Origin of the sequence: Mesorhizobium sp. 131-3-5, assembly GCF_016756575.1 — a bacterium.
Classification (GTDB): Bacteria; Pseudomonadota; Alphaproteobacteria; order Rhizobiales; family Rhizobiaceae; genus Mesorhizobium; species Mesorhizobium jarvisii.
In genome coordinates this window covers 172,305-229,043 of the sequence record NZ_AP023256.1, presented here as the reverse complement: position 1 = coordinate 229,043, position 56,739 = coordinate 172,305, and the positions used below count along the sequence as shown (strand labels likewise).

Here is a 56,739-nt window from a genome sequence, read left to right as displayed (position 1 = left end):
CAGGACGCTGTCGGGCGGCAATGCGCAGAAGGTCGTCATCGCCAAATGGCTGGCGACCGAACCGGAGGTGCTGATCCTCGACGAACCAACCGCCGGCATCGACATCGGTTCGAAATCGGAGATCGTGACGCTGATCCGCAACCTCGCCAAATCCGGCAAGGCAATCCTGGTGCTGTCGTCGGAGTTGCAGGAACTGCTCGCCGCTTGCGATCGAATCCTGGTGATGTCGGAAGGCCGCATCGTGCGCGACATCGCCCGTCACGATCTCGATGACGCCACCAAGGTAGACTCGATCGACAGTCTTCAGCACGCCGAACAGAAACTCAACAAATTCATGCAGGAAGCCCGCGGAGGAATTATCCAATGACCGACACGGCCGCATCAGCGAGCAAATTCTCGGCACTGGCCAACTGGCGTGAATACATCATCTATATCGGCTTCGTGGTTATCTTCCTCGTCTTTGCCGCTACGCTGGGCGACAGGGGCTTTCTCGACCCCAACAACCTGTTGAACATTATCCGTCAGACCGCGATCATCGCCGTGGTCTCGGTGACGATGACCTTTGTGCTCAGCACCGGCGAGATCGACCTGTCGGTCGGGGCAGTCGCGGGCCTCGCTTCCGTCGCCACGGCAATGGGCATCGACCAGTTCGGCATCCCCGGCGGCATCCTTTACGGCCTGGGCACCGGCGTCGTCGTCGGCGCCGTCAATGGCTGGCTGACCACCGGCATCGGAATTCCCTCGTTCCTCACCACGCTGGCCATGATGGGCATCGCACGCGGCGTCGCCATGTGGATCAGCGGCACGGCGGCGATCCCCATACTGAGCAAGCCCTACGCGGCGATCTTCGGCGCCGGTAACCTCGGCCCGATACCAAGCCTGTTGATCTGGGTGGCAATCATCGGCATCGCCGGCCACATCGTGCTTCGACGCACCACGTTCGGGCGGCGCGTGCTGGCCACCGGCGGCAACGAGACATCGGCACGCTACTCCGGGGTCAACACCGCCTCTATCAAGTTCCGCGTGTTGATGCTGTCGTCCGTGGCGGCCGCCTTTGCCGGCATGCTCTATGCGGGCCGTCTCCATTCCGGCCGCTTCCAGTTCGGCGAAGGCGACGAGCTTTCGGTGATCGCCGCGGCCGTGCTTGGCGGCACCAGCCTGTTCGGCGGTGCCGGCACGGTGGTCGGCTCTATCATGGGCGCGCTGATGATCGGCCTGATCAACAACGGCCTCGTGCTGATGGGACTGGAATTCAGCCAGCAGCTGATCGCCCGCGGCGCCATCATCATCATCGCAGTCGCCATCAGCCAAACGCGCAAGCGTTAGGCGGAGTGCGGAAGAACGCAGGTGGGCTTTGCCAGGCAGCAAGCTTGTGGCGCGCTGGCCGGACGTGTCGGCCCGAAAAGATAATTGCAGCAAGGGACATGCTATGTCTGACACCTTCTTCAATCCGCATCAGCGCGCCACGGTGGAGGCCGCTATGGCCCGCATAATTCCAACCGACGACACGCCGGGCGCACGCGAAGCCGGCTGCGTGGACTTCGTTGACCGCTATCTCTCCGGTATCGGCTACATCTTCGCCAAGCCCGACGGCTCAGGCTTCGAAGTTCTCGAAGGCGCATCGGCCAAGGCGTGGATGCAGCGCATCGAAATCATGCGCGAACGCTATGTCGCCGGACTGCTCGACCTCGATGCCCGCGCCCAAGGGAGATTTTCGGCCGACTTCGTCGCGCTGACGCCACAGCAGCAGGACGATATCCTCCACGAACTGGAGCAGACCGGCACGGATGCGCCGACGACGCTCGCCGTCAACGACCCGCTCGCTGGCCCGGTTTCGCCCCAACCCGCGCTGCAGCAGACCTCGACAGAGGTCGATCTCGATTTCCTGCCGTTGCTGGTCACCCACACGCGCCAGGGTTTTTATGCCGACCCCATCTATGGCGGTAACAGGAACCGGATCGGCTGGGAGGTGATCGGTTTTCCCGGCCCCGCCTCGCTGAAGGATGTGCACACCGGCCGCTACACCACGCTGCAGTATTTCGCCGAAGGCGAAGCCGACAAGGTCAGGGAGTTCCATGATGGCCTATAAGAGAAAACCCGCGAGAACCGACGTCGTCATCATTGGCGCCGGCGCTTCCGGCGCCGCCGCCGCAAAGGTGCTTTGCGAAGCCGGCGTCAAGGTCTTGGCCCTCGAAAAGGGGCCGTGGCGGAAGAAGGAAAGCTTTGGCGGTGACGAACTCGCCAACATCAACCGCTACAATCTTTGGCCGGACCCAATCCTCAATCCGCGCACCTGGCGCGAGACCGCCTCAGACGACGCGCGTTCCGAAATGTTCTGCCCGGTGCCGCAGATGGTTGGCGGCGGCACCGTCCACTGGCAGGGTTGGTTGCCGCGCTTCACCGAGAACGATTTCCGCCTGCGCACCGTGGCCGGCGACCTGCCGGGCACCAGCCTTGCCGACTGGCCGATCACCTACCGCGAGCTCGAGCCTTACTATCTCAAAGTTGAATGGGCATTTGGCGTGTCCGGCCAGCCCGGCGCCAACAAATTCGAGTCGCACCGCTCGGGCGGCTATCCGTGTCCGCCAATGCCGATGTCGCGCTATGCACAGAAGTTCATCAAGGGCTGCAACGCGCTTGGCTGGAACGCCTTCCCGACGCCGCAGGCCGCCTTGTCGCGCCCTTTCAACGGTCGCAAGGCGACGGTGGTTAGCGCTTTTGCACAGCAGCACGGAGACCCGACCGGAACGCGCTCGTCGGCGCTCAACGTCTTCATTCCGGACGCCGTTGCAACCGGCAATTTCGAGCTGCGGCCGGACTGCGTGGTTCGCGAACTCACTCTGGACAGCCAAGGCAACATCAAGGCAGCGATCTACCAGGACGCCGATGGCGACACGATAGAGCAGGAGGCCGATCTCTTCATCCTTGCCTGCGGCGCAATGGAAACCGCACGCCTGATGCTGCTGTCGAAGTCCGGACGCTTCCCGACCGGCGTTGCCAATGGCAGCGACATGGTCGGGCGCAACGTTACCTTTCACGAATACTCGGCTGCGGTCGGGACCTATGATGATCCGGTCTATGCCTGGGCCGGCGGCGGCTATGTCAGCGCTTCGACCTTTCAACATTACGAGCACGACGCATCGCGCGGCTTCGTCTCCGGCGGGCACATTGCGGTGGCGGGCGTCGGCATCCCGCTGCCGATCAACTGGCGCATGCCGGGCACGCCATCCTGGGGCGCTGAGGCCAAGAAGAACGACCGCGACCACTTCAGCCATTCGCTGGCGATTGCCATGGTGCTGCATGACATGCCCCAGCACGACAATCGCATAGACCTCGACGAAACGGTGGTCGACGCCTGGGGGCTGCCGGTCGCGCGCGTGACACTGAAGCCGCACCAGAACGATCTCGACCAAGGACGCTACCTGATCGATCGCGGTGCCGACATTCTGGAGGCCAGTGGCGCTTTGACCATCCGCAAGGTCTATGCCGACCGCGTCACCGGCAATTGCTCGCACCAGCACGGCACGGCACGTATGGGCGATGACGGGGCAACGTCGGTGCTCAACAGATGGTGCCGGGCGCACGAAGTCGAGAACCTCTACGCAGTGGACGGATCGCCTTTCCCGACAGGCACAGGCGCCAACCCCACGCTGACCATCATGGCCAATGCCTGGCGCGTCGCCGACAAGATCATCGCCGAACGGGGCGCGGCTGCGTGATGGCCTGCTGGAGGCCGCCAAAGTCTGCCCCCAGCCACGTCTCCGGTCGACCGCAGCAATGGAGAGCGCCATGAGCGGCAACCGTTTCGCTGGAAGGCGTGGCCGCATCCGTCTGGGGATGGTAGGCGGCGGCGAAGGAGCCTTCATCGGCGCGGTGCACCGCATCGCCGCCCGCCTCGACGACCGCTACGACCTGGTCGCGGGAGCGTTGTCCTCGGACGCGGGGCGCGCGGCACGATCCGCTGCGCTGCTCGGTCTCGACCCGACCCGCAGCTATGCCGATTTCACTGGCATGGCGCGCAGCGAGGCCTCCCGCGCCGACGGCATCGAAGCGGTCTCGATCGTGACCCCCAATCACATGCACGCGCCGGCTATCCGCGCCTTTCTTGATGCGGGTATCCACGTCATTTGTGACAAGCCGCTGACGACGACGCTGGCCGAGGCGCTGTCGCTGCGCGAGGCGGCGCGGGTTTCTGGGCTGGTCGTGGCACTGACCCATACCTATACCGGTTATCCGATGCTCCGGCAGGCCCGCGCCATGGTCCGCAACGGCGACCTCGGCGACATCCGCATCGTCCAGGTCGAATACGCGCAGGACTGGCTGGCGACGAAACTCGAGGACGGCGGCAACAAGCAGGCCGAGTGGCGATCGGATCCAGCACGTTCGGGCGCGGGCGGCTCAATTGGCGACGTTGGCACCCATGCTTTCAATCTTGCCGGTTTCGTCACCGGGCTCGAACCTGACGCACTATGTGCCGAGCTTACCACATTCGTGGCAGGACGGCGGCTCGACGATAATGCCCAGATCATGCTCCGCTATGAAAACGGCGCGCGTGGCAGTCTCTGGTGCAGCCAGGTCGCGATCGGCAACGAGAATGAGGTCAGTCTTCGCGTCTATGGCGCGAAGGGATCGTTGGAATGGACGCAGCGCGACGCGAACCAGCTGGTCTGGTCATCGCTCGACCAGAACCGGCAAATCATTACCCGCAACGGCGCAGGCGCAGATGAATCAAACAGACGTGCCTCGCGCGTTCCGGCTGGCCACCCGGAAGGTTACCTAGAAGCTTTCGCCACCCTGTATCGTGAAGTCGCCGAGGCGATCGTCGCCATGCGCCAAGATAGGTCGCTAGCTCCTGAAACGCTGTTCCCAACCGTCGACGACGGCGTCAAGGGCCTGGCTTTCATCGACGCCGCCATTCGTTCGTCGATTGCAGGAGGCGTCTGGACAAGATTGTGATGATTACCTGCGCTTCAAGGTCCACCAGCGCAGTGCTGCTAGAAGCGATTGAACTCACCTAGCTTCTAATCGTCGGGCCCAGGTCACTATGTCCGCTTTCGGGATCGGGAAGATGGGCCTGACAATGACCGAAAATGGGCGCAAAGCCGCCATTCTTTTCAGGATTGAGAGTAGGCGTCGGCTTGGAGACAGCGCAAGTCAGTGGACAACGAGACCGGCGGCACTCGTCAGAGTTGACGCCGCCGCGCGCGCAACAATTGGCGGTAGTCGCGCTCGACCATCTTCAGTCCGTCGCGCACGAGGCGATGCGTCTGGTAGCGAAAAGGCGAGTCCTGCCAGTCGGCGGCGCTAACCAGCCGCCGACCGAACAAGGCGGTCGCGACTTCAAAATGGGATGCCTGCTGTTCGCGGCCATCCAGGCATCGCAGCATGAGGCCAAGGCGTCGGCGCTGGGCCGCAGTCAATCGAGCGTCGGGAACGTGCTGCCTATGGATCGAGCGGATGAACCGCTCGATCGCCTGGAGCCGGTCGTGCGCCATGTCGTCGAGCGGGATGATGGCGGCAAGCGGTTCGCCTGGCTTCGCGTCGTCGAGAAGCGCCAGTTGCGTGCCGCCCGGCGAAGAGCGCGTGTGAAGACCGACCTCGTCATGCCGGCCCGCGGCCAGCGGGACGTCGGAAGCACTGCCTTCCTGCGCTCGCAGATCCGGCGGCATCTGGACAAGGTTCACGACCCCAGGATCGATCTGAGGCGCCCAATAGACGGTCTGCTCGACTGCGGACTGGTCAGGCCTGGCGGCGAAACTGCAAACCCCAGCGCTGGCGCAATGCGCGCATCGCCTTGGCCGAGCGGGAGGCCGCGAAGTCCTGCTGATACTGGGGATTGCGTCGCAGGAACTCCCAGGCAATCGCATCGGCGGCGGCACCTTGGACGAACGCATATGCCTGTGGGTCACGCCACTGCGATGTATCCGTCTTCATCCGCATCCTTCCCTTCTCAAGGATTTGATAGGGGGACGTGGCTTTGAGCGAAATCCTTGGATTCCGTCATTGACGAATGGACGATGAGATATCTCGGCGCCGAGCAGTCAGGTGACACTTCGCGATGCTTGCTGGCTTGCGCCTTGCAGTGTCTTGAATGTGTTCGTCCAGGCGCGATAGGCGTCGTCATCGCCCTGGCTCCAGGCACTGAAGGCGCGCCATGCGGCGAACGATGACGCAGGCTGCTCGAACAGCGCGCCGATCGACTGGTCGCCTGCGGGCCAGCCGGCAGGCTCGTCGCCTGTCGCTTCGTGCGTGAGGCGCCTTAGATCGGCCAAAGCAGAGCGGATATGCGACAGCGGAAATTCGCAAAGGTCGGTGTTGTCAGTCGCCTCCCGAAGGATGACCGCAAGCTTGGCGACCACGCCCGCCAAGGATTGTGCAGGCGTCGCCACAATCTCAGCCAGCAACGCGTCGGCCTTTTCAGCGCCATCCTGCTCTTCCTTCAGAAAATCAGGCCAGTCGCGGTCGGCGCCAACCCTCTCTCCGCGCCCAATCACTTCGCCGACAGGCATGAGCGCACCGCACTCCAGGACCCCCTCCTCAGCCTGCTGCTGCCGAACGCACGAGGCCAGCATCGCAACGTGAGCGTCAATCCAGGCAAGGGATAGGAGAAGTGCTGGATCGGCCGACGGCTGGTTTTCGCCAATTGATGGGGATTGTGAAGCTGCCTTACCTCCACTCACCGGCGCCTCCCGTTCTCACCCGTGACGAAAGGACAATTGGTAGCTATCGTCAGAATCAATGAAGATTCTGAGCTATCAACGTCGTCGCGTAGTGGGGCCGAGCGAGGCTATTTCGCCAGACCTCATCAATGACTTCCGTAGGGTGGCATACTAAAAGCGGCTTTTTTGACCTATGTCAACCAAAAAGAACGATATTGAGAGTGATGCGATCTCTGTTCAGCAGTGTCGTGCTGCACGAGCCATGCTCGGATGGAGTCAGGGGGACCTAGCCGAGGCAGCGGCTGTTTCCAGAACTACGATAGTAGACTTCGAGAGGAGTATTCGTATTCCGCACCGAAACAATCTAGCTGCGATCCGCCGTGCGTTTGAGACAGCGGGAATCGAATTCCTTGCGGAAAATGGCGGCGGCGCGGGCTTACGATTTGCGCGACGGTCTGATCAGACCTAGAGAACTCTCGCCCGGCGCGATTGCCAGGCGAGAGGATCTTCATTCATTCGCCGTTGCGGCGGCTGGGGCGGGACCATATGAGGCTGTGGCCCTCGCCTTCCTCGTCGGCGAAGAGGTTGGCGTAGATCGGAGCGGTGAAGCTCGGATCGTCGAGCTTGAGCCCGAGATAGTCGCGGCCCTCGTTGGAGCGCTTGGACCAGGCGGCGCCGATTTCGGCCTTGCCGACCACCACGCGGTGGCTTGGAGCGTTCTCGCCGCTGGCCCTTGTGTCGGGGACGATGCGCACGCCCTTGGCCTGGACGCTGAGGGTGACGATCTCGCCGGTGAACTCGTTCGCATTGGTCTTCTTGAAAGTGCCGATGGTAGCCATTTTTCAGTCTCCGTCTCTTCGTTTCCGAGCCCGCACCATGCGACCTCGATGGCGATCGAGAGGCCGGAGGCGACCGCCGCCGCATCGCTTGCGACCGCAGCAAAGCGGAGGATGGCGCAGGCGCGCGTTTCTTGGTTCCGCGAGGAATGGGCTTCGCCCAGGGGAAGAAACGCGCGCCGCGCCATTGCGGCATAGGCGGTCGAGGCTTCAGCCGTCCTTCGGGCAGATCAGCCCGTTCGTGAGGTCGTTGGTGCGCTCTATGAAATGAAGAAGGGAGGCAATGGCGGCACCTGGCTATCAAGAATGATGAAGCGAACTGCAGGCCGAGATGTCCACCGATAACGGTTTGACGTGACTTGGATGAAAGCTTGCTCCATCCAACCGCACAAGGCGGCGTACCGAGTATGTCTCGTTTGGGCCGCAAGAAGACGGTGCGGTTCCGAGACGAACCACCCAGAAAGTTGCCGTGGAGGGGGGTCGTGCCAACAAAGGAATTCAATCCATTCGCACCGCGCTCGTTTTTAGTAGGCTGTCGCGAGGAAAGGTTGAGGATCTGGCGTGACGCTAGTCAACGATCGTCTTCTCGAAAGCAAGATGACGAAGGTGGAGCAGGCGCGAGCCTGGAGCCCGCGCGTCATCTCGAAATTCGAGACACTGATCAACAGCGCCGACGACCACTCTCAGTTTCGCGGCATGCTGTGTATCTCCATCCGAACCGGTCCTCCCTTTTTGCAACTCGTGCAGAAAAGAGCGCGCTCCACCGAGCTGAACAGAGCTTCCTTGCCGTAGCGCCGGATCAGACCCTCGGGCTTCACCTCGGCATGATGCGAGCAAGTCGTGCACCACGCACGCAGCGTGTGCCAGCTGCGCAAGTCGCCCAGCGCGACGTCCAGTCCGGCGTGAATACTGCCGTCGATGATCGTCTGCGGCGGAACCTTCACCTCGCCCGGGGTAACGATCTTCTCCATAACGTGGCGGCTGTTGTAGTGGATCAGCAGCATGCCCGGCCGGCGCCGGATGGCGGCGTGCCAGGCAGCTTGGCTCACCACCGCGTCCGGCGTTCGACAGATGGTTTCGAGATGCGTCTTCTCCTCCCGATCCCAAACCTCGATCCGGAAATTGTCTTCGGCAGTGTCCACCATCTAGGGGCGCGCCTTGTGCCAGCCGCGAGAAAAGCCATTCGAGACCGCCGCGCGTGACAAAGCGAGTTCCCGTTCAAGTTCGGCGTTCCTAGCCAGAGCGGTCAGCAAGGCGACCACGGCGTCGCCCCCGGCTGCAGCAATGGCTTGCTGCGCCGCCAACTCCAATTCGGACATAGCTTCGCCGATCGGCGCATTTTGGCGCTTTCCCATGGCCCTTTTCCTGCTCAGATAGGTCAGGAATAAGGAACATATTCCTGTCCGGTCAAGAGGCGCTTGACTATTTTGTTCTCATTTCGTTCACTGTCGGCAGGATAGCTGCACCGAAGGATCGGGAAGCCTGTCGATCGAGGATATGTCATGTGCGGCCGCTACACCCGATATCTGACATGGTCGGAGATCCACCGTCTCTACCGCCTGACGGCGCCGGCGGAAATCGGGCGAAATGATGAGCCTCGCTACAACTTCGCGCCGACGCAGGATGTTCCTTTCGTCACCGCCGGCGAGAACGGGAACCACCGCCTGCGGGAGGGGCGATGGTGGCTCGTACCGTTCTGGGCAAAGGAAATGCCCAAGGCGGCCATGTTCAACGCCAGGATTGAAGGCATCGATACGGCGCCGGCGTTCAGGGACGCCTTCAAGTCGAAACGATGCTTGATCCCAGCTGACGGCTTCTTTGAGTGGACGATCTCGCCGGCCGACGGCTTGGCACAGCTACCTTCCCGGCCACGCTCCTTTTTCGTTTGCCGGGCTTTGGGCCCACAACTCAAATCTCGACATCACGAGTTGCACCATCATCACCGAGCCGGCCGGCGAGCTGATGAAAAACCTGCACGACCGTCAGCCGGTCATTCTCGACCAGGCCTATTACGACGCCTGGCTCGACCCGGCGACGCCGAAGGAATACCTGAAAGACATCCTCAGCCACGACATCGATGACAAGTTGCAGTTCAACCCTGTCGGACGCGACGTCAATTCGACCGTCGTCAACAAGCAACCGAATGACCACCCTGCCCTAGTCGGGCCGATCAATCCGCTATGAGCGACGAACCCATCAAGCTTGCCGAAGGAATGACGGCGGCGCCGCGGCAAGGTGGACGGATCGAAAATCATGTCTGCGAGTTTGACGTTTGCGGCAAGCGCGCGCCGTTCGGATTTGCAAAGCCGACAACCATCACATTGGTCTGTTTCGAACATCGCGAACACGGCGACAGCTATTTGGCGGGGGTGAGATGATCAGTCGACCAAGAGAAGCGAACGATTATCCGGACCGTGTCATCGACTGCCAGGAGGCGATGGAGCCCGGGTTTCAAGCCATCGTCGATTGCATGCTGGAAGCCGGCTGGTCGCGCGGTGAAACTCTGCGATCACTTAGGCGGCTGATCGCGGCGGACAACATGACCCAGAAGGAGAACGCCAGGACGGAAACGCAGCTTGCCATCGCTCGGGCCATGATGCGCGCCGGGAAGCCTTTATAGCTGAGGGATTGTAGGCACAGCACCAGCCGCAGTTACTCGAAGGCGGACCTGGGGCCCGCCTTCGACGTCCGGCCTAGGTTCAGCCGCCCATCTTCTTTGCCATGGCGCAGAAATCTGCGTGCGACTTGTTGAGCGTGGTATCGCCGCAATCTTGCAACACCGCTTTCTGTTCATCCGGTTTCAGAGTCGTCCATGCTCTAAGACCGCCGCTGGGGTGATCGCCTTCAGCCGCTGCGGCGATCCGGCCAGTGGCGAATATGAGGACGCCCGGGTGTTCTGTTCTACGGGTCGTTGCCCGTATTGGAGGTCGAGACCGCAATCGCCTGCTAGGCAAATGCGATCGAAACCACCACGCGAGCTTGTTGTGTTCAGGCCGACTCGGAAAAATACGACCCCCACCGCTGGAACCAATATCCACACGGGCTGTTGAGCTGTGCTGGTACAAATGTTCCGCGGTACATTTCCACCCGATTGGCGTGCTCGACACACGAAGTCAAAGCAAGAAGCCGCCTGTGGGAAACAATATGAAATTCGTTAAGGTTGCAGCGCCGTTGGCATTGTTTTGCGCGCTTGGTGTCAGCCCGGCGTTCGCTGTATGCAATATCTCCGATGCGAAACTCGAGGAGGCCGTGCTCAAGAGCCCTGAGTTGCGCAAGCCAGAAAACCGATACCTGGTCCATGACCTGCGCACCTTGAGGGATGCGGCGTTCGTTCTATGGACATACGGTTTGCACGACGATTGCGAGCGCGTGCTCGCCAATATCCGCCAACTGATCGCCGCGCCGTCAATGGCCAAGCTCGCGGGTAATGATGAGGATCTTGCCGATGAGCAATTGGCAGCAGGCGAACCTAAGCAGCATGAAGGTGGGGGTATCCAGGGCAATCGTGACGCCCCAGACGCCCGCCCGCTCATCAATCTCGACGACCTTGGACCTGGCCTTCGCGTCGACGAGATCGTCGGCTCCGAGGTCCGCAGCTCGGATGACAAGATCGTTGGCGAAGTTCGAAATGTCGTGATTGGCACGAAGGACCGATGGGACTACGCAGTCGTTGCCTCCGGTGGGTTCTTTATCGCCGGGAAAGACAGCATCGTCGTCCCGCTACGTTATCTTCAAGTGAACGAGGAGCGGACAAGCTTCTACCTCCGCATCTCCAGCGCCGATGTCAAAGCCGTGCCGTTGATGCCCGACCAGAAATATCTGTGGCTTGCGGATGAAGCGTGGCGAGCGAAGAACGATGCGATCTTCCAGAAGTTGATCCCGGACCCGGTTCGCTCTGGAACCCCGTCGGTCCCACAAGCCAATACCGACTCCAAGTGAAAGATCGAGCCAAGCCAGCTCGTTCCCTGGCGGTCGAGACCGCGATCACGTGTTAGGCGAACGCACGAGCCTTCACGCGCACTTCTTGCGTTCAGCTACCTCGACACCAAGCCGGAACGCCTGGCCGTCCGCGTAGGAGCGCGCGTAACTTTCGGCCTCGAAAGGGAAGGTCAGCGTGTTGCCGTAGGCTGTCACGCGGACGGTCCATTTCTTGTCGCGAATGATTTCGACTGCGTGCTCGGGCGATCCCATGTGTCCTCCCACGATCACCAAGTGAGGGCACGGAGATAGCGTCGCAAAAGTCGTTTGAATGCAAACAATTCGACACGTCGGTGTCGTAATGGCGTTGGTCCGGTCAAATGGCCTGTTGCCCAGCCTCCGGATGGTGCGTCTACTATCGAGATTCAGACGACCAGGGGAAATTGAGATATTGATCGCGGCTGTCGTAGCAGATGTTGCCATACATCCGTAGATAGCCATCTCTTCGCGCCGGATCGGCATAGACCGCGCCTGGATTGGCAAGATCCTTTTGATAGTCGCCAAGGTTTTGCGCCGTGATGACGTGCGGCAGGATATCCATCGCTTGCGGGATCGGCTTTCCCTCGAGCCAGTCGGCCGCATGCTGGCCCATCGCATATCCGAAGACAGGCGAATTCAGGCTGACCGTCATCTTGTAGGGACCTCCCTTTGTGATTTCGGCTATTGCCTCGGGCTCGCCGTCGATCCCTCCGATGAACTGATCCGGCCTGTCCTTGCCAGCCTCCCGCAGCGCCTGCAGGGCGCCAAGGACGACACCATCGGCGCCCAGCACCACGTCCACATGCGGATGCGCCTGGATGACCATCCGCATCGTGGCCAATCCTCCTTCCTTGCTGACGGGATTGGGGGAGATATCGGCTACGATGCGCACGTCTGGCAGCGTGTCGAGCGCATCGCGGATGGCGACAAACCGCGGCGTGAGAAATTGCAGGCTGTCCTGGGTCAGCAGCACCACGTCGGCTCGGCCGTGGAACTTGTCCTTGATATACGCGACCGCCGCGTCTCCCAGTTCCTTCCCGGTGAGATATTGCGGCGCGTTGAGCAGCGACGTTGCCGGCGGTGCGACGACCGTGCTGACATAGGTTCCAGACCACATGGCCTTTTGCAGGCTGGGGGCCAGCGCCGCCGGGTCTACGGGAGACACAACGATCCCGCCCACCCGCTCGGCGCGCAGCGCCTCGACGTCCGAGATCATCTTGGCGCTGTCATTGGCGGCGAGGGCGACACGATATTCCAGATGGTTGTCTTCGGCCGCCTGAGCCAGGCCATGATCGACACCCTCGATGAACTCACGCTTGTTGTCCTTGGCGAATGCTAGGATCGGCTTGAGGTCGGTTGGCTTCGAGCAGCTCGGCGCCGTTGGAACGAATGGCTGTAGAACCGTCGGAACGGTAATGCCGGGTGACCCCTCGGCCATCGAGGCGACATTGGTTGCGAGCAGCAGAGCAGCGATCGGCAGCAACTGCTGCATGGCGAATCTACCGGTCTGCCAAAACATCGAACTCTCCACCTGAAGAAAACGCCGGGCGCATCCTTGCATGACCCATGGCGGAGGCAAAGCCTGCCAGCGCGCATAGCCCGTCACTGCGGCAGGGCAAAGCTCAGCACCACCGCTGTCCCCGGGTCGCGTGCGTGATAGACAACGTCGGCGTCGATGCTTCTAGCCATTGCCTTGATGATGCGCGTTCCCAGCCCGGTTCCCTTGATGACTTTGCCGGCGTTGCCGACGCCATCGTCCTCGACGGTCAGCAAAGCGCGCCCTGGGCTGTCCTCGCGCAGGAGTACCCGCACATCGCCGGATTTGTCGGGATAGGCGTATTTGAAGGCATTGGTGACCAACTCGGTCACGATCACCCCGAGATTGATCGTGGCGTCGATGCCGAGTGTCAGCGGCGCCAGATCGCTGATCAGGTTGGCGCCGTGCCCCTGGCCTCGCATCGAGCCGCCAAGGTTTTCCAGGAGGCCGCCGAGATAGCCGTCGAGTTCGACGATGCCGACCGAGCCGGAGGTGTAGAGGCGCTTGTGCACCGAGGCTATGGCGAAGATGCGCGCCTGGGTTTCGGCAAGCGCATCTTTGGCGCCCTTGTCCGTCAACACATTGGCCTGCAGGTTGACCAGCGCTGAGACCATTGCAAGGCTGTTGGCGACCCGGTGGTTGACCTCGGCCAGCAGGAGTTCGGCGCGGTCGCGCGCCGCACGCACCTGCGCCTCAGCGGCTTCCTTCTCGGCAACGAGGCGTGCCTTGGCGACAGCCTGATCGAGGGCGGAGGCCAGAAGCGCTATGAAGTCGTCACCGATCGTCTTCGGCACGAAGTCGCTGGCCCCGGCCTTCAGGGCGGCCACCGCGACACTCATTTCGGAAGAGCCGGTCACATAGACGGCGGGAGGGCCGGCGCCGCGCGTTGCAAGCCTTGCCAGGAATTCAAGCCCGGTCCCGGCACCCAGATAGTGGTCGAGCGCCAAGACGTCGAAGCCGCCTTCCTCAAGTCTGGTCAGAGCCTGTTCCGGACTGGAAGCATGCTCGACGACGAAACCGAGGCGGCCGAGCTTTTTCTGCACGAGGCGCGCGAGCGCGTCGTCGTCATCGATGTAAAGGACCCTGGTCTTAGGCATCGTTTTTCAGGCCGTTTCCGGGACCTGAATGACGGTGAACAGGAGGCCGAGCTGCCTGATGGCGTTGGCGAAGCCTTCGTAGTTCACGGGCTTGGTGATGTAGACGTTGGCGCCGAGATCGTAGCAGCGCTGGATCTCGCGACTGTCATCGGTCGTTGTCAGCACCACGACAGGAATCCGCTTGAGATGTTGATTGGCCTTGATTTGTTGCAGAATATCGAGGCCGGTCATGTCAGGCAGATTGAGATCGAGAAGCACAAGAAGATGACGCCCGACGCTCGCGTCGCCAGAGCCGTCCGGCCCCAGCAGGTAGGCGAGCGCGCTGGAACCGTTGGTGAAAGCAACGACATCGTTGTTGACCCCGGCGCGGCGAATGTTCTTCTCGATGAGGCGCGCATGGCCCTCATCGTCCTCGATCATAACGATCGTTACTGGTTTGCCGGCTTGGCTCATGCAAACGCTCTTTCGTTTGATGCCGCGATCATCGGCAGCTCTATCCTGAAAGTTGTCCCAACGTCGAGCGTTGATTTGACCGTGATGTCGCCGCCTAGCCTGCGCAAGATGGCTCGTACATGCGCAAGTCCGATACCGTCGCCAGGCTGGTCCTGTAGACCCGATCGCCGGAACAACTCGAAAATGCGTTCCACGTCCTGCTCGGCGACGCCGCGGCCATTGTCCTCGAAATCGATGGCGATGCGATCGCCGGCGATAGTCCTTGCTCCGACCCTGATGCGAAGCGGCCGCGCGGGCGAGCGATATTTGGTTGCATTGTCGAAAAGGTTGGCAAAAACCTGTTCGAGCGACAGGCGATCGGCCTCGATCTCCACGCCTGCGAGGTCGACGTCGATCTTCCCGTCCGCTTCCTTGACCTGATGCTGGAAGCTGGAAACCGTGCTTTCGATCAAAGCCGCAAGTTGTATGGCTTCGGGCCGCAACGGCCTGCGTCCTTCGCGCGAAAGCTGGAGGATGGCGTTGATGAGCCCATCCATCTTGCGCGTTGACGAGCGGATAAAACCGATGGCTTCCGGCAGGTCCTCCTCCGCCGCCATTCGTGCGTTGGCAACCAGGGGGTCGGACGCGTTGGCGCCGATGCCGGACTTTTCGATGAGCGTCTGCAGGGTGGCGACACCTGCTTCCAGCTCGCTGGTGAAACCCATGATGTTGACGAGGGGCGCGCGCAGGTCATGGGTGACGATATAGGCGAAGCGCTGAACCTCTTCATTGGCCCGCACGAGGTCGGCGGTACGTTCGCGCACCCTGGTTTCCAGCCCGCTGTTGAGAGCCTCGAGGTTCCACCGTGCGGCGCTGAGTTCGCGCGTGTGGCGCAAAAGCGAGGCCCAGGCGAAGCCGACCACGATAACGATCGCAATGCCGCCGGCTATGGTTATCATGCGCAGCCAGGCGAAGTAGGACCTCTGTTCCGCCACGCGCGCGGTCAGCCGGTCGTCGGCCGCAAGGATGATGCCGTTGAAGTAGACGTTGGCCTGATCCATCAGCGCCTTGCCACGGTTGGAAGCGACGATCGCCGCCACGGCATCGTCCTTGCGCTGTCGCTTCAGGGCGACGGTCCTGTCCATTTCGGCAAGCTTTTCGCCGATGATTGCCTTGAGCTGGTCGATCGATGCTGCCGCCTCGGGTTCCCCGGCAACGAGGAGCTGCAACTTTTCGAACCGGCGAAGAGCCGACGACTTTGCCGTATCGTAAGGCGAGAGATAGATCTCGTTGCCGTTGTAGAGGAAACCCCGCTGACTGGATTCCGCCGAGAGGAGAGAATTGCGGACATCGACGGCAGCGGTGCGGGTGTCACGCGCGGCAGTTACATCGTCAAAACTGATGCGCGACTTCTCGGCGAGCAGGTATGTGGCGGCAACGATGCCCATCAGAACCAGCAGGCCCATCGCCAGCAGAGCGCTGGAGCCGCGCAGCATGACCTTGTCGGTTGGATTTTCAGACAAATTCGTCTCACTGGTGCGCATTGGTGGCATTATCTCTAGCGAGCGTTATACTTTCCCACAACCGACGCGCCGGCCAAACAAGCATGTGTCCGCGTTGCATTAAGGGAGGGAACAAGTGACTTCGACTTTCACAGTCCATGATGCCAGCGGCTATGAGAAGCTCATGGGCCGATGGAGCCAGAAGCTTGCGCCGCTGTTCATAGATTTCGCGGGCATCTCGGCTGGCGAGAAGATCCTCGACGTCGGCTGCGGCACTGGCAGTCTGACATTTGCCCTGCTGAAGGCGGCTGAGCTCAAGGAGATCACCGCCATCGACTATTCGCCGGTTTTCGTGGCTGAAACGATCAGGCGCAGAACAGATCCGCGGATAAAGGTTGAGCAGGGCGACGCCTGCGCGCTCGCCTTTGACGATGGAGCCTTCGATCGCGCGCTGGCGCTTCTGGTGCTGCATTTTGTTACCGACGCCGGCAAGGCTGTGGCCGAAATGCGCCGCGTCGTTCGGCCTGGTGGCGTCGTGGCCGCTTCTGTCTGGGATCATCTGGGAGGCATGCCGGGCATGCGCATGATGGCCGATACGGTGGCGGCGCTCGGCGAAGCCGGCCGCCAGTTTCGTGCGCGCTATTGCTTCCAACCCATGATGATGCCGGGAGAGATGAGGGCGACCTTCATTGAGCAAGGGCTTCTGCAGGTTAGCGAGACGCAGCTGATGATCCGGATGGATTACAGCAATTTTGACGACTATTGGTCGCCGATGGCCGCAGGCGAGGGCCCGTTCGGCAAGTTCTTGTCGTCCCTCGATGCGCCGGATCGCGCGAGAGCCGAGGCGGCGGTGCGCGAAGCATATCAGGCCGGCCAGCCGGACGGCCCGCGTTCCTTTGCAAATGTCGCCTGGGCTTGCCGAGGGATCGCGCCCTGAGAGCCCCAAGGAGCCGGTCTCATTCTGGCCGGAAGGGGTGACAGCCTTTGGCCGAGGAAGGCGCTAGGAAGACTGGCGCGAAATTTCCTGGTCGGCATCCCGCGAGGCGCGTACTTCCGAGCCCTTTGGAGTTTCTGGCTCGGGCCGCTGCGGGTGCGCACCGGCCTCCAGCCCATGCGAATAAATCTGCGTCACAGGGAAGCGGCCGCACTTGCGCGATAGGACGTGCATCCGACCAGTTCACGTCCGCCGAGGCTGGCAGGTGTGTCGGCGACGCGGTCCCATACGGTCCACTGCAGGTTGGCCTCTTTCTGGCAAAAGAAGCGAGAATGGATTATCCGTTTTACTGATAAGGGGGTCCGGGATTTCTTCACCACTAAGTCACCCAAGAAAATGGTGCTGAGCTTGGGATGAAATAGTGTATGCGAAATCATCGCCTTGACCGGGATCAAAAGATTCTGGCGTCCAATTTAGAACCAACACACTCAAGGCGACACAAAGGAGGCGCCAACACGCCTCACGTTGCGAAATCAGGCCGCCTGTTGCTACCGGGTTACAGCGCCGATTGAGCTTTTAAGCTACGGATGGCCGCAGCGCTGAGTTTTCTGGATTTCTGGCGGGGGCCATCCCGGGAAGCCGCGTAGTACGAGGAAAAAAGCCCGTCGGCTTCGGTCGGCGGGTTTTTCTTTGCTGCTTTGTCCGAATGGGGGGGAAACGGCCAGTCCGCTATCGGGGCGAGCACGGCGGATAGCTGCCATTCGGCAGACGGGGCGTTCATCAATAAAAGTGCGGCGAGGAACCCATGACGGAGGCTCCAGATATCCGGGCCGCCAGTTGTAGGGACGCGCTTATAGCGGCGATATTGCCGACGAGCGGACGCATTTCTACGGCTGCCCTTCCGTAATTCACCCTCCAGAACGGCGATGTCGAGTTGACAGAGGGGGCGATAACACGATGTCTTCCTGCTACTGGAGCAGGCTCCCCTTTTCGGCCAGTCGCTTGCGCCTTTGTTCGCGGAAAACTGTCATGCCATAGCGGGTGATGCCATAGAACAACAGGCCAAAAATCAGCCCGAGTGGCACCGCACCGCACAGCATGGGCTTTAAGACCGGTGCCCACAGTTGCGAAATTGAAAGGGTCTGCAACATCTCACTCAGATGGGCTGGCCGTTCGTGACTTTGCATGTGGCCGTGCAACATGATCTTGCCGGTCTCCCAAGTCGCTCCCACAACAAACGGGAGGGTCAGCGGATTGCCAAAGACAAATGTTCCTAGCCCTGCCGCCACCATGTTTCCTGAAATCAGCCAGCACACGATGGCGGCAATGGCGAAATGGGACCCTAGTGGAAAGAAAGACGCGAAAACCCCAGCCGCCACCCCCGCCGCGACGGCCGTTGGAGTGGCGTTCAGACGGAGGATACGCTTTGAAACATACTGAAACGATCGCGAGAAGGAGCGGCGCGGCCACATATAAATGCGCAATCGCTCGAATAGACCATCAGGATTTCGGCGTCTAAAGAGCACTCTCTTGCCCACTTGAAACGCGGTCGGTTGAACGGATGGACCTCGTCTCTGAAAACGTAGCCTGTGCTGCTTTGTTCCGAATTTGCTGATCAACCGGGTGTCCGAAAGCGCAGCGGATAGTCGGGCAACAGTTGGAAAAACCCAGGCTGAGAACGCGCGGCATAGTTTTGTACCGCGTTGAATGGGTAGAGCGTCTGGTTATCGGCATTTTGCCAATCCGCCCCTACGTCGGGCGCCCCTCTTTTCGGCTCCCGCGCAATGCGCCACGGGCCGCCGGGCTTCTGGCACTTTTCACCTCAACATCGCCCAGGACCAGTACGCACCAATTACCATTTGCACTGTGAACGCAGTGAACCTGAGACTGACCGCGACCTGGCTCGTGGAGACGAGGTGAATTATCGACTGAACTATTCGCGCGGCTAATAGTGTAGAAGCCAGCGGATCCGTCACATCGGTCTTTGAAATAAGGATCGCGACTCCGAGCAGACCTCCGAAGATTGGAAGCCCTTCTATGCAGTTGGCGTGGGCGCGGGCCAACCTTTGCATAAAGGGAGAAAGAGCCGCGTTATCTGGCGTAAAGCCGTTTGCTGCGACCTTCCCAGAGATGACCAGATATGTACGGATCACTTCCATCACGATCAGCAGTCCCAGTGCCCACGAGATGAATACAGTCAATGCAAACGCAGTCGCCGACATATGCCGTCCCCGTCGCTAGCAGTCTCGGTCGTCGTAACCAATCACCTAGTCTACCGCTAAGTTTCCAGGAACTCGACCGGAAAAGCAGCCTTTGCTGGAGGCTAATGCTTCAAAATCTGGCTGAGGAACAGCTTGGTTCGGTCGTGACGCGGGCGGCTGAAAAACGCGTCGGGCGTGCCCTCCTCGACGATCTGACCGGCGTCCATGAAGATAACGCGGTCGGCTACCGCCCGTGCGAACCCCATTTCGTGCGTCACGCACACCATGGTCATGCCGTCGCGGGCTAACCCGGTCATCGTCTCCAGCACCTCCGAAACCATTTCCGGGTCGAGCGCGGATGTAGGTTCGTCGAACAGCATGACAGCCGGCTCCATGCACAGGCTGCGGGCAATCGCCACACGCTGCTGCTGGCCTCCGGACAACTGGATGGGGAACTTGTTGGCCTGCTCGGGAATGCGGACCCGCTCGAGGAACTTAAGCGCGGTCTTGCGCGCCTCCCTTTCCGGCACGCCCTTCACCCACATCGGGCCGGCCATGCAGTTCATCAGCACCGTCATGTGCGGAAACAGGTTGAAGTGCTGGAACACCATGCCGACGTTGGAGCGCACGTCGGCGACATTGCCCATCTTCCCATGCAGAGCGACGCCGTTGACGGTGATCTCGCCCTCCTGATGCGCCTCCAGGCGATTGAAACAGCGGATGAGCGTCGATTTGCCGGAACCCGAAGGGCCGCAGATAACGATCCGCTCGCCCTTATGAACCGTCAGGTTGATTTCCTTCAGGACGTGAAAGGTGCCGTACCACTTCGACACGTTGCGCGCTTCGATGATGGCGGGAGCGCTCATCGGACCTTGCTCCTGTGGTAATGTCGCTCGATCCGCGCCTGGATCAGTTCGAGGCAGATCGACAGCATCCAGTAGATCATGGCTGCGGAAATCAGCATCTCCATGTGCTGGAAGGTCTTCTGGCCGAGGGTGCGCGCCAGGAACATCAGTTCCCACACGCCGATGACAGAGACCAGCGAAGAGTCCTTCAGCATTGAGATGAATTGGTTGCCCGTCGGCGGAATGATGACCGGCAGCGCCTGCGGCAGGATGATGCGGCGCATGGTCAATGCGAAGCCGAAGCCCATGGAGCGCGACGCCTCCCATTGGCCGCGATCGATGCTCTGGATGCCGGAGCGGAAGATCTCGGTCATGTAGGCGCCGTAGCAGAGCGAAAGCGCAAGGATGCCGGCGGGCACCGCATTGATGACGAAGCCGAGTTGCGGCAGGCCGAGATAGATCAGGTAGACCTGCATGAGTAGCGGAAGGCCGCGGAAGAAGGAGGTGTAGAAACTGGCGATGGCGTAGGCGAAGCCATTGCTGGAAAGCTTGGCGACCGCGCCGGCCACCGCAATGACTGAAGCGATGACGATGGAAATCGCCGAGACATAGAGCGTGGTGACAACGCCCTGACTTATCAGAAACGGCAGCTTCTCCCTGATGAAGGGCAGGCTGAGGTGGAACGTCTCGAAGAAGGCAATGAACAGCAGCAGCAGTTCGAGCCAGACGATGCCGATCTGGACCTTGAGCGGCGCGAAACCAATCAGCACGACGTTGAGCGTGAAGATCACCGCTATGGCGAAGCCGATAGCAAAGCGCCCGTAGAGGCCGCTCGTCGACGGCTCTCCGATCACCGGACGCATGAGTTCGGCGAAGCTGGTGCTCGACATGTTGAAAGCCATGAAGAGAAGCAGGACGGCGCCGAACATCGTCGCCACGAACCAGGGTTTATGGACGAGGATTTCGGCTTCGACGGTATCGGGATAGAGCATATTTGAGCACCGGCTGTTCGGCGGCCTGCCCAGGGGAAGGCCGCCTTTGAAGGGAGCTAGTTGGTCTTGGAATAATCCTGGCCGTACCATTTTTCGGAAAGCTTGCTCAGCGTGCCGTCAGCTTTCATCGCCTTCACGGCGTCGGCGATCTTGGCCGACAGTTCCGGGTCGCCGCGCTCGATGGCGATTGCCAGCGGCTCGTAGAACACCGGATCGCCGACCTGCTTGATCGGGTAGCCGGCCTTCTCGGCGTCGAGGATCGACGGCAACGAAGAGACCACCGCGTCCAGGCGCACGCCGTCGCCGAGGCGAAGGTCGTCGAAGGCGGTCGTCGAATTCTCGTAGGAGTGGACCTCCTTCGGATTGAGCTTGTACTCGAAGGGCGGCGCGCCGGCGGCGTCGAGCGTCAGATCCTTCTTGGCATAGGCCTCGAAGGTGGAGGTGCTGGTGGCGCCGACCACCTTGCCGTCGAGGTCGGCCAAAGTCTTCGCCTTGCTGTCCTTGTGCACGGCAACGGCCGCCGGTGTGTAGTAGTAGACCGCCGGAAAATCGAAGAGCTCGGCGCGCTTCTTGGTCGGCGTCATCGAGCCGGCATGCATGTCCCAGCGCCCCGCCCAATTGCCGGCGGTGATGATGTCCCAGCCGGGCGTGACGAACTCGACCTTGACGCCGAGGTGCTTGCCGATTGCCTTGGCGACGTCGACGTCGAAACCGTCTAGCTCGTTGCTGGCATTCACGAAGGACTGCGGCGCCCAGTTGGCGTCGGTTGCCACTTTGAGCGTGCCGGCTGCCATCACACGGTCTAGCACCGCGCCTGCATGGGCAGGATATGCGCCAAGCGCAAGCGCCACCGCGGCTATCGTCAGCTGTCGTCTGGTCCAGATTGTCATATGCGTATTCCCCTTGTTGTTGTTCATTCACTTGCCCTCATGGCCGTTCAGCCGGTCATGATCTCGCAATCCCTTGCCGACGAGGTCGGCATCCTCCGGACGGCTCGCGGATTTAGCGATGCCCGAGCCGGTCCGGTCTTCCGCTGCCGTGGAGGATGTTTGCAGCCGTCATTCCCTCGCTCACGGGGAAAGCTTTGGCCTGTTGCCGGCGAGATGCCCTCACCTGCTCCGCGAAGACCGCTATCCATGCGCGACCGCCCCTCTCGCGCGACCAGCGCCCAGCAGGAAGTCGGCCATCGTGTCCGCGACGAGAGCCGGCGCCTCGATCAGGATGGAATGGCGGAGCCCAGGCAGGATGGCGAGTTCGGAGCCCTGCACCTGTTCGTGCATCAGACGTGCCATGCGCGGGCTGGAACCCTGGTCGTCCTCGCCGGTCACGATCAGTGTCGGGCAAGTGATGCGGTCGAGGATGCCGCCGAAATCGGTTTCGGCGAGAACTCTGTAGGCGGCGGCGTAGCAATCGCGGTCATTCTCGGCGTCACGCCGGCGCAGCTCCGCGACAATCTCCGGGTTGTTGTCCTGAAACTCCTCGGTCAGCCAACGCGACAGCGACGCGGCGTGATGCGCCGGGGCATCGCTGGCCATCAGCGCCGCCAGCCGACCGCGCACCGCGTTGCGTTCCTCGGGCGTGCGGCCGGCAACCGTCGACAGCAGCACCAGTTTTTGCAGGCGCTCGGCATGCGTCAGCGCAAGACGCTGTGCGATCAAACCGCCCAGCGAAAACCCTGCCAGATGGAAGGTGGCAAGCCCGATATGATCGGCCAGCGCCAGCGTCTCCTTGACGAAATCGTCGATCTCGTAGCGGCCTTTGACCCGGCTGGAGCGGCCATGGCCACGCAGGTCGAAGGTGAGGACCGCGAAACGATCCTTCAGCCGCCCGGCCACGCCACTCCAGGCTTCGAGATAGGAGCCGACGCCATGAATGCAGACCAGCGGCACGTCGCCCTTGCCCTCGAGGCGCCAGTTGATCAGCACGCCTTCGACATCGAGATGGCCGGAGCACGCCATGGTCACGCCCTCGCCGCCTGGCGCGCCTTGTCACGCTCGCGCGCGGCGAAGACCGGCATCACCTCGTCGACCCACAGCTTGATCGTCTTCTTCTGCAGCTCGAACGGCAGGTTGAAGGTAAGGCCGAGGCAGTACTGGTCGACGCCCGCCGCTTCATAGTCGAGCAGCTTCTCGATCACTTCGTCCGGCGTGCCGAACATCAGGTTGCGGCGGATGTTTTCCGGATCGTAGTTGTCCTTGCCCTTGACGCTCTCGTAGGGGACGGCTTCGGGAAAGCCGTTCTGCACGGTGCCGATGTTCTGGAATAAGTTCTCGAAGGCGCGGCCATAGTCGATGGCATGACCGACGGCGATCTCCCAGTCCTGCGCCCGTTCGTAGACGCAGGTGCGCCGCTGCATCATCAGGCGCGGGCGCGGGACCTCGGGATGATCGGCGACGGCCTTGCGGAACTTCTCGCCAAGCGCAGCGATCTCGGCCGCCGGCGCCGACAAGGGCGTCGACAGGATCGACGCGCCGATGCTCACTGCCCAGTCGAAAGTGCCCGGGTCTCGCGCGGCCACCCAGATCGGCGGATGCGGCCTCTGCAGCGGCTTCGGCACGCCGGCTGCCAAAGGGAACTTCCAGTAATGGCCGTCATGGGCATAGTCTTCCGCCCAGAGCTTCTTAACCGCCGGAACCAGCTCCTTCAGATAGGCGACGCCCTCCTGCTGGGGCATGCCGCCGGCCATGCGGTCGAACTCGTATTGGTACGAGCCCCGCGCGATGCCGAACTCCAGACGTCCGCCGGTCAGGTGATCGCAAAGCGCTGCCTCGCCGGCCAACCGGATCGGGCTCCAATAGGGCGCGACCAGTGTCGAGGTGCCGAGCCTTATTTGCTCGGTATGCTGGGCAAGCCAAGTCAGCGTCATCAATGGATTTGGCGAGATCGTGCATTCGATCGTGTGGTGTTCGGCCGTCCACAACGTCTCGAAGCCGCCCTCGTCGGCCATGCGTGCCAGTTCGAGCAGATTGCTCTTCACCTTCGACATCGGGATGTCGGGCGAGAAGCGCTCCATGGTCAGCGAAACGGCGAATTTCATGTCGGTCTCCCCAGTGTGTCGGGTTGGTCAGCGAAGGCGGATAATGAAGGGGTCCTGCATGGCGCCGGAGTAGTCGATGACGACGTTCTTCAGGCGCGAGAACTCCTCCATGGCGTCGAAGCCGCCGCGCCGGCCGTAGCCGCTCTCCTTGAAACCGCCATTGGCGGACATGAAGGAGGAAGCGCGATAGGTGTTGATCCAGACCGTGCCTGCCTCGACATTCCTGGCAAAGCGCAGCGCGCGGTTGATGTCGCGCGTCCAGATGCCGGAGGCGAGCCCATAGCGCGTGTCGTTGGCGAGCCGGATCATCTCGTCTTCCGACGAGAACGGCATGACGCCGACGACCGGACCGAACAGCTCTTCCTGCATGAAGTCCATGCTGTTGTCGGTATCGGTCATCACGGTCGGCTCGAAATACCAGCCGCCGGCAAGCTCGGCCGCTTGCGGCCGCCTGCCGCCGGCCGCGATGCTGGCGCCCTGGCGCACACCCGAGGCGACATATCCTTCCACCTTGGCAAGCTGCGCCGACAGCGCCAGCGGACCGATGTCGGTTTCTTCCAGCGTCGGCAGCCCGACCCGCACGCGCCTCGTGCGCTCGACCAGCGCCTCGACGAAGCGATCGTAGACGCTGGCCTCGACGAAACAGCGCGAACCGGCGACGCAGGTCTGTCCCGCCGCCGCAAAGACACCGGATACGACGCCGTTGACGGCATGGTCGATGTCGACATCACCGAAGACGACATGCGGCGACTTGCCGCCGAGTTCCATCGAGCAGGGAACGAGATTCTGCGCCGCGTTGGTGGCAATCCGCCGGCCGGTCACGGTCGACCCGGTGAAGACCAATTTGGCGATGCCCGGATGCCGGGTCAGCGGGTCGCCGGCCACAGCACCCGTGCCGGTGACGACATTGACGACGCCGGCCGGGAAGCCGGCTTCCATGATCAGCTCGGCCAGAGCGAGTGTGGAAGCACTGGCATGCTCGGACGGCTTGACGACCACCGTGTTGCCGAGCGCCAGGCATGGCGCCAGCGTGCCGGCGAGCAGCATCAGCGGCGAGTTCCACGGCGTGATCATGCCGACGACGCCGATCGGCTCGCGCAGGTTGAAGTTCAGCATGTCGAGCTTGTTGACTGGAATGGTGTCGCCAAGCAGCTTGTCGGCCATGCCGGCGAAATAGGTGTAGCTGTCGGGCATGGCGCGCATCTGCGCCCGCATTTCCTTGAGCAGCTTGCCATTGTCGCGTGTCTCGATCAGCGCCAGCTCATCGGCGTGCTCCATCACCAGTTCCGCCAGCCGACGCACGAGCTTGCCGCGATCGGTCTGGGTCATGCGCCGCCAGGCTGGAGCGGCGAAAGCGGCGCGCGCGGCCTCGACAGCCGCGCCGACATCCTCGGCGCCGGCCTCGGCAAACTGGTACCAGGGCTTGCCGGTGGTCGGGTCGAAGCTGTCGATATACTGCCCGCCGTTCGGCGCCACGAACGCGCCGTTGATGAACAGGTTCTGGCGCGAGCCTTCGAGCGATGCAATCGTCGTTTTCATGCTGTCTGTCCTGGGAGATTCATTATTCGGACGCCGCCTGCGTCCACGATTGCGACTGGCCGTCGATCATGGCGACGCGACCGCCGTCACCGGTGTCGATGTAGATGCCGAAGCGCTTGTCCTGCCGCTCGCGCGCATAGCGGCGCAGCATGGCGCGTAATTCATGCGTGGCGATCCGCTCATAGGGCAGCGCGTCGACGGAAAAGAAGGCATGGCCGTCGGCAAGCGCGGCTTCGGCACTCTCGCGGCTCAGTTCGGCGCGGTAGATCAGATAGCCGGGGTCGCTGTCGGCGACGTCGAACACCGAATAGAGGAAGGTATTTTCAGGAACGAGGCTCAGCGCCTCGCCGCCGTCCAGCACAAGCTGGCTGTCGGCCTTGCGGCGCCGCGCCGTCGGCAGCACCCAGCTGCCCTTGCCGTCGGCGCACAGGAGGATGCGGTCCCCCGCTTCGACGAGATAGCCGATGATCATATCCTGCGAGGCGAGCCAGCCGGCCGGCAGCGGATCCTTCACGCTGGCGTAGCGGCCGCGGCAAAATCCGAGCGGCGCCGACGGGCTCGTCCCAAAGGCCTGGACCTGACCGATCAGGATGATGTGGTCGCCGGCCTCGATGCGGTTGTGAACGGTGCAGTCGAACCATGTCAGGCTGTCGGTGAGGACCGGCGCGCCGGTGTGGGCGCTGTCATGATTGACCGACTGGAATTTGTTCGCCGCCTTGGAGGCGAAGACCGATGAAACATCGACCTGCCCCTCATGCAGGAAATTAACCGCGAAAGCGCTCGTTTCATTGAATGCCGGAAAGCTTGCCGCCGACTTGCCGACACAGACCAGAAGCAACGGCGGGTCGAGCGAGACGGAGGTGAAGGAGTTGGCGGTCATGCCGCGCGGCTTGCCGTCGCTGTCGCGCGTCGTGATGACTGTGACCCCCGTGACGAAAGTTCCGAAGGCACGACGCAAGGCGATCGGGTCGATCGTCCTTTGTGCTACAGCGTCCGCCATTGCCTTCCTCCACATTTCTGGGACGGAGGCTAGGCAGGGGCCGGCAGCGGTTCTTCCTCAGATCTATAGGAAGGAGTTGGCAACCGGCTGCTGCCATCCCGAGCAAGCAGAAGCACGGCAGGTCCGCGCCTGGCGGGACCGCCCCAGCGACGGCAATGACGCGATGAAATGGCTCTAGCGGTTTTCAGGCAACCGGCTGTCGATGATGCCGCTGAGGCGGATCGCCAGTTCGGCCGCGAAGCGTTGTTCGGGCGTGTCGAGCTTGATCCCGAACAGCTCTTCCATGCGCGACAGGCGATAGCGCAAGGTGGTGACATGCAGCCCCATCGCATCGGCGCAAGCCTGGCTGCGGCAACCTTCGCGCAGATAGGCAAACAACGTGTCCAGATAGGGGGTGTGGTGCTCGCGATCATGCGCAATCAAGGCGCCGACGCTCTTGTCAACGAAGTTGCGCACATCAGGCACATCGGCGGCAGCGACCAGCATCGGCAGCGGGCCAAAATCCTGGCCGGCGAAAACGCCGGTGCGTCCGAAAGATCGCCCGATGCGGATCATGCGGCGGCAACGCTCCCAGGCGGTGGGATAATCGGCCAGCAAGGCGCAGATTTCGGAAACCAGCACCGCCGGCTCACGTCCGAAATGGCGGCCAAACTCCGCAGCGATTGTGTAGGGCAATTTCGTCAGGCGAATGCTCTCCCGGTTATCGCCCACCACGAGACAGACAAGATCGCCTTCTACGGCGATGACGGTGCCCGCCACGCCTGCCTGGTCCAACAGCCGGACAAGGGTATGATGGGGGTCGGCCAGACCACCGCCGCCGTGCTTGGCCGCGTCGGCGTAGTCGACCACAATCAGCCTTTGCGGTACGGTCAGGTCAAGCCCCAGCCGCCGTGCCCGGTTGACGATATCCGCCTCGTCACGCCAGCGTCGTTCTACGACTTCCAGGAAAAGCTCGGTCAGCGATCTGGTCTCGAAGCGGAAGCGGACGAAGCTGCGCATCATCTGCACGCTGAGCGCGAATTTGGCGCTGTCGAGCAGCATCTGGTCGAGTTGGCCCGATTGCTGCGGCGTCGGAAAAATCATGAGCGCGCCAACCACTTCGTCATCGATTGTGAGCGGCTCTACGCGCACCGAAAGCTTGAGGCGATGCTTGCCGTCATCAACGAACAAAGTCTCCTCCTGGCGCGCTTCCGACGCGCCGCGCGCGACCTTGACGATCTGCCGGTTGAGCGCGCCGCCAACGGCCTGGCGCCAGGCCGCGGCATCAAAATGCGCTTCGCTCGGCGAGCGGCCAGCCACGACCAGGTTGGCGTGGAAATCAATGACCACGACCGCATTGGGTAACAGCTCGCCGACCTTGTCGGCGAGTGAGACCACCGATCCTTCCGACAGAGCCTGCTGCAGAAGCGAGGTGTGCGCCAACAAGGCGCGCTGCAGACGCTCGCCTGCTTGCTTTTCCTGGCGCAGGCGATGCTGCTTCTCCACCGCTATCTCGCCCAAATGCACGATCATGCCAATGAACGCGATATCCTCGGCACTCACTTCGGTGATTTCGCGCGAGACCACGGTCAGCACCATTGGCCGGCCGTCGTCGTCGACGCAGTTCATCGGCATGACGAGCACGCTGCGATAGTCGCGCTCGAACGCCTCCCGGCGATAGCCAGGAAACTCCTCGGACACACGCGCATCCCTGATATAGACCGGCTCGTTCCGGTTGAGCGCGACAATCGACGGACTGGTCGCCAATTCCCAGCGGTCAGGCAAACTGCGTTGAATGAGCGTGGGGTCATGGCGCACGATGACATAGGCGTGGCCATGCGGCGCATCGATGCTCATGATCGAGCCCAGCGTCCATTTGGCATGGCGGCAGGCTGCCAGCACGAGGTCTCGCAACACGGACTGGAGATCGCCACCCGAGTTGATGAGGCTGGCGGCGTCCCGCAAAGAGAGAATTTGAGACTCGTGGTCCACGCCCGGTCTTCCGCCTCGCGAAGGGCCAATTTAAGCCGTCGCGGATATATGAACGCTACACCGCTTCCAAGCGGGGTGCACGTCGATTTTTCCTACGAACCGGAGGAATACCCGTCCGCTAGATCCGATTAGGCTGAGCTTCCACCAACAGGGCCCAAAATTATGGAATTGCGAAAAGTCTGCACCTTCATCGAAGAAGTGCACATCGAAGGCGGCAAGGCCGGCGCCAGGCCGGTAAGATCGATCGTCGTCGCCGCTGTCCTGCGCAATCCATGGGCGGGGCGCGGTTTCGTCGAGAACCTGCGGCCGGAGATTGTCGCTATCGCACCCCGTTTGGGACATGAGCTCACGCAACGCGTGCTCGAACTCATGCCTGCCGAGCGCATCGAGAGCTACGGCAAGGCCGCCGCCGTTGGGGTCGCTGGCGAGATCGAACACGCTTCCGCCATGATCCACACGCTGCGCTTCGGCAATGTGTTTCGCGATGCCGTCGGCGGCACGACCTATCTCGAATTCTGCAACACGCGCAACGCGCCGGGCGCGCTTCTGTCATTGCCGATGATGCACAAGAGCGAGAACGGCCGCCGCTCGCATTTCATCACAGCCAACTTCCAGATCGCCGATGGACCGGCCGCCGACGAAATCGTCGTAGCCATAGGCGCGGCGGATGGCGGCCGCCTCCATCCGCGGATCGCGGATCGTTTTCAGGACATGAAGGAGATGGAGCAGGAAGCAGCGATGTGATGGTTGCGCGGCATTCCTGCTCGGTCGTTGATGATGCCAAGTTCTCGATTGGCGCGGCTGTTAAACGGCGGACATGAGGCGCAAACAGCCATTCGCTTCATGATTGACAGTAACCGTCGGCTTGAAAACGGAGTAAGAAATTGGGCAGCGCGGCCGGCGGGACTTGTCAGTGATGGCGCCTTCGCGCGTGCAGCAATTGGCGAGAGCCGCGCTCGACCATCTTCAGCCCGTCGCGCACGAGGCTGCGTCTGGTAAAACGCCGGGTCGTGCCAGTCGGCGGCGTTGACCAGCCGACGGCCGAACAAGGCGGTTGCGACTTCTAAATGGGATGCCTGTTCCTCGCGACCGTCCAAGCATCGCAGCATGTGACCAAGGCGCCGACGCTGGACAGCGGTCAACCTGGCATCGGGAAGGTTGGGCGTGTGGATCGAGCGGATGAACCGTTCGATTGCCTGGAGCCGGTCAAGCGCCATTTCGTCGCGTGGGATCGCAGCAGCCATCGGTTCGCCTGGCTGCGCGTCGCCGAGAAACGCCAGTTGCGTGACGAGCTCTACGCACGGGCGCAACGTCGAAAGATCGCTGACCGGTCAAAGATGACGTAGCAGCAACTGGAGAATGCCTTGGGCATCTCGTGAAATCCTCAAACCAGAGGCGTCGCGTCCGCGTTGATCAATCAAAGGGCCGACGTCTCTGACGCTCGAGCAATCATTCTGATCTGCTTGAACCGGCCTTTCTCGACCACGTGCAAGGCCGTCATCGCGGCGCCATTGTCCTGCCTGGCATCCCATTTGACGACGTCTGGGTATGCAATACCGCGATATTGGCTTTGCCGGAGCGCCGATATCACGCCCTCTCGGCTAAGCCGGTTTCCGCGCTGGGCCAGCCTTATGGCTTCGATCAACTGACGCACCGCTCGACGAACGCCGCATCATCATAAGACGCTATGGCGGCGATGTTGAGATGCTTGAATTGCCATGGGGTCTCCAACCCAGGGAACCCGGCGGGCGACCTTTCACGGTCGTACGCGCAGAGGACCGATCGTTCCCGAGCCATCGCTGCCTGGTGCCGGCGTCCGAATTCCGGCATCGCAGCCAGGGAAAGAACTACAGCTTTCGCCTCGCAAACGGTGATTGGTTCTATTTCGCCGGCATCTGGCGGCCAGCGACCCGCGATTGGTCGGAAGCCTACGCAATCCTGACGATCCAGGCCAACGACGATATTGCGCCCTACCATGAGCGCCAGATGGTAGTGCTGCGCCGGGACGAACGCGCGGCTTGGCTCGACATGACGCAGCCCGAACACGAGGTCCTTCGTCCCCTTCCAGGTGCAAGCTTTGCGATTTCGCGTCTCCGCCAGGGTCGCAGACAGGCTGAATTTGCGATCTGAAGATTGTAGGATCCGGAAGCAGGAACCTTACACCCTGGCGAAATGACATTGCAGGCAAATGGCCCCTGAACGCGGCGCTGGCCCGCGCAAGATCATCCATGTCGACATGGATGCGTTTTACGCTTCGGTCGAACAGCGCGACAATCCGGAACTGCGCGGCAAGCCGCTTGCCGTCGGTGGGGCCGCGGCCCGCGGCGTGGTCGCGGCCGCAAGCTATGAGGCCCGCGCGTTCGGCGTTCGCTCCGCCATGCCTTCGGTCACGGCAAAGCGCAAATGCCCCGAACTGATCTTTGTACCGCCCCGCTTCGAGGTATACCGGGCGGTTTCGGCCCAGATCCGCGACGTGTTCGCCGAACACACCGATCTCATCGAGCCGCTTTCGCTCGACGAAGCCTACCTCGACGTCACGGAGAACCGGTTCAATATTCCTGCGGCCTCAACGATCGCAGAGCTGATCCGGGCAAAGATCCTGGAGGTAACCGGGCTGACTGCTTCCGCCGGCATCTCCTACAATAAATTCCTCGCCAAGATGGCCTCCGACCAGAACAAGCCTAATGGCCAGTTCGTCATCACGCCACGTCACGGTCCCGCCTTCGTAGAGACCTTGCCCGTCAAGAAATTTCACGGTGTCGGCCCCGCGACAGCCGCGAAGATGGAAGCGCTCGGTATCGAGACCGGCGCCGATCTCAAGGAGAGGTCGCTCCCCTTCCTGCAGCAGCATTTCGGAAAGTCAGGGCTCTGGTACTATCAGATCGCGCGCGGCATCGACAAACGCGCCGTCGAACCGGATCGGCCGCGCAAATCAATCGGCGCGGAGGACACTTTCGCAGCCGATATCGTCGAGCTCGATGCATCGCTCGCCGAACTTAAGCCGTTGATCGCCAAAGTCTGGGGATACTGCGAAGGCAAAGGCATCCGCGGCCGAACCGTCACGCTGAAGGTCAAATTCGCCGACTTCCAGCAGATCACGCGCAGCCGCACGGTGGCGATGCCGATCGAGCTTCGTGATTTCGAGGAGCTCGCGGCCGATCTCCTGAGGTCGGTATTCCCCGTGCGGAAAGGCATCCGCCTGTTGGGCATAACACTGTCGTCGCTAGGCGATGTGTCGCCGTCGGATCAACGACAACTTCGGTTCGAGGTGTAGCGCTGCCTCTCAGGCCGGACGCAGAGAATCACCGGCCGCAACTTGTCCGGATCATCGCTCGTGCGGATCGATCTCGCGGACGATCTGGGAGACCTCTCCTTCATATTCGTCGGCCCGCACGACCGTGAGTGTTCCGTCGCCGGCGCGGAAGATGACGATGCTGACCATCAGGCTGGTGGCGAGGCTGAAGGCGAAGGCGTTGGCTTCTACGAGGGACATTTTTCCGGCTCCTGTTCTGGAAGCGGGGAGCGATCCCCGCGTGACAGGCGCCCGATGTGTCCGGCCGAGGGCCGCGATCACCGTGAAGGCAAGGCCGAAACGGCGGCACGCTTTGCGTAGTCCGACCCTTCATGGGTTGATGGCATCAGGCCCTTGGACCGGACCAAGGAATTGCGCCGACAAACGCGGCGATCGGTTCCCTGTCCTCCATTCCAAGACCAGGTGCGATGTGAACCTCGTGGTCCACCGCCTCGCCTTCATCGACGCCACATCGGCAGGAGCGGTCGTCCGATCAACGCGCCAAGAGTGACGGGAATCAGAGCGAATGACTTGAGGCGGGTCGACTGGTGGCCCCTTCACGTTGCACCAAACTTCATCACCGGAATGCCGAGCCTGCGGGCCTTGTCGGCGAGGTTGTCCTGAATGCCAGAGCCGGGGAAATGAATGACGCCAATCGGCAAGGTGTCGAGCATGGCGTCGTTGCGCTTGAAGGGCGCGGCCTTGGCATGCCTGGTCCAGTCCGGCCTGAAGGCAATCTGCGGCACCTTGCGGCTGTGAGCCCATTTGGCCGCGATCAGCTCGGCACCTTTTGGTGATCCGCCGTGGAGCAGGACCATGTCCGGATATTTGCCATGGACCTGGTCGAGCTTGGCCCAGATCAGCCGATGATCGTTGAAATCGAGTCCTCCGGTGAAGGCGACTTTCGGTCCAGGTGGCAACAGCACCTGGCCGTCTGCGTGCTTCCTCGCGGCAACGAAGTCCCGGCTGTCGATCAGTGCCGCGGTCAGGTTGCGGTGGTTGACGACAGAGCCCGAACGCGGGCGCCAGATCGAGTGGGTGTGACGCTCGTAGTGCTCGGCGGCCTGGTCGCGCATCAATTCGAAGCCGCTGCGGCGTTCGAGCAGGGTCTGACCTTGGGCGATGAGGCGCTCGAGTTCGACCGAGTTGACCTCGGATCCATCCTGTTCGCGCTGCAGCCGTTGCTGGCCAACTTCGTTTTCATCGAGCTCGCGTTCGATCCGCTTGGTCGCGCGATGGAACAGATTGACCGTGCCCCACAGCAGCTCCTCGAGGTCGGGCTCAAGGCGTGTGTCGGCCATCGCCACCACGAGAGCGTCGAAGATGTCGGCGATGCTGGCTGCCACGACCCGGCCTTCGGGAAGCGGGCGCGGATCGGGTTCGTCGTCGAAGGGACGGTAGCCGTAGAGCTGAAGCTCCTGAAGGACGTGGTCCATGGGTGATGATGCGGTCTGTGACTGATATTCGGTATCGTGCTCGGTGCTCATGGCGGCTTGCCTTCGTCGGACCGGCCGCGCCCATCGCGGCCTTCATGGCGACGAAGGCGATGGACGATCCGGACTTGCACCCGCAGCGTCAGCGCAGGGCCGGAACGGGAGTGGAGGATGGCGAAGCCCGGCTATTTTGCCTCGCGATGGAAAGGCCCGAAGACGGGGCCCCGCGCGGCCCGCCGCGTGGGGTGGCAAGGGCCGCCGGAAAATAGCCGGGCGCAGCCATTGCCTGTCCGGACCGGCCGGCGCCCGATCGCCCTCTTGAAGGCCGTGGGCCGGCCCTCGCCGAGCGAAGATCCACCCGCGCACGCGAGCCACGCATCGCTGGCACGGCCCCTTCTCCCCTTTCCGGTCAGGCCGCCAGCGTCATGAAGCGTTCGACATCCTGTGGCGCGATCTGAACCCGCAGGATCCCCCTCAGCGCATCGGCGCCGAGCAGACGCAGATCCTCGTTGAAGTCGCCAAGTTTCGGCGTCAGAACCATCGCCTCGATACCGGCCGCGCTGGTGCGTTCGATGAGGGTTGCCACTGCTGCGTCGCCTGCCGGATCATCGTCGCGGGCAATGTAGAGCCGACGCAATGTGTCAGGGAACAGGATTGCGGACAGGTGCGCCGCCGACAGCGCCGCGAGTGCCGGCATAGCGGGCAGGACAATGCGTTGCGACAGCATGGTTTCGATGCCTTCGCCGGCCGCCATGACATCGCGGCAGCAGCCGAAGCGGACGGCGTGACCGAGCAGTTCGCCCATGGCCCGTCTTGGCGTGTCGATCGGAGCGCGGCCGAGATGAGCCTCGCTGAATCCGCCCGGATCGAGCCAGGTGCGGTGGGCGCCGGTGAGCTTGCCTTTGAGGTCGGTGACCGTCGCGATCATTGCCGGCCATGTTTCGGTCGGGCCGCTCTCTGGACGGTAATAGCAGCGCGGATGAAACCGAAGGCTCCCGGTCTCATGCAAGATTGTAATCGCGCGTCCGCGCAGATACCTCTCCACAAGCGTTCCTGGTATCGGCTGCGACATGGAGACCAGCCGCCGCGCCGCTTCGGTAGAGCCGCCCGCAGCGGGACCGGCTTGCTCCCGCCGGTCCTTTGGTTCGTTCGTCGTTAGGGGCATGGACAGAAAGCTCCGCGCCTCGTCGAAAACTTCCTTGAAATCGACAAGGCCAAGCGATTCCCGAATGACGTCCAGAAGGTCGCCGTGCTCGCCGGTGGCGGCGTCGGTCCATTTCCCGGCAGCACCCTTGCCGGAATCCGATCCCTTGAGACGGACGAACATCGAGCGCCCCGGTGCATTGCGGGCGTCGCCAACCAGCCAGTAGCGGCCCTGGCGGCGACCATTGGAAAGGTAGCGGCGGCAAACCGCCTCCGCCCGCTGGGCGAGACGGCTTGCGAGTTCGGATGCATCGCGAGGCGGCATCAGCTGGCCTCCCTCTCGCTGATGCGCTGTATCGGATGACGCTCGATCACCTTGGCAAGCACCGCAGGTCCACTCGCGTCCGCAGGCACGAACATGCGCAGTTTCCAGGATATGATCTCATGGAAAAGTCCGTAGGCCGTGAGCCGCTCGCGCATAGTATCGGTGAAGCCCGACAGCTCGATGCGATTGGCGCCCATGACGCGGACGCGGCGCAGATGAAGTCCCTCATCGAGGTCGAGCATCGTCCGCCCATCCGCAAGGGCGTTGAAGGCATCTTGTGCCGTCAGCGTGCTGACGCCTGTTGCGAGCGCATCGGCGGCCCATGCGGCCGAAACCCTGCGTCCGATGATGCGCTCCCCCTCGTCGGTCTGGAGCCGGTAGACCCGGCTCGATTCGTTTGGAAGTCGCTTCCAGATCGGCAGCAGCAACCCCGCGACGATGTGGATGGTCGAGTCCGAGAAAGTCGGGACGCTCGCGACCTCGGCACTCCAGGCGGCAGCGAAGGTCGCGCGATCAGCCTGCTGCCAATGACTGTCCTCCATCATACGCAGCGACGCACGGTGTTGTTCCATCGGCCGGATCAACCTGACCCGCCGCTCGATTTCGCCATCATCTAGCATGAACGATGGCGCGGGGACTTGGACGGCAGCACGCCCTGAGCGTTCGTTGACCAACAGGATGGCGCGCTGGTCGACGAGATGGGCGACAGCTTCCTCGACGGGCACGGGTCGATTGCGCTGGCGCTGATCGATGGTGAGGAGCTGCGTTTGGGCGCCGGTGCCCGGATGGGTGTAGATCGCCCGCCGATCCGTGACGACGAAGCTCTCCGCCCGCAGCGTTTCGAGCCCAACATCATAAACCCCAGCCGCGATGGCGCCTTCCACCTTGGCTGTGAGCAACTGCTCGAAGGCCGCGAACAGGATGTCCTGTAGTTCGATGGTAAGCGCCAGCAGCCGGTTGAGGAAAGTTGTGATCGGCGGCAACTCGTCCTTGATGCCGTTCTCGTCCGTCAGCGTCAGCCCCGTGGTCTGCTCGAACAGCGTGAGTGAGCAGCCCTCCACCTTGCCGCGGACGATCAGCAGATAGAGCTGGCGCAGTGCATCGCGCGCATAATGCGATTCCAGATTGTCCTCCGGGCGAAACAAGCCCTGCCCGCCGGTCTGGCGCTGGCCTCGCGTGATCGCGCCCAGCGTATCGAGACGCCGGGCAATCGTGGAGAGGAAGCGTTTCTCGGCCTTCACGTTGGTGGCGATCGGTCGAAAAAGCGGCGGTTGCGCCTGGTTGGTCCGATGCGTTCGGCCAAGGCCCTGGATGGCGGTATCGGCTTTCCAGCCAGGCTCGAGAAGATAGTGGATGCGCAGGCGCGTGTTCCGCGCCGAAAGCTCCGCATGGTAGCTTCGGCCCGTCCCGCCGGCATCGCTGAACACCAGGATGCGCTTGACGTCATCCATGAAGGCCTGCGTCTCGGCGAGATTGGCCGAGGCCACGCGGCCCTCGACCATTAGGCGTTCGCCCTTCCTGACGATGCGTCGCGACCGGCCCGTCACCTCCGCGACCATCTCGGTGCCGAAGCGCTGGACGATCTGGTCGAGCGCGCCAGGGACCGGTGGCAAGCTCGCCAGCTTCTCAATCAGGGCCGTGCGGCGCGCGAGCGCCTCGCGGCTTTCAACGGGCTGGCCGTCGCGAAACACCGGCCTCGACGACAGGTTGCCTTCCGAATCCGTGAAGGGTTCGTAGAGTTGAACCGGAAAGGCATGCTTGAGGTAATCGAGCACATATTCGCGCGGCGTAATGTCGACACGGACATCGTTCCATTCCTGCGTCGGCACCTCCGCCAGCCTGCGTTCCATCAGCGCCTCGCCGGTGGAGACGATCTGAATCACGGTCGAATGCCCGGACTGGAGATCCTGCTCGATCGAGCGGATCAGCGTCGGCGTCTTCATCGACGTCAGCAGGTGACCGAAGAAGCGCTGCTTGGCGCTCTCGAAGGCCGAACGCGCGGCGGACTTGGCCTGGCGGTTCAACGTGCCGCCGTCGCCGGTGATGTTCGCGGCCCGCATGGCCGCGTCGAGATGGTTGTGAATGACGGCGAAGGCGCCCGCATAGGCATCGTAGATGCGCCGCTGCTCAGGCGTCAGTTCATGCTCGACCAGTTCGTACTCGACGCCGTCGAAGGAGAGCGAGCGTGCCGTGTAGAGGCCCAGCGCACGAAGGTCCCGGGCGAGCACCTCCATTGCCGCCACGCCACCCGCCTCTATCGCCTCGACGAACTCCGCTCGGGTCGAGAACGGGAAGTCCTCGCTACCCCAGAGGCCAAGCCTTTGGGCGTAGGCCAGATTGGCGACGGTGGTCGCGCCGGTGGCGGAGACATAGACGACACGGGCGCCAGGCAACGCATGTTGCAGGCGCAAGCCGGCGCGACCCTGCTGTGAGGGTGCGACATCGCCACGTTCTCCCTTGCCGCCGCCGGCATTCTGCATGGCGTGCGCCTCGTCGAATATGAGCACTCCGTCGAAATCCGAGCCCAACCATTCGACGATCTGCCTGACGCGCGAAACCTTCTCGCCACGGTCGTCGGAGCGCAGCGTGGCATAGGTTGTAAACAGGATGCCTTCTGGAAGCGTGATGGTGCGCCCTTGCGCGAAGCGCGACAGCGGCGTGACCAGCAGACGCTCCATGCCGAGCGCCGCCCAGTCGCGCTGCGCGTCCTCAAGCAGCTTGTCTGATTTCGAGATCCACACGGCCTTGCGCCGGCCTTGCAGCCAGTTGTCGAGCACAATGCTCGCAGACTGCCGGCCCTTACCGACGCCGGTCCCGTCGCCGATGAAGAGGCCTCGCCGGAAGCGCACGGCTGTTGGCGCGTTCTCGGCCGCTGCTTTGACAACATCGAGCGTGTGGTCGACCGACCACGATCCGGCGAGAAACCCATGATGAGCCTCGCCGGCCAGGATCACCGTTTCAAGCTGGGCGTCCGAGAGAGACGTCAGGATATCGCCGGGCAGGGTTGGACGATAAGTGGGCTTTGGCGGCGCGACCGATGCCATCGCCGCGGACTGGACCAGCCTGGTCGGGTGCGCCTGCGAACCAGGAATACGGATGGTCTGCAATCCATATTCCTCGTAGATCGCGTCGGTCAGCCGTGCTCCCTCGCCGGGTGCCCAATCGACCGTCTCGTAGGACAGTTCAACGCCGACTGGCTCGGACAGCTGCCGGTGAATCGGGCCTGCGACAGGACGGGCGAGATAACCGCGGACCGACCGAGGCGCGGGAATGGCGGGAACAACCCTGGCCGCTTCGGCGATCGGCAGCCGTGCCGGGACGTGCTTCTCGATCCAGCTGAGCAAGGTCGCGACATCCGGCGCAAAGCCGGGCGAAGCCGGCATGAAGGACGGATCACCAACCCTCGTCTTGTCGATGACCGTCAACCGGGTGTCGATCGTCGTACCATGCTTGGCATAGACGGCGCCGCTGATCGTGGCGGAAAAAACGACATGACCCTGCTCCTGGAGGCGCAGGAATGCATCGCGCCATGCCGACATCTCCAGCCCGAAACCCGCGCCGGTGATGGTGACCAGCCGACCCCCGTCGGCAAGCCGGCCGAGTGCCGAGGCGACATGGCGATAGGCCGCATCTGCGACGCGCCCGTGCACATTGGCGAGGACCGAGAACGGCGGATTCATCAGCACGACCGTGGGCAAGCTGGCGGGATCGAGATGATCGTCGATCTGGGCCGCGTCGAACCGCGTGACCGAAAGGGTTGGGAAGAGATTGGACAGAAGACCCGCACGCATCTCTGCAAGCTCGTTCAGGACAAGCGAGCCACCCGCGATCTCGGCGAGGATGGCAAGCAGCCCGGTGCCCGCGGAAGGCTCAAGCACCCGGTCAGACGCCGATATTGCGGCTGCGCAGACGGCTGCGAGGCCCAGCGGGATAGGCGTCGAGAATTGCTGCAGCGCCTGAGTTTCCTCAGAGCGGCGGGTATGCGTGGGCAGAAGGTCTGCAATCCGGCTGAAAAGCGGTAACGCGGACGCCACAGAGCCGGCCTTGCGCAGAAGCGATTTTCCGTATTTGCGAAGGAACAGGACGGTCGCGGCCTCGCAGGCGTCATAGGCCGTCTTCCAGTCCCAGGCACCGCTCGTGTCGGACGCCCCGAATGAGGCTTCCATCGCAGCTCGCAGGACGACGGCATCGACGCGGCGGCCGCATTCGAGGTGGGGAAGTAGACGCAGGGCTGCCGCGTAGACTGCTGCGGCTGGATCGGCAGGGTTAGCGGCGGAAGGGACCGGAGTGCCGGTTAATGTCGGAGCCAGGAAGTTCATCGGAGATCCTCCGGAGAGCGAGACCGGGAAAGCCCATCGGCGCTCTCTCTGACCGCACGGGCTCAAGCCGTCCCGGCCGGACACTCACTCTCACCACAGCACGCAAAAACGCCCGGCACTCTTGCGAGAGCCGGGCGAAAGGTGCGGAAGGGAAAGGGCCTATTCGGCGGCGTCGAGCTGTTTTTCTTCCCCGTCGACCAAAGCAACGTCATTGTCACCTGCCAGGAATTCAGGCAGAGCTTCATCTTCGTCGCCAGTGTTGTTGTCGACTGCTTCGACATCGCCGTCGACAAGCCGCAGAGGCTCGGGCAGCCAGCCACTATCGGCGAGCAGGCGTTCGGCTTCCTTGGCCATGTCGCCCTTCTTGAGGTGATCGATGAGCTGGGATGCGCGCTCGCCAGCACCCTCGCGAACGGCTTCCAGAATACGCGCTTTGGTGATGCGGCCGAGATAGTTGCCGACGGTGGGGCGCCATCCGGCGTCAATCATGTCGAGCCCAACTGCCCGAGCAAGGTGATCGGCGTCGGCAAGCCGCCGCTGGACGCCGTGCGTCGAGATGGCGCCATTACCGTAGCGATCAGCCCTTTCGTAGAGCGCGTTGACGCCGAAGGATGCGCAATGCGCGAACAGCTCAGTTTGCTGGGTGCCCGTCAGTGCAGAGAGCGCGTTCCAAAGGTCGGCGACGTCAGCTGGAAGACGCTTTTCCCAGGCATCGTGGCGGGCCTTGATCGAGCGCGCATAAATCGTATCCCGAAGCCCTTCGGACTGGACCGGAAAGACCGTGCCGCGGACAAAGACTTCCATCGCCACGCCTTGAGCGCTGTAGCGAGAGAAGGTGTCACGGACGAATTTGTGAAGCACGGCCAGAAAAGCGGTTGCCGGGTCGTTCGCGAGCTTGTCTCGCAGAGCCAGCGTGCGATCCGCGGTCAGTTCCATGATGAGCCGATCCGGCAATGGCTTGATGCCATCCTCCTCCTCATCATCCGGGTCGACCGGCCGGCCACCGATGGTGATGATGGCCCGCTGATTAGAGCCTGTGGCCGAATTGCCGGATTCGTCGATGCCGGGATCGTTGTCGCCCTCGGGTGTCACGGGCGCCTCATCCTCCGGCTTCACAAAGCCGCGCTCGACGAGAAGCATTCCATCCGTATCGACGCTGACGAAGACACCTGCGCGCGCGATCTCGACCGGATCGAAGCGGACGGGCCGCGCCTCGAGCGATTTGATCGCGGTTTCGATCTCGCCAAACCGCTGGTCGACCTCATCCGGCAGCTTGTCAGCCTCCTCGTACTGCGCCTGAAGCTTGTCAAACTCGTCACGCAGCGCATCGAGCGTGGCCTGCTCATCGCCTGTGAGGTCGATCGGCGTGCCCTCGAGCTCGCGCAAGCCGCTTGTCGCGCCGTAGGGGAAGCTCACCGCGACTTCAATCCACTTCCAGCCTTCGCTGGCGATTTCGTCGGCCATCATCTGCAGCTTCTCCGTGACAAGCCGTTCAAGCAGCGGGACGTCCTGCAACCACCCGCCATCGTCCGACTGGAAAAGATCGCGCAGCACTTCGCCGCCCGCCGCCTCATAGCGCTCCAGACCGACGAACAGGGCCCGCTTGTCGGAGGCACGCACGGTGTTCTCGGTCAGCATGCGACGGATCTGGTATGGCTCCTTCGACCAGCTGTTCTTGATCGCCTCCCAGACCTGGTCCTGTCTGGCGTGGTCGTTGCTGACGGCGAATGCTTCAAGTTGGGCGATCGTCATGCCATCGTCGGCGTATATCTCAAGAAGCGCCGGCGACACTTCAGCGAGCTTGAGGCGCTGTTTTACCACGCTTGTCGAGATGAAGAACGCGGCTGCGATCTCCTCCTCCGACATGCCCTTGTCGCGCATGTCCTTGAACGCGCGATATTGGTCGAGAGGGTGAAGCGGGGCGTGTTCAATGTTCTCGGCAAGGGAGATCTCCTCGGCCGCGATCGGCCCGGACGAATTGCCGACGACACAGGGAATGGACGCGGTCTTCGCGAGGCGCTTCTGGTTCACAAGCATCTCAAGCGCGCGATAACGGCGCCCCCCGGCGGGAACTTCGAACATTCCGGTCTCCTTGCCGCCGGCATCGAGCACGGGACGAACATGAATGCTTTGGATGAGACCGCGGCGGGCGATCGAGGCCGCGAGTTCCTCTATCGAGACGCCGGCCTTGATACGTCTGACATTGGTCTGGGCAAGCACCAGCTTGTTGAAAGGAATGTCGCGCGAAGGCGACAGGCTTATCTTCTGAACGGCGTTGGCCATCGGGGTTTTCTCCGCGACGGGCGCCGAGAGCCTCTCTCTCGACCTTGAACCCGTCACGAAATCCCTCCAACACTCTCCCTCTCCTGCCAGCACGATCCGGCACGCCGTTGATCGCCTGCCGAGCCTGCACAGCGCGCACAGCCGTGAACGCAGTTTCTGCATGAGCCGACAATGAGAGGGATCGATCAAGCGCGGCTGGCGCTTGATACCCGGGACGGTCGGCGGGGCCGCTGCGTGCAATCCCGACGCGGAACCCTGTGAACCCGGTGATTGACGGACCGCGCTTGCGCTGGTCCGGTCAACGATGGCTATGCAGCCCTTCTATCGTTGCCTGCGCCCAACTCAATGGATGCTCCGACCTCATCCGGCAGGTGGCCAAGAAGCCACTCCGCCGCCTTGCTGGCCTGGCTGGCGGCACGAACGATGGCACGATTGTCCTCTTTCAGAACCTCTAGCCATGAGCCGATATAATCCGCATGCCGAACAGTAGGCACGATGCCCAAGGCCGCGCAGCAGAAGGCCGCGTTGATCTCGGCGACATATCCTGACAGTCAAGCCTGACGATCGTGGTTATCGCGGAGCGAAGTGTCAGGCCTCAGCGGTTTTTTGATCCTCGCGGGCTGGGCGGCAGCCAAGGTGAAAAGGCCATGGCTGCGCGCGTCGGTGGCGGCCCTAAGGCGACGTGGCGCTCAGCTCGGCGGCTGTTGCGCGTGCATCCAGTCAGCGGCAGCCTGCGCTTTGCTTGCGGCGGTGAAGATCGCCCGCGCGTCGTCCTTCAGCACCTTGAGCCAGGATGCGACATAGGCTGCGTGGTCAGGACGCGGATGATGCGCCAGGCCCAGATCGGCCAGGATATAGGCTGCAGCAAGTTCGGCGGTCAGTTCTTCGACTGCCAAGGCCTGGCGGGTGAAGCGTTTGGTGAAGTCTCGATCGAGCCGATGCTTAGAGCCCGTGGCATGCGCGGCCTCATGGACATAAGTCCCGACGTGAGCGACAGCATCGTGGAAGCGATTGAAGTCCGGCATAAAGATTCGGTCGAGATCGATGCGGTAGTATGCAGCGTTGGCGCCAAACGTAACGGGAATGCCGAGCGCACTGATGAAGGCATCGGCATGCGGGACTCGTTCGGAGTCAGGCAGGATTGGAGCGGCGGAAGGCGTGAAGCCCTCGACCTGAGAGCTGTTGAAGACCGAGAAGGCGCGGGCGAAGAGGCGTCGCTGGGGGTGCTCATCGTCGCCGACTGCATCATCGTCAGAGTGTGCGGCAAACTCCTTCCAGAGCACGACGGTCGTTGCGCGTTCGCCCTTGCTGACCTGGGCGCCAAGGGCCTGCCATTGCCGGTATGTGCCCCAGAGGCCGCTTCCAAAGCCGTGAGCCTGGGCTGCGATCCAAAGAGCGAGCGTATTGACGCCGCGATAAGCCTTTCCGGAAGAGATGTTGGTCGGGCGAGCAATCGAGCTTCCATCGTGGTGCCAGGGCATCCGCCATTCGCCGGCGCCGGCCTCGATGGCGGCAATTATCTCGGAAGTGATGCGGGTATACACGTCGGTGCGGTTTTGCGTGTCCATGGTCGGAACTCCTGTCCCGCCGGGGCCAATCCCCGGCGGCGGAGCAGCCATCTGCGATGGCTAAGGGCCGACCGCGCACTCGAAGAGCCGCAGCGTGAGCGAAGGACGGCGATCAGCCGTTGCGCGGGCGGACCTGACATCGCGCGCTCCGCCGAACGCCGGGGTTGGTCCGACGGGACATCCGATCAGTGGGCCGCACGCAAAGCCGCTACGTCGCTCTCAGGTCCGACGATCTATGCCATCAAGAACCGCCTCGATCCGCTGGAGATCCTGCTTCACGATGGTCCGTTGCAAAGGCGACAGACGCTTCTCCTTCAGCAAGGTCTTGGCGTCCTCGGCAGAGCGTGACCAGGCTGGCCGATGGCGTGCGGTGATGCAGGCATTGGGGCAGCGGGTTGGCTGGCAAAGCGTGGTCAGCGGCATCTTGCCGTCGATGTTCGTCGCCTGCTTCAGGCAGGCGGCCGTGCCGGGATCAAAGAAGCAGTCGGCCAGCACCCCGACATGCAATGTCCGCGCGAGGCTCGCTAGCATTGTGCGGAGGCGCCCACGATCAGCGATCATGGCCGGAAGCGGACCGAGTTCTGTCGATATGCCGTCGAGTGTCTTTGTGACACGCGCTGCGGCTGGCCCGGACAACGTCGCCCCGGCCTGCCGCCCATCGAAATAGGTCAAGAGATCATCGATCTGGCCGAGGCTGCGCTGGTTCTCGACTTCCGCCCGGAAGCCCGAACGGCTTGAGCCGGCATAGCCTTCGAACGCGGCGACGGAGGCATGCTTGTACTGAATCATGCCGGCGATGGTGCCGAAGGGACGGTTGGCAATGTGCCATGCGATCGTGCGCCTGAACTGCCGCGTCGTGATGCGCCAAGGCTGGCCAGCTGGCCCGTTCGGGACCGCCGGCGTGTCCGGTGTGCCGAACAGGTCGTTGAGATGGTCACGGAAATGATTGAGCTGACGGACGATCTCGGCCGAGAGGTGATCCTTGCAAACAGACCGAGCGATCAGAACGGGCCAGAGCGTCGTGAGGCCTCGGGCGGAAGCCACCCGGAACGACAGGCGTTCCAGAACCTCGACAGCTCTGGCGGCGGGCTCGATGGTGACCCACTCGGCGGGCTCACCCTGGGCGGACTTGCCCTTATAGGCGACGGATCGCACGCGATGGCGCATGATCATGCCGTCTTCGCTGCGCGTCAGGGAGAGACACCCACGCTGCATCGCCTGGACTTCGCAGTCCCGCATGCCGGTCAGATAGGCGCACAGGATATAGGCCGCCGATTGCAGCATGCGCTCTTCCGCCGCGAGGGTCTTGGCGTCGAAGCGGGGGCGCCAGGGCTTGCCGGTCTCGGGTAGAATGGAGATCGGCGTATCCATCCCGCCGGCTTCCACACCGAGTTCGCGTAGGGCGGCATCGATGAGATCGGGCGCACCGCTTGCGAGTTGAACGTGCATTCGCTTCTCGGCGCGGGCGTCGATGCCGATGTGCAGATGAAGCAAGTGGGAGTTGACGGGTGGCGACAGGTCCCCTGTCTCGGGGTGTCGGAGAAATATGCCGTTATGGGCGGTGCCCCAGATCGGCACCCCGCGACCTTCACTGCGAAGCCGCCCGAAATAGTCCTCAAGCCGGTTACGCTGCTGGCGCCGGCGGTCTTGACGTTCGAGGACGCTGTCCTGCTCGATGAGCATGGCGCAATGAGCTTCGAGACAATCCATCTCCTTGCGGGCTGCGAAGATATCGGCGGCAAACTCGGTGACATACCGGATCGACCAGGCCAGCAGCGGCGATATGATCGCCTCGGGGATGCGCGGTGTCCGGTTCTCGCGAACCTGACGATAGCCCGCGACGCGCGCAGGCGGTCTTCCGGCCCACGGCTGGAATGATACCCCTCCGGAAGGAAGATCATCGCGATAGGCATAGAGATCGAACGGGACCTCCAGCAGGTGGGTGACAACGACCGGCCGACGAGCACGGTCGGCCTTGAGGTGGCGGGCATATCGGTCAAGAAGTGGCTGGTCGACACGGCGGAAATCGACCACACCGAGTTCATCACGCACGAACTCGAAGAAGCGTCGTGCGCGGTTGAAGACCTGTCGGACACTACCGGGAGAAAGAATCTTGCGGTGACCCGGCAGGTCGACGTTCAGCCGGGCATAGAGAAGTTCGCGCAACGCCTCGCGGACGCTCACATCCTCGACGGCCCCGAAATGCACAGTGACATGACAGCGACGGGCGCTTTCGCGAAACACGGCCGGTCCGAGATCCCAGCTCGGATCGCTGTAGCGCGAAAGTGCTTCCCGCGCGAAGCCCGGCTTTAACGGGGCGGACGCAAGAACTGGGCGCAGATCGAGTTGCCGGGAGGTGGAAGCTGCTGGCGACAATCCCCTCATTGCCGGGCCTCCGGCGGCAGATAAAGGGTATGCACTCCCGCCTCACGGCGGGCTGCGGCAACCATACTCTCGGGAAATGAGGGCAGAACCTGCCCGGCGATGCGAGCATGGGCGCGGCCAAACTTCATCGCCCAGTCTGAGGCGGAGAGACTGGCCCGTTGCTCCTCGATAAACTGCTGGAACGCGATGATCGCCGGCAGTTTGCGCGCGGTGATGACCGCATTGCGGCATTCGAGACAGCCCCAGAATGGTTGCGGGCAAGGCGCTCCGGGCTCTGCGAAGGGGCTGCGATCAAAACCAGAGCATGCCGCCAGCCAAACGTCCTGTTCACCACGCAGGAGACCATCGCGGTCCTCGCGGCCTTCGGGCGGGGGATCGCTTTGCCGCCAGGAATCTTCATCTGCAGGCGCCAGGACGATCGGACCGGCGGCGGCCGCGACTTCGGAAAGTGCCTCGGCAATGGTGGCTTCGTGCAGCAGTCGCAGCGAGGGGATATCCGCGTAGTGGCGTGCGGCAATCTCGGGCGTATGCCCGACCGCAAAGCGGGCCATATGACCCTCGGTCTTCAGATACCAAAGCGCCTTGTGGGTCTTGCGCAAGCGGGAAAGAACGAGGCGGAGCGGCTCACCATCATCATCGACGAGATGATGCCCCTTTATCCATCTGGCTACGAGCTCCTGCTGATGCTCCAGACCTGCACGAAGCTGCTTCCGCCCCGTGTAATAATAGAGCCAAAGGATCTTGCTTGGGACGAACTGCCGTGTGAATGCCGTTACCTCGATCAGCTTGCGGATCAGACCGCCCGGTGTTCCGATCCCGCCGTCACGGACGCGAATATGCTTGTGCTCAGCGCCGCGGGCACGCCGCTTGACATAGGCGATCTCGATCGTGCCGGGTCCGGGATTCTGAAGGCAGTCGATTGTCAACGCCTTGCAGCATTCGAGCTCCAGGCCGGTCTCCAGAGACAGGAAGGTCAGAAGTGGTGGAATATCCATTGCACGTAGATGGAACCGTGCGTGTAGATCTTCAGCCAGGGTTGAAACGGGCAGATTGCGCCGCAGCCTCATGAAATAGAGGCTCTTGAAGGCGTGGTCCCCACTGCTGAGTCTGCCCGAGACAACGATCCGGGCATTGGCTTCGTCGGTCACTCTGCGGAGATTGGCATCGCCATCGTCACTCCCGAGCGGCTTCCCGATCCGCCGGAATATACTGGCGATATCTCCGCGGGCAGCGTCCCGAAGCTGCCGTGCGACAAACGAGCTATACGCGTCACGCGCTCGGGATCGGCCGACGGATTGTCTGCTGGTGTAGCTGAGGCGTCGACGGACGCCCTCATGCAGAAGGCCAGGCTGGTTGGCGTCGATCGAGCGCAATGCGAGGATGGCTTTGGCGAGAACAGTGTGCCGGTGGATCGGGGTCATCCCGCGGGCTTCGAGGAAATCCTCATACCCATCGATATCGTTAGTGCGCAGGTCGGCGGGCGTCTTTGCCGTGGAGTGCTCGCGCAGATATGCGAAAAACCGGAGGTAAGCCTGAAAGTGCTGTTTAATGGTGCTCCGCGCACCTAGCGGAGCACCAAGCTCGGACTGCCGGCGCAGAGCCCCTGCAAAAGCAATGGCGAAGGGTCGCGGATGCACGCCGGTGAGGTCAACCTCAAACGTCCCGCCGTAGCGCGCCTCGATGTTGAAGCGCAGACCGAGGACCGGATCGCGGGCGTGAGCGGCAACAATGGCATCGGCTGGTGCAAAACGGACTGGAGCTCCCTTGCGCGGCCGCTCCGTCACAATGAAGTCTCCGATGGAAGCAGTGCGAGCAGTTCCTCGACCGCCGCATCGACGGTATCAGCGCGTGTCGCGATGTGGTCGAGGTAGATGTAGGTCGTTGCTAGACTGGCATGACCAAGGAGCCGTTGGACTTGCTGAAGAGGATCGCCGAGGACTTGTCGGTATCCCTCCATCGGCCCGGCAGGCAACGCCGCGTCACGGAGGCGATGCTGAATGAGCATCGCCAGCATATGAACGGCAAAGGAATGGCGGAGCTGATGCGGACTGATGTTGACGTCGAAGCCGAAGGATTTGCATCGCTCGGAAGCACGGGCGAAGATGACTTCCCAGGAGTTCGGCTGTATCGGCAAGCCGACCTCCGAGAGCCATAATACCGCCGGTTCGCTCGGTGTGCCGTCGTCGTTGCAGACAATGATCCGGCCGCGTTCGTCGGGGCTGAGTAGGTCAAGCGCGATGTCGCCGCCATCACGCAGTCGTAGCCGGGAATTGCGCGGCTCCCGGTGTACGAGGATCGGGCGGTCGAACGATTGCCACCCCGAACGGCGCTGAAACTTTGCAATCGCATGGGAACGCTCGACGGCGATATAAGCGCGCACCTGCTCGAGCAGTCGAGCGGGAACAAGTATCTGGCGACCGCGATCGCCCTTGGTCAAAGCATCGGGCAGTTCGAGCCAGACCTGACGGCCTGGTGGCTGACCAACGACAGCAAGATCGGATGCGAAGAGAAATGAAGCTTCCTCCAGCCGGAGGCCCGTCGTAACCAAGAGATCTGAAAACAGCGCATTGCGAATGCCGTTGCGATCTCGGGCGCCGGGGCGCATTCCGCCATCAGGCAGTAGCCCTCTCAGGCCAACATCTCGAAATCTCCGGTAGTCGTCGAGTGTGACGAAGCTGACATCCGAGCGGCGTGCGACAGGTTCATAAGCATCGTTGCGAGCCGCAATCCGCGCTCGCCGGCCAGCGTGGCCTTGCCTCCACACCGATCGATGCGTGAACGGCGCTTCCGCGATGAGACCCTCCTGGGCGCCCCACCGATACACACGGTCGAGGCAGGCGACGGCACGATTCCAGGAAGCAGCAGAGATGCGTTGTCCGACCTCCGCACGGCGCCGAACCCGGTGATAGGCAAGGACGTCTTGCCGACCAGCCTGCCATACCGTCTTGGCGCAGGCTTCCGAAAGAAAGCGGACCCAGACGAGGACATCATAGCCGTAGGCACGAAGGGAATGGTGCGAGCGAACACCGTTGAGAGGCAGGTCGCGGAAGAAACGATCCAGATCAGGATCGTAGAGCGCCCCGTCCCGGAGGATCATTGGGACATGGGCGTCAAGGCCCTCCGCTGATCTGCGCTCCTGAATGGTGATGCTTGAAGCTGGAGTTATGCTGTCCACAAGTTGTTCAACCTTCCCCCGGACCCCCATCCGGGGAGCCAGCATCAACGAAGGAGTTCAACTTGCCCGGCGCTATCCAGGCCGGCCTCCGCCAGCTATGTGGGAGCGCTGCGGCCGGCCTGGACAACGCCTCCGTCAGTCCTGTTGCATCGACGCCATCAAGACACTTGGAGTCGGTGCAGACTGTCAAGATAATGCCACGAGTTCCTCGAAAGCATATTTTCTGGAGGCGGTAGAGGCGGAGAATCTGCGATCCAGGCGTGAGCTGTGACCGGTTGCATGACCGAGCTCATGCAAGGCTGTCCGATGCCAGTTGATCGGCTCGAAGTAAGCTTGGGGCGGAGGCACCTGGATATAATCGTGGGCAGGCACATAGAACGCCCTGTCGCCGCCAATACGGAAGTCGATACCGGTGGCCTTGATCAGCGCCTCGACCCGCGGTTCGATCGGGCTTGCCACCGACAGCGGGGCCGAAGCTGCGACTTCGTCAGGTAACCCTTCACATTGCTCGATGTTGAAAACGGTGAAGCGCTTGAGGAACGGTACGGCTAGAGCATCCTCGCCCGTCTCGCGAGCGCGCTTCTTCTCGTGATCCGGGACAAAACGATCGGCATAGACGACCGTTGTCCCGTGCTCGCCTCTGCGGACGTTCCCGCCGAGCGCGAAAGCCTGTCGATAGGTTATCCAACTCTGTGTTGAGAAACCGCGTTCGACGACGGCGCCCCAGAGGATGAGCACGTTGATCCCGCTGTACGCGCGATACGTGCTGGCATTCTGCGGCAGGGAAAGCGCGGCTTTTGCGGCGGACGTCCCCCAGGGCTGAACCCAAGGAAAACGACCCGCTTCCAGCTCGGCAATTACCTTGCCGGTGATCTCGTCGTAGAGGTTCGACCGGTCGGCGACGGCATGGGTTCGATTGGTCCGGACAGACATCGTGGTTCTCCGCGACGGGCGCCGAAGGCCTCTCCTCCCGCTTACAACCCGTCGCGGAAAACCCGGCCCCTCCTCGGACTCTCCGTCGGGAGAGCCCTGCTCTCCCGACCAACGTGAAAAAGGGCGTACAAGGCGGAAGCACCGAAATGTCCGTAAGCGGCAATAAGTCAGTTCGGTGCTGGAGCACGTTCGTGGCCCTGAGACCGGTTCGACAGGGCGGCCGAAGGAGCATCAGCATAGCGCCGCCGTGAGGCGGGATGCGGGACCGACCGCCCCCGGCGAAGGGCGCCATATGAGACTATGCAGAGCAGGAAGCGATCCGCCCCGCATGACGCATGGTCGATCCAGGCCCAGCTCACCCTCACCGCCAATATGTACCTGGCATGGCCCCGTGCGTGCTCGACTCATGCATCGGAGCCCTCCGCCCGGTAAATGATCGCCCTGCATGAGTTTCCGGCTTTCGGGATGTCCTTCCCTGAAGAACTCAGCTTCAATCGGCTGCTTTAGCGATGGAGGAATGGCGCCATGACTGGCCCCCGGGAAAGGTGGAGGGGCTGCGCGCGTCCCCCAATAATGACCGTCCGCAGGGGCGGATCTTGCCGCGCTGCTGATTTTAGAAATGGACACTTCCAATCGCGCATTTGATCGCCGCTAAGATGTTGGAGAAGTACTCAACTGGCGGGACCTCCTGAATAAGCCGCCAAATTGCCGTCGCGGCGTTTGTGTTCCGGGGCTCCAGCAAGAGCTGACAACCGGCAGAACAATCACAGGTCGACTTTGGCGTTGTCGCCGACGTCTGGCTTCGAGCCCGTGACGGCCGCGAACATCATTTTTGCCGTAGCAACGACCAATCCGGGGCTGTCCCACAACTCGCCTTCGTCGGGTTTGACTGTAATCAGTCGAATCTCGGGGTCGTCAGCGTTGTCCCACCAAGCCGCGTCGGTTTTCTCCCAGAGGTCGGCAATCTTCTTCCTGTCATTGGTCACCGCAGCGGAACCGGAGATGGTGGCGTACTTGTAGTGCCTGCTGTCACTCCAGGCCAATGTCACTTTTGGATAGGTCGAAAGTTGCTTGTTCTTCGCGCTGTGATCATTGACGAGGAAATAGATGGCGTTTTCTTCTCGGGAGACGCGTGCGGAGAGCGGACGGGCACGATTGTATTGGCCGTCCCAGGTGACAAACATACAGATGTCGATTTCCTCGGCGAGTTTCCAGATGCGGTCCACCGCCTCGGCGGGTGTCAGTTCTGCCTGTTGCTCTCGACGCGTGACCATAGCATGTCCTCCAAGGTGAATGTGCGGCCTTAGAACTTGCGTAGCGCCGCGACGTTCCATGCTCGCTTTCAGGGCGGTCAGTTTTCCCTCGGACTGATTAGGAATAGGATCGCGCCGGGAGGCCTGATCGATGCAGAGGTTCACCGTCGAGTTCGTACGTGACGGCAAAGCGGTGAAACGCGTCGCAATACTGGCTGAGAACGTTGTTGAGGCTGCGAAGATATGGGGACCAGTGACCATCCCGCCCGGCGATGAGCCTGACATGGGCGAATGGATCAGAGTAACGCATCCTGATGACAGCACGGCAGCCTGGTTTGAGCTGGATCGTTAAGACGGCGCGATAGATCGGTGGAGGACCACCTGTCTTCGCAAAAATCTCTGCCGTCTGGCGATCGACACAGCAACGGCCGCAACCATTCATCTCGCGGCGTCTTTTCCGGCGTCTGCACGTCGCCAGGGGTCGGGCGTGGTGCAAGCCCAGGGCGCGGTCGGCGTCCCCGTGGCGTGCGGCAAGTGCAGGGGAACAGAAGCTCAAATCCGAACGTTCTAATGCGGTAAAGGAGCATAGAAATGGTACGCCAAATCGCAATTATGGTAGCGCTGGTCATTGAGTTTTCAGGTTCGGCATTTGGAGACACCGCTCAATATTGGGTCGCTAAGGATGCCGTTTCGAAGCAGTGCGAGGTCGTCACAAAGAAGCCAGACGGAACCTTGGTCATAGCCCTTAGCAAGGCCACGTATAAGACCGAGGCGGAAGCGAAGGATGCCTTGAAGAAGCTTCCAGATTGCAAGTGACCCACTGCGGGCCGGCCCGCCTCAATTGTTGGACTTCGCCAACCAGCGCCGGTGCCCACAAACCGCGACAAGGGTTGCTACACAGCGCGCAGGGTATCGGTTTCCATGTCCGCCTGTGGGGCTTGAGGCGCGCGCTTGGAGTGAGCTGAGGTGAGGCTCGACAATGGGAACAAGCAATCGCCAATAGTGAGCTTCACCACGAATTCCTTAGTTTTTCACCGTCCCCTATCCGTGACAGCGATGAAGTATTTTGGAGCCGTGAAATGTCGTGGCCTGAGAACCTTGGCTTCAGCAGATCGGGCTCCAGATCCGCCAGCGCCAGGAGCGGATGTTTCCACAACTGCATTCCGCCTTCACCAGCATATCTTCCCGCTCCCTCTAGTCGCGGCGAAACTCTGCGTTCCCTGAAACGGCTGATCGCCGCCGACAATGACCGGGACAGAGACTGCAAGGATGGAAGCTCAGCTAGCAATCGCTCGGGCATGATGCGCCGGAAAATCCCTTGAGGAACAAGCGATTTGTTCTATGCAGGGTGCGCGATCAACCATAGCAGCAGGATGAGAGCCGCTCCGAACGCAAACAGCATGTAGCCTGTCAGGAGCAGAAGGAGGGGGAAAAAGTCGCTGCGATAGGCAGCAACGATGACGCGGGTTAGAGGATTGGGAATTTCATTGTCGAATAAGCCGTGTTGGTCGTCGACAACCTTTGGGATTCCATCTTGCGTTGTGGCCTCCGCCCGCTCTGACTTCGCGGCCGCCTCCGCCTTCTCGGCCTCTAGAATTCTACTTGCGCTATGGATTGCCGCCACGCGATCATCGGATGGATGGTCCCGTGCGACCGATTTGGCGAAGAGTTCGGCTCCGCTTGTGCCCATGGACAAATAAGCATCTTGCGGCACTTGACGTTCCCTCATGGGACCTTGGTCCAATCAGTGTGCGACTGAAGTCTGCGACCAGGAACCATGCCGCTGTCTGAAAGTTCCGCCGGGGGGCAAACGGTCGAGTCATCAGTGCCGGAGAGCGGTGTGCAAATTGGAGAGATTATCGCTAATGCCTTCGCCACTATTCTTCTAATAGGTCTTCTGGCAATAACGTTCTTAATTTCCGGAAAACAATTCGGGTCTCAACCGATGGCGCGAATGGTGATTATCTTGCCGGTGGATCCGCTGAAAACAGCCGCGTTCCAGAAGAAATACTTAGACTTGCCAGTTAATTTTGACGTAGGCCTTATCCAGCCTCGACCCACTGGTCGTTGACGTTCAATGCTTGTTAGACGTGAAAGCAGAAAGACGAAGCTCGAACGCCTGGCGGCGTCGATACCAAAGCACGAGTTTGAATTTCTGATGAAGCTTGGCCAAATGACGCGAGCGGAAACGTTGGCCCTGATCGAAAAGCATGACGGACACCGCACCGCAATTTATGCCGATCTCGCCAGTGTCGCCGCGCGCCGATGAATGGTCGGCCTCTCCGTGGCCTGGTGCCGGTCTTCAAGCGCCAACAAACACCAGTTTCCTTTCACGGTCGCGCCTCATGAGCGGCGCTTCGATGCGCTGTCGAACGTTGAGTTTCGACAGCACCCGGTCATGTGGCGGTTAAAGTGATAGAAGCCTGCGGAGAGAGGGTCGTCCGCATGGTCGATGAGGCAGGAGAACTAACCCGATAGCGTGCGGCCTTCATGGAGGCTCGACCTCACCCGGCCGGTTGAGTTCAGCCAGCAAAATCTCAGTCGCTTTTTTGAGCCGCTGTTCCCTTAACCGGGCGGTCTTTGCCTCCCTGGCTTGCCGCTCTGCATCAAGTACGAGCCTGCTTTCTCGATCTGCTCTCTCTATCCTTTCGCGATCAACCTTCCGACGTTTCATCCGCAACCTCCTTCGACCAGACGGGCCAAAAAAGGCTGACTTTTTAAATTGTTCCCGACGAAATTTTCCGCTTCTTACATCATTTGTTATTGAGCGCTGCCGCGCCGAGCGTTGAGCCCTGAAGGACTGTTTCGGTGCTGACTCACTGATTGCCAGATCCTCGGATCCGGCGTCCATCTCGCCCGCAACAGGCTGACATGGTCAAAAGTCCATCGGTCCTACCGGCTGACGGCGCCTGCAGAGATCGGACCCAATGATGCGCCGCGCTACAAAATCGAATCTACTGATGAAGGCCCTTTCTTCAAGGTTGGGGACGATGGCAATCACGAGCAGCGCAAGGTTGATGGTGGCTGGTTCCGTTCTTGGGCGAAGGAAATGCCCAAGGCGGCTATGTTCAACGGCAGGATTGAAGGATCGACACGGCGCCGGCCTTTCGGGACGCCTTCAAGTCGAAGTGCTGCCTGATCCCGATGACTTCTAAGAATGGGCGATTTCGCCGGCCGACGGCAAGAAGGATCCTTGGCAAATCTATTTGCCTGCGCACGCGCCCTTTTTCCGTTTGCCGGACTCTGGGCGTAGAACTCCAATCTTGACGTCGCCGGCTGCACCATCCTCACCGCGTCCGCCGGCGAGCCGATGAAGAACCTGCACGATCGACAACCGGTCATCCTCGACCGGGCCTGTTATGAAGCCTGGCGGCGACGCCGGGGGAATACTTCAATTCGACCGTCATCACACAAGCAGCCGAATGACCACCCTGCCTTGGTCGGGCCGATCGATCCGCTGTGAGCGACGAACCGATCAAGCTTGCCGAAGGCATGACGGCGGCGCCGCGGCAAAGTAGACGGATCGAAAATCACGTTGGCTCTTTTTCGAGCATTGAACACGGCGACAGGCATTTGGCGGCGGCGAGATGATTGGTCGACCATGAGAAGAGGACGAATATCCCGACCGCGTCATCGACTGCCAGGAGGCGTGGAGCCCGGCTTCCAAGTCATCGTCGACTGTATGCTGGAAGCCGGCTGGTCGCGCGCCGAAAGCGGCTGATCGCGGCCGACAACATGACCCAGAAAGAGAGCGCCAGGACGCTTATGCGGTTCGCCGTAACGGGAGGATTGTATTCCTCGCCTCGATCTTGATTGCAACGGTTATTCAAGCAGGCCGGGATCGTAATGCAATCGCGTCGACGATCGTTCGATGGAGGCTATCGATTCTTCATCGACTTCGCCGCGCTTGATGCCAAGCGCCTTGGCTTGTGCGTGAACTCGTCGACGGAGATGACATCGGCCTTCGCCGTTAGGAACGTTGTCGGCCAGCCATTGATCCAGGGAGTTGATCCTCGCGTGCTCATACCCAACAAGCTCGGCAAATCCGAGTTGACCGGCTTGGCCTGGCCGCTCGCTGTGGCCATGTAAATCCCTCTAGCCACGCGTGGGCAGACTCCTGCCAGAAATAGGGCACTGCTCGCTCCTTGCCGTCTTTGCGGCCTGAACGCCGTACATCCAGGCGTAGCTGGTGCGCTCTTGATCCTTCTTGGCAACGGCCATGTACTTCCGTCCTTCCCGCAGCAGCTTCGCGTGATCCGAAGCCAGTTGGCCTCAGTCGACTTCGATAATTTTCCGCGACGGCTTTTTGGCGGGCGCCCGGCGCCTTTTGACGGGAGCTGGACTCTCCGCGGGCTGGGCCGAAAGACGTAGCGCCCGCAATCGCGCCGTCTTTGCATTTCGCGCATTCGTCTCCGCTTCGACTAACAGCCTCGCTCTCGATCGGCCCGCTCGATGCGCTCTTTGTCGATCCGTCGTTGGGTCAAGATAGCCCTCCCTTGGCTAACTGACCTATGAAATCATCACTTGCTTAAATTGTTCCTCGTTGGTCTCCGGCGGCCAATTTCGTGACCGCGCCAACGATATCGAGGATACCCGCCGGCTTCACTAGGAACGTGCCTGATCGGAAAGCGTCGTCGACCTCTGTCGGTGCCAGAGCCGAATGCACAATGAAGGGTACGCCGTCTGCACGAAGTTTCTTAGCCACATCGACGCATTGGCCGTCGCTAAGGAGAATGTCTAGAATTGCGACATCGGCCGACGAGTATCGAGGAAACCGGCGGCTTGGGCGCATGACCTCGCTGTTGCGACGAGATATCCGGCTTCCGCCAGCAAGACCTCCAGGTCCCAACTGATCAACTCTTCGTCTTCAAGCACAAGCACAAGGGGCGCCAGCATCATGGAAATAGAGATAGCTTGTCGCGGGAAGGGATCAAGACGGATTCGCTCACCGCCGCTCCGGACACCGACCGTCTGCGGATTGATCCTCTTCCCGGAAGTCCTGCAGGGAAGCGTGCCGCAAATCCTCTTCGCCGCGCAAGTGCTTCACGCGGCCAATGATGCCGGGCTTGACCCATTGCGTCGCCGGCCGCTTCATGCCCTTGGGCGCCGGCCCGGCATGCTCCTGGACCCGCTTCCACAGCCGCTCGCGGATACCCTGGCCCGAGGTGATGAAAGCCGAACCGATATAGCGGCCGGTCGCCCGATCGGCCATCAGGGCGAAGGCAGGCTTGCCGGCTTCACGCTCGACGCCAAGCACTTCGTATTCGTCTATGGAGTAGCATTTCGCCTTTAGCCAATTCGTCGAAGGGCCGCTGCGGTATTTGCTGTCACGGCGCTTCGATACCATTCCCTCGAGGCCAGCCTTGTCGAGGAGATGAAAGATTGCCGTGGCCTCGCCCGGCAGTGGCTCGCTGAACTGGATCCGACCGCCGGGCTAGATCATGCCGGCAAGGATCTCCCGACGCTCCTCGAGCGCCATGTCGCGCAAATCATGGCCATTGAGGAGCAGCAGGTCGAAGGCGACGAAATAGAGGTCATGCTGGCGACGCATGATCGCCTTTCGCAGTTCGCCGAAGTCGGAAAGGCCAGCGTCGTTCGGAACGATGATCTCGCCGTCGACCATGGCATTTTCCGCGCCGAGGCTCTTCGCCTCCTGCACCAGGTCGCGAGATGCAGTTATGGCCGTTGCGGGTGTAGATGCGTGCCCCGTCTTCGTCGATGATGAGCTGCGAACGGTAGCCGTCGAACTTGACTCCGTGAATCCAACCATCGCCTTGCGGAGGCTGCTCGACAAGGGTGGGCATCAAGGGCGAGACGAACTTCAAACGCATCTATGGAACTTTTACCAGCCGAGATTCAATTAGCTACAGCTAAAATAGTTCCGCGCCTGGAAATGCCCAGCGAAACAAATTGACCTGACGCGCGTTGCGGTCGAATCGCAGCTTGGGAGAACCATCATGCCTGACGACAAGAACAAGCTTGGCTATCACGATCGAAGCCGCGTGAGCGGCGACGAGGAATACGAGGTCGGCTATTTCGCGAGCAAATTCGGCCTGTCTATCCCGCAGGTTCGGCAGTTGATCGCAAAGCA

Annotated in this window: 54 protein-coding genes and 4 pseudogenes (2 of these 58 running past the window's edge); 21 read left to right on the top strand and 37 right to left on the bottom strand. The window is 61.8% G+C overall.

The features are described 5' to 3' along the window. The 5 genes from JG747_RS36705 to JG747_RS36685 all read left to right on the top strand — a co-directional run. Nucleotides 1-367: the 3' portion of a sugar ABC transporter ATP-binding protein gene (locus JG747_RS36705; RefSeq protein WP_199201979.1), read on the top strand. It extends 1,199 nt beyond the left edge of the window; 367 of the gene's 1,566 nt are visible here — the last part of the coding sequence; its start codon lies beyond the left edge, outside the window; it ends in the stop codon at nt 365-367. Then, complete coding sequence (locus JG747_RS36700; protein WP_199201978.1) at nt 364-1,326, top strand: ABC transporter permease; 963 nt, start codon at nt 364-366, stop codon at nt 1,324-1,326. The genes JG747_RS36705 and JG747_RS36700 overlap by 4 nt, the downstream gene beginning before the upstream one ends. A gap of 103 nt (nt 1,327-1,429) precedes the next feature. After that, nucleotides 1,430-2,089, top strand: coding sequence for a gluconate 2-dehydrogenase subunit 3 family protein (locus JG747_RS36695; protein ID WP_199201977.1), 660 nt, complete (start codon nt 1,430-1,432; stop codon nt 2,087-2,089). Beyond that, on the top strand, nt 2,079-3,719 hold the full coding sequence (locus tag JG747_RS36690) for a GMC family oxidoreductase (protein WP_199202051.1): 1,641 nt from the start codon (nt 2,079-2,081) through the stop codon (nt 3,717-3,719). Before JG747_RS36695 ends, JG747_RS36690 begins: the two co-directional genes overlap by 11 nt. A gap of 70 nt (nt 3,720-3,789) precedes the next feature. Next, entirely contained in the window at nt 3,790-4,956 is a 1,167-nt protein-coding gene (locus JG747_RS36685; RefSeq protein WP_244748513.1) for a Gfo/Idh/MocA family protein, read from the top strand. Between the two features lie 227 nt (nt 4,957-5,183). Here JG747_RS36685 and JG747_RS36680 read toward each other — a convergent pair whose 3' ends face one another. From JG747_RS36680 to JG747_RS36670, 3 genes are all read right to left on the bottom strand, one after another. Then, on the bottom strand, nt 5,184-5,684 hold the full coding sequence (locus tag JG747_RS36680; protein ID WP_019863607.1) for a DUF2285 domain-containing protein: 501 nt from the start codon (nt 5,682-5,684) through the stop codon (nt 5,184-5,186). 55 nt (nt 5,685-5,739) lie between these two features. Next, nucleotides 5,740-5,940, bottom strand: coding sequence for a transcriptional regulator domain-containing protein (locus tag JG747_RS36675; RefSeq protein WP_120145555.1), 201 nt, complete (start codon nt 5,938-5,940; stop codon nt 5,740-5,742). Nucleotides 5,941-6,041: 101 nt separating this feature from the next. Next, entirely contained in the window at nt 6,042-6,509 is a 468-nt protein-coding gene (locus JG747_RS36670; RefSeq protein WP_236952496.1) for a hypothetical protein, read from the bottom strand. Between the two features lie 343 nt (nt 6,510-6,852). Between JG747_RS36670 and JG747_RS36665 the strand changes: the two genes are divergently transcribed. Continuing rightward, a complete protein-coding gene (locus JG747_RS36665) occupies nt 6,853-7,128 on the top strand; it encodes a helix-turn-helix transcriptional regulator (protein WP_280739588.1) in 276 nt (91 codons plus the stop codon). A gap of 43 nt (nt 7,129-7,171) precedes the next feature. On the opposite strand, the gene JG747_RS36660 is transcribed toward JG747_RS36665, so the two are convergent. The 3 genes from JG747_RS36660 to JG747_RS36650 form a co-directional block, all read right to left on the bottom strand. Next, nucleotides 7,172-7,498, bottom strand: a complete 327-nt coding sequence (locus tag JG747_RS36660) for a DUF736 domain-containing protein (protein ID WP_027047842.1) — start codon at nt 7,496-7,498, stop codon at nt 7,172-7,174. Nucleotides 7,499-8,178: 680 nt separating this feature from the next. Further along, nucleotides 8,179-8,640, bottom strand: coding sequence for a hypothetical protein (locus JG747_RS36655; RefSeq protein WP_010915373.1), 462 nt, complete (start codon nt 8,638-8,640; stop codon nt 8,179-8,181). Next, nucleotides 8,641-8,850 (bottom strand): hypothetical protein, encoded by a 210-nt coding sequence (locus JG747_RS36650; RefSeq protein WP_010915372.1) that lies wholly within the window; start codon nt 8,848-8,850, stop codon nt 8,641-8,643. Between the two features lie 147 nt (nt 8,851-8,997). On the opposite strand from JG747_RS36650, the pseudogene JG747_RS37650 reads away from it, so the two are divergent. From JG747_RS37650 to JG747_RS36630, 5 genes and pseudogenes are all read left to right on the top strand, one after another. Next, nucleotides 8,998-9,264 (top strand): annotated as a pseudogene (locus tag JG747_RS37650) (SOS response-associated peptidase family protein); the annotation flags it as partial. 49 nt (nt 9,265-9,313) lie between these two features. Continuing rightward, the gene (locus JG747_RS37645) at nt 9,314-9,679 is read left to right on the top strand and encodes an SOS response-associated peptidase family protein (RefSeq protein WP_274609733.1); all 366 of its coding nucleotides are present in this window, start codon (nt 9,314-9,316) and stop codon (nt 9,677-9,679) included. After that, complete coding sequence (locus tag JG747_RS36640) at nt 9,676-9,873, top strand: hypothetical protein (protein ID WP_199201975.1); 198 nt, start codon at nt 9,676-9,678, stop codon at nt 9,871-9,873. The genes JG747_RS37645 and JG747_RS36640 overlap by 4 nt, the downstream gene beginning before the upstream one ends. Then, the gene (locus JG747_RS36635) at nt 9,870-10,115 is read left to right on the top strand and encodes a hypothetical protein (RefSeq protein ID WP_019863603.1); all 246 of its coding nucleotides are present in this window, start codon (nt 9,870-9,872) and stop codon (nt 10,113-10,115) included. The genes JG747_RS36640 and JG747_RS36635 overlap by 4 nt, the downstream gene beginning before the upstream one ends. 476 nt (nt 10,116-10,591) lie before the next feature. After that, nucleotides 10,592-11,434, top strand: coding sequence for a PRC-barrel domain-containing protein (locus tag JG747_RS36630; protein ID WP_019863602.1), 843 nt, complete (start codon nt 10,592-10,594; stop codon nt 11,432-11,434). Nucleotides 11,435-11,506: 72 nt separating this feature from the next. Here the strand turns inward: JG747_RS36630 and JG747_RS36625 are convergent, their stop codons facing one another. The 5 genes from JG747_RS36625 to JG747_RS36605 form a co-directional block, all read right to left on the bottom strand. Continuing rightward, entirely contained in the window at nt 11,507-11,686 is a 180-nt protein-coding gene (locus JG747_RS36625; RefSeq protein ID WP_019863601.1) for a hypothetical protein, read from the bottom strand. Between the two features lie 142 nt (nt 11,687-11,828). After that, nucleotides 11,829-12,971, bottom strand: a complete 1,143-nt coding sequence (locus JG747_RS36620; RefSeq protein WP_020629175.1) for a sugar ABC transporter substrate-binding protein — start codon at nt 12,969-12,971, stop codon at nt 11,829-11,831. A gap of 83 nt (nt 12,972-13,054) precedes the next feature. Continuing rightward, a complete protein-coding gene (locus JG747_RS36615; RefSeq protein WP_019863599.1) occupies nt 13,055-14,086 on the bottom strand; it encodes a histidine kinase dimerization/phosphoacceptor domain -containing protein in 1,032 nt (343 codons plus the stop codon). A 6-nt stretch (nt 14,087-14,092) separates the two neighbouring features. Next, nucleotides 14,093-14,539, bottom strand: a complete 447-nt coding sequence (locus tag JG747_RS36610; protein ID WP_010913467.1) for a response regulator — start codon at nt 14,537-14,539, stop codon at nt 14,093-14,095. Continuing rightward, a complete protein-coding gene (locus tag JG747_RS36605) occupies nt 14,536-16,041 on the bottom strand; it encodes a sensor histidine kinase (RefSeq protein ID WP_027047840.1) in 1,506 nt (501 codons plus the stop codon). The genes JG747_RS36610 and JG747_RS36605 overlap by 4 nt, the downstream gene beginning before the upstream one ends. 115 nt (nt 16,042-16,156) lie before the next feature. On the opposite strand from JG747_RS36605, the gene JG747_RS36600 reads away from it, so the two are divergent. Next, on the top strand, nt 16,157-16,957 hold the full coding sequence (locus JG747_RS36600) for a class I SAM-dependent methyltransferase (RefSeq protein ID WP_019863596.1): 801 nt from the start codon (nt 16,157-16,159) through the stop codon (nt 16,955-16,957). 965 nt (nt 16,958-17,922) lie between these two features. On the opposite strand, the gene JG747_RS36595 is transcribed toward JG747_RS36600, so the two are convergent. The 10 genes from JG747_RS36595 to JG747_RS36550 form a co-directional block, all read right to left on the bottom strand. Then, the gene (locus JG747_RS36595) at nt 17,923-18,480 is read right to left on the bottom strand and encodes a DUF2062 domain-containing protein (RefSeq protein ID WP_032921571.1); all 558 of its coding nucleotides are present in this window, start codon (nt 18,478-18,480) and stop codon (nt 17,923-17,925) included. 291 nt (nt 18,481-18,771) lie between these two features. Continuing rightward, a complete protein-coding gene (locus JG747_RS36590; RefSeq protein ID WP_199201973.1) occupies nt 18,772-19,176 on the bottom strand; it encodes an MAPEG family protein in 405 nt (134 codons plus the stop codon). A gap of 101 nt (nt 19,177-19,277) precedes the next feature. Then, complete coding sequence (locus JG747_RS36585; RefSeq protein ID WP_019863593.1) at nt 19,278-20,021, bottom strand: amino acid ABC transporter ATP-binding protein; 744 nt, start codon at nt 20,019-20,021, stop codon at nt 19,278-19,280. Beyond that, the gene (locus tag JG747_RS36580) at nt 20,018-20,992 is read right to left on the bottom strand and encodes an amino acid ABC transporter permease (protein ID WP_019863592.1); all 975 of its coding nucleotides are present in this window, start codon (nt 20,990-20,992) and stop codon (nt 20,018-20,020) included. Before JG747_RS36580 ends, JG747_RS36585 begins: the two co-directional genes overlap by 4 nt. Before the next feature lie 56 nt (nt 20,993-21,048). Next, a complete protein-coding gene (locus tag JG747_RS36575) occupies nt 21,049-21,882 on the bottom strand; it encodes a transporter substrate-binding domain-containing protein (protein ID WP_199202050.1) in 834 nt (277 codons plus the stop codon). 240 nt (nt 21,883-22,122) lie between these two features. Then, entirely contained in the window at nt 22,123-22,950 is an 828-nt protein-coding gene (locus JG747_RS36570; protein ID WP_019863589.1) for an alpha/beta fold hydrolase, read from the bottom strand. A gap of 2 nt (nt 22,951-22,952) precedes the next feature. Then, nucleotides 22,953-24,029, bottom strand: coding sequence for an LLM class flavin-dependent oxidoreductase (locus JG747_RS36565; protein WP_019863588.1), 1,077 nt, complete (start codon nt 24,027-24,029; stop codon nt 22,953-22,955). Between the two features lie 27 nt (nt 24,030-24,056). Then, nucleotides 24,057-25,568, bottom strand: a complete 1,512-nt coding sequence (locus JG747_RS36560) for an aldehyde dehydrogenase (RefSeq protein ID WP_064982327.1) — start codon at nt 25,566-25,568, stop codon at nt 24,057-24,059. Nucleotides 25,569-25,590: 22 nt separating this feature from the next. Next, nucleotides 25,591-26,568, bottom strand: coding sequence for a flavin reductase family protein (locus JG747_RS36555; protein WP_019863586.1), 978 nt, complete (start codon nt 26,566-26,568; stop codon nt 25,591-25,593). A gap of 174 nt (nt 26,569-26,742) precedes the next feature. After that, nucleotides 26,743-28,539, bottom strand: a complete 1,797-nt coding sequence (locus JG747_RS36550; RefSeq protein ID WP_199201972.1) for a helix-turn-helix domain-containing protein — start codon at nt 28,537-28,539, stop codon at nt 26,743-26,745. 162 nt (nt 28,540-28,701) lie between these two features. On the opposite strand from JG747_RS36550, the gene JG747_RS36545 reads away from it, so the two are divergent. Continuing rightward, a complete protein-coding gene (locus JG747_RS36545; protein WP_019863584.1) occupies nt 28,702-29,283 on the top strand; it encodes an amino acid synthesis family protein in 582 nt (193 codons plus the stop codon). On the opposite strand, the gene JG747_RS37490 is transcribed toward JG747_RS36545, so the two are convergent. Further along, the gene (locus JG747_RS37490; protein ID WP_236952506.1) at nt 29,244-29,783 is read right to left on the bottom strand and encodes a DUF2285 domain-containing protein; all 540 of its coding nucleotides are present in this window, start codon (nt 29,781-29,783) and stop codon (nt 29,244-29,246) included. The genes JG747_RS36545 and JG747_RS37490 overlap by 40 nt on opposite strands. Before the next feature lie 460 nt (nt 29,784-30,243). Here JG747_RS37490 and JG747_RS36535 point away from each other — a divergent pair, with 460 nt between their 5' ends. Beyond that, nucleotides 30,244-30,669 (top strand): SOS response-associated peptidase family protein, encoded by a 426-nt coding sequence (locus tag JG747_RS36535; protein WP_027047835.1) that lies wholly within the window; start codon nt 30,244-30,246, stop codon nt 30,667-30,669. A 58-nt stretch (nt 30,670-30,727) separates the two neighbouring features. Then, the gene (dinB, locus tag JG747_RS36530) at nt 30,728-31,813 is read left to right on the top strand and encodes a DNA polymerase IV (RefSeq protein ID WP_019863579.1); all 1,086 of its coding nucleotides are present in this window, start codon (nt 30,728-30,730) and stop codon (nt 31,811-31,813) included. 51 nt (nt 31,814-31,864) lie between these two features. Here the strand turns inward: dinB and JG747_RS36525 are convergent, their stop codons facing one another. The 12 genes and pseudogenes from JG747_RS36525 to JG747_RS36470 form a co-directional block, all read right to left on the bottom strand. Next, nucleotides 31,865-32,032, bottom strand: coding sequence for a hypothetical protein (locus JG747_RS36525; protein WP_019863578.1), 168 nt, complete (start codon nt 32,030-32,032; stop codon nt 31,865-31,867). A 356-nt stretch (nt 32,033-32,388) separates the two neighbouring features. Continuing rightward, complete coding sequence (locus JG747_RS36520; protein WP_019863577.1) at nt 32,389-33,318, bottom strand: DUF2493 domain-containing protein; 930 nt, start codon at nt 33,316-33,318, stop codon at nt 32,389-32,391. Nucleotides 33,319-33,673: 355 nt separating this feature from the next. Then, a complete protein-coding gene (locus tag JG747_RS36515; protein WP_019863575.1) occupies nt 33,674-34,732 on the bottom strand; it encodes a DUF7146 domain-containing protein in 1,059 nt (352 codons plus the stop codon). After that, nucleotides 34,732-39,051, bottom strand: coding sequence for a bifunctional class I SAM-dependent methyltransferase/DEAD/DEAH box helicase (locus JG747_RS36510; protein ID WP_199201971.1), 4,320 nt, complete (start codon nt 39,049-39,051; stop codon nt 34,732-34,734). The genes JG747_RS36515 and JG747_RS36510 overlap by 1 nt, the downstream gene beginning before the upstream one ends. 159 nt (nt 39,052-39,210) lie before the next feature. Continuing rightward, entirely contained in the window at nt 39,211-41,334 is a 2,124-nt protein-coding gene (locus tag JG747_RS36505) for a ParB/RepB/Spo0J family partition protein (RefSeq protein WP_027047833.1), read from the bottom strand. A 308-nt stretch (nt 41,335-41,642) separates the two neighbouring features. Next, nucleotides 41,643-41,873: pseudogene (locus JG747_RS36500) on the bottom strand (zincin-like metallopeptidase domain-containing protein); the annotation flags it as partial. A gap of 150 nt (nt 41,874-42,023) precedes the next feature. Further along, entirely contained in the window at nt 42,024-42,902 is an 879-nt protein-coding gene (locus JG747_RS36495; protein ID WP_199201264.1) for an ArdC family protein, read from the bottom strand. Between the two features lie 219 nt (nt 42,903-43,121). After that, entirely contained in the window at nt 43,122-45,287 is a 2,166-nt protein-coding gene (locus tag JG747_RS36490; protein WP_199201263.1) for an integrase, read from the bottom strand. Further along, nucleotides 45,284-47,071 (bottom strand): hypothetical protein, encoded by a 1,788-nt coding sequence (locus tag JG747_RS36485; RefSeq protein WP_199201262.1) that lies wholly within the window; start codon nt 47,069-47,071, stop codon nt 45,284-45,286. Before JG747_RS36485 ends, JG747_RS36490 begins: the two co-directional genes overlap by 4 nt. Then, entirely contained in the window at nt 47,068-48,492 is a 1,425-nt protein-coding gene (locus JG747_RS36480; RefSeq protein WP_199201261.1) for a tyrosine-type recombinase/integrase, read from the bottom strand. Before JG747_RS36480 ends, JG747_RS36485 begins: the two co-directional genes overlap by 4 nt. Nucleotides 48,493-48,657: 165 nt before the next feature. Beyond that, nucleotides 48,658-49,395: pseudogene (locus JG747_RS36475) on the bottom strand (ArdC family protein); the annotation flags it as partial. Nucleotides 49,396-50,159: 764 nt separating this feature from the next. Next, a complete protein-coding gene (locus tag JG747_RS36470) occupies nt 50,160-50,669 on the bottom strand; it encodes a pyridoxamine 5'-phosphate oxidase family protein (protein WP_019864071.1) in 510 nt (169 codons plus the stop codon). A 130-nt stretch (nt 50,670-50,799) separates the two neighbouring features. Between JG747_RS36470 and JG747_RS36465 the strand changes: the two genes are divergently transcribed. Both JG747_RS36465 and JG747_RS36460 read left to right on the top strand, forming a co-directional pair. After that, nucleotides 50,800-51,000, top strand: a complete 201-nt coding sequence (locus tag JG747_RS36465; protein WP_199201969.1) for a hypothetical protein — start codon at nt 50,800-50,802, stop codon at nt 50,998-51,000. Nucleotides 51,001-51,239: 239 nt separating this feature from the next. Further along, entirely contained in the window at nt 51,240-51,464 is a 225-nt protein-coding gene (locus JG747_RS36460; RefSeq protein WP_019864069.1) for a hypothetical protein, read from the top strand. 523 nt (nt 51,465-51,987) lie between these two features. On the opposite strand, the gene JG747_RS36455 is transcribed toward JG747_RS36460, so the two are convergent. Continuing rightward, nucleotides 51,988-52,377 carry a hypothetical protein gene (locus JG747_RS36455; RefSeq protein ID WP_019864068.1) on the bottom strand — a complete coding sequence of 130 codons (390 nt, stop codon included), beginning with the start codon at nt 52,375-52,377 and terminating at the stop codon, nt 51,988-51,990. Nucleotides 52,378-52,425: 48 nt separating this feature from the next. Here JG747_RS36455 and JG747_RS36450 point away from each other — a divergent pair, with 48 nt between their 5' ends. Beyond that, a complete protein-coding gene (locus tag JG747_RS36450; protein WP_019864067.1) occupies nt 52,426-52,719 on the top strand; it encodes a hypothetical protein in 294 nt (97 codons plus the stop codon). A 417-nt stretch (nt 52,720-53,136) separates the two neighbouring features. Here the strand turns inward: JG747_RS36450 and JG747_RS36440 are convergent, their stop codons facing one another. Further along, the gene (locus JG747_RS36440) at nt 53,137-53,322 is read right to left on the bottom strand and encodes a hypothetical protein (RefSeq protein ID WP_080643911.1); all 186 of its coding nucleotides are present in this window, start codon (nt 53,320-53,322) and stop codon (nt 53,137-53,139) included. A gap of 636 nt (nt 53,323-53,958) precedes the next feature. Between JG747_RS36440 and JG747_RS38010 the strand changes: the two genes are divergently transcribed. Together JG747_RS38010 and JG747_RS36430 are read left to right on the top strand one after the other, a co-directional pair. Beyond that, nucleotides 53,959-54,111, top strand: a complete 153-nt coding sequence (locus JG747_RS38010; protein WP_080643910.1) for a hypothetical protein — start codon at nt 53,959-53,961, stop codon at nt 54,109-54,111. 383 nt (nt 54,112-54,494) lie between these two features. Then, nucleotides 54,495-54,737 carry a hypothetical protein gene (locus JG747_RS36430; RefSeq protein WP_019864065.1) on the top strand — a complete coding sequence of 81 codons (243 nt, stop codon included), beginning with the start codon at nt 54,495-54,497 and terminating at the stop codon, nt 54,735-54,737. Between the two features lie 856 nt (nt 54,738-55,593). Here the strand turns inward: JG747_RS36430 and JG747_RS36425 are convergent. Further along, nucleotides 55,594-56,479: pseudogene (locus tag JG747_RS36425) on the bottom strand (ATP-dependent DNA ligase). 126 nt (nt 56,480-56,605) lie between these two features. Between JG747_RS36425 and JG747_RS36420 the strand changes: the two are divergent. Continuing rightward, on the top strand, nt 56,606-56,739 hold the 5' portion of the coding sequence (locus tag JG747_RS36420; RefSeq protein WP_019864062.1) for a DUF3606 domain-containing protein. 55 nt of this gene lie beyond the right edge of the window; 134 of the gene's 189 nt are visible here — the first part of the coding sequence; it begins with the start codon at nt 56,606-56,608; the stop codon falls past the right edge of the window.

Excerpts from the sequence above, each read along its gene's own strand:
- JG747_RS36700 (WP_199201978.1), top strand. The coding sequence starts at position 364 with ATGACCGACACGGCCGCATCAGCGAGCAAATTCTCGGCACTGGCCAAC.
- JG747_RS36695 (WP_199201977.1), top strand. The coding sequence starts at position 1,430 with ATGTCTGACACCTTCTTCAATCCGCATCAGCGCGCCACGGTGGAGGCC.
- JG747_RS36690 (WP_199202051.1), top strand. The coding sequence starts at position 2,079 with ATGGCCTATAAGAGAAAACCCGCGAGAACCGACGTCGTCATCATTGGC.
- JG747_RS36685 (WP_244748513.1), top strand. The coding sequence starts at position 3,790 with ATGAGCGGCAACCGTTTCGCTGGAAGGCGTGGCCGCATCCGTCTGGGG.
- JG747_RS36675 (WP_120145555.1), bottom strand. The coding sequence starts at position 5,940 with ATGCGGATGAAGACGGATACATCGCAGTGGCGTGACCCACAGGCATAT.
- JG747_RS36670 (WP_236952496.1), bottom strand. The coding sequence starts at position 6,509 with ATGCCTGTCGGCGAAGTGATTGGGCGCGGAGAGAGGGTTGGCGCCGAC.
- JG747_RS36665 (WP_280739588.1), top strand. The coding sequence starts at position 6,853 with ATGTCAACCAAAAAGAACGATATTGAGAGTGATGCGATCTCTGTTCAG.
- JG747_RS36660 (WP_027047842.1), bottom strand. The coding sequence starts at position 7,498 with ATGGCTACCATCGGCACTTTCAAGAAGACCAATGCGAACGAGTTCACC.
- JG747_RS36655 (WP_010915373.1), bottom strand. The coding sequence starts at position 8,640 with ATGGTGGACACTGCCGAAGACAATTTCCGGATCGAGGTTTGGGATCGG.
- JG747_RS36650 (WP_010915372.1), bottom strand. The coding sequence starts at position 8,850 with ATGGGAAAGCGCCAAAATGCGCCGATCGGCGAAGCTATGTCCGAATTG.
- JG747_RS36640 (WP_199201975.1), top strand. The coding sequence starts at position 9,676 with ATGAGCGACGAACCCATCAAGCTTGCCGAAGGAATGACGGCGGCGCCG.
- JG747_RS36635 (WP_019863603.1), top strand. The coding sequence starts at position 9,870 with ATGATCAGTCGACCAAGAGAAGCGAACGATTATCCGGACCGTGTCATC.
- JG747_RS36625 (WP_019863601.1), bottom strand. The coding sequence starts at position 11,686 with ATGGGATCGCCCGAGCACGCAGTCGAAATCATTCGCGACAAGAAATGG.
- JG747_RS36620 (WP_020629175.1), bottom strand. The coding sequence starts at position 12,971 with ATGTTTTGGCAGACCGGTAGATTCGCCATGCAGCAGTTGCTGCCGATC.
- JG747_RS36615 (WP_019863599.1), bottom strand. The coding sequence starts at position 14,086 with ATGCCTAAGACCAGGGTCCTTTACATCGATGACGACGACGCGCTCGCG.
- JG747_RS36610 (WP_010913467.1), bottom strand. The coding sequence starts at position 14,539 with ATGAGCCAAGCCGGCAAACCAGTAACGATCGTTATGATCGAGGACGAT.
- JG747_RS36590 (WP_199201973.1), bottom strand. The coding sequence starts at position 19,176 with ATGTCGGCGACTGCGTTTGCATTGACTGTATTCATCTCGTGGGCACTG.
- JG747_RS36585 (WP_019863593.1), bottom strand. The coding sequence starts at position 20,021 with ATGAGCGCTCCCGCCATCATCGAAGCGCGCAACGTGTCGAAGTGGTAC.
- JG747_RS36580 (WP_019863592.1), bottom strand. The coding sequence starts at position 20,992 with ATGCTCTATCCCGATACCGTCGAAGCCGAAATCCTCGTCCATAAACCC.
- JG747_RS36575 (WP_199202050.1), bottom strand. The coding sequence starts at position 21,882 with ATGACAATCTGGACCAGACGACAGCTGACGATAGCCGCGGTGGCGCTT.
- JG747_RS36570 (WP_019863589.1), bottom strand. The coding sequence starts at position 22,950 with ATGGCGTGCTCCGGCCATCTCGATGTCGAAGGCGTGCTGATCAACTGG.
- JG747_RS36565 (WP_019863588.1), bottom strand. The coding sequence starts at position 24,029 with ATGAAATTCGCCGTTTCGCTGACCATGGAGCGCTTCTCGCCCGACATC.
- JG747_RS36560 (WP_064982327.1), bottom strand. The coding sequence starts at position 25,568 with ATGAAAACGACGATTGCATCGCTCGAAGGCTCGCGCCAGAACCTGTTC.
- JG747_RS36555 (WP_019863586.1), bottom strand. The coding sequence starts at position 26,568 with ATGGCGGACGCTGTAGCACAAAGGACGATCGACCCGATCGCCTTGCGT.
- JG747_RS36545 (WP_019863584.1), top strand. The coding sequence starts at position 28,702 with ATGGAATTGCGAAAAGTCTGCACCTTCATCGAAGAAGTGCACATCGAA.
- JG747_RS37490 (WP_236952506.1), bottom strand. The coding sequence starts at position 29,783 with ATGGCTGCTGCGATCCCACGCGACGAAATGGCGCTTGACCGGCTCCAG.
- JG747_RS36535 (WP_027047835.1), top strand. The coding sequence starts at position 30,244 with ATGCTTGAATTGCCATGGGGTCTCCAACCCAGGGAACCCGGCGGGCGA.
- dinB (WP_019863579.1), top strand. The coding sequence starts at position 30,728 with ATGGCCCCTGAACGCGGCGCTGGCCCGCGCAAGATCATCCATGTCGAC.
- JG747_RS36525 (WP_019863578.1), bottom strand. The coding sequence starts at position 32,032 with ATGTCCCTCGTAGAAGCCAACGCCTTCGCCTTCAGCCTCGCCACCAGC.
- JG747_RS36520 (WP_019863577.1), bottom strand. The coding sequence starts at position 33,318 with ATGAGCACCGAGCACGATACCGAATATCAGTCACAGACCGCATCATCA.
- JG747_RS36515 (WP_019863575.1), bottom strand. The coding sequence starts at position 34,732 with ATGCCGCCTCGCGATGCATCCGAACTCGCAAGCCGTCTCGCCCAGCGG.
- JG747_RS36510 (WP_199201971.1), bottom strand. The coding sequence starts at position 39,051 with ATGAACTTCCTGGCTCCGACATTAACCGGCACTCCGGTCCCTTCCGCC.
- JG747_RS36505 (WP_027047833.1), bottom strand. The coding sequence starts at position 41,334 with ATGGCCAACGCCGTTCAGAAGATAAGCCTGTCGCCTTCGCGCGACATT.
- JG747_RS36495 (WP_199201264.1), bottom strand. The coding sequence starts at position 42,902 with ATGGACACGCAAAACCGCACCGACGTGTATACCCGCATCACTTCCGAG.
- JG747_RS36490 (WP_199201263.1), bottom strand. The coding sequence starts at position 45,287 with ATGAGGGGATTGTCGCCAGCAGCTTCCACCTCCCGGCAACTCGATCTG.
- JG747_RS36480 (WP_199201261.1), bottom strand. The coding sequence starts at position 48,492 with ATGGGGGTCCGGGGGAAGGTTGAACAACTTGTGGACAGCATAACTCCA.
- JG747_RS36470 (WP_019864071.1), bottom strand. The coding sequence starts at position 50,669 with ATGGTCACGCGTCGAGAGCAACAGGCAGAACTGACACCCGCCGAGGCG.
- JG747_RS36465 (WP_199201969.1), top strand. The coding sequence starts at position 50,800 with ATGCAGAGGTTCACCGTCGAGTTCGTACGTGACGGCAAAGCGGTGAAA.
- JG747_RS36460 (WP_019864069.1), top strand. The coding sequence starts at position 51,240 with ATGGTACGCCAAATCGCAATTATGGTAGCGCTGGTCATTGAGTTTTCA.
- JG747_RS36455 (WP_019864068.1), bottom strand. The coding sequence starts at position 52,377 with ATGAGGGAACGTCAAGTGCCGCAAGATGCTTATTTGTCCATGGGCACA.
- JG747_RS36450 (WP_019864067.1), top strand. The coding sequence starts at position 52,426 with ATGCCGCTGTCTGAAAGTTCCGCCGGGGGGCAAACGGTCGAGTCATCA.
- JG747_RS36440 (WP_080643911.1), bottom strand. The coding sequence starts at position 53,322 with ATGAAACGTCGGAAGGTTGATCGCGAAAGGATAGAGAGAGCAGATCGA.
- JG747_RS38010 (WP_080643910.1), top strand. The coding sequence starts at position 53,959 with ATGAAGAACCTGCACGATCGACAACCGGTCATCCTCGACCGGGCCTGT.
- JG747_RS36430 (WP_019864065.1), top strand. The coding sequence starts at position 54,495 with ATGCAATCGCGTCGACGATCGTTCGATGGAGGCTATCGATTCTTCATC.